The sequence below is a fragment of the Enterobacter sp. Acro-832 genome, from assembly GCF_011752745.1.
Classification (GTDB): Bacteria; Pseudomonadota; Gammaproteobacteria; order Enterobacterales; family Enterobacteriaceae; genus Enterobacter; species Enterobacter quasiroggenkampii.
Genome location: NZ_VWWX01000003.1, coordinates 626,240 through 683,910, shown reverse-complemented (window position 1 = coordinate 683,910; position 57,671 = coordinate 626,240). Strand labels below are relative to the sequence as shown.

Here is a 57,671-nt window from a genome sequence, read left to right as displayed (position 1 = left end):
AGTAACATTGCTCAAACTAATCTATGTAATTTCATGCTTAACAGAAACGAGAGTAGATGAAAAATATACATAAATCAGTTAAGCTAACGACAAGTTCATATGAAGGAATTTAAATAAATGAATAGCCTTGATAATTATGTTATATCTCAACTGAGTGATGAAAATAATTATATAAAAATTAAAAGCCCTGAGAGAATTGACGATGAAATAATATCTTCAATACTTAATGAGTTCAAAAAAAAAGAAAATAACGTTAATGAATCAACTTCATTTATATGTATAGATAATTCATTTTCTGGTCATGGTTTATGCCTGTCAATATATAACGCTCCTTTAAGCAATAATTACGAAAAATTAAAAAGCCTTGCAAACGAAATGAATAAGAAATTTAAGAAGATAAATGTAAGTTATTCATTAAAGTCTTCAGTTGGTTTTTTATTTGTACTAACCGCATCGTTCATTGCCTATAGTGACATAAGTAATAATTACGATATGTTGTTTTACGCTGACGATGAACCGGGTGACGACCAAGAGATAAATGCAATAATCGAAAGAGAGAAAAAAGAAAAAGAAGATATAGAAAGGATGATAAGATATATATTAGTAGACATGAAACTGGCAATTCTTGAAGCATCCTTGTATATAGACGAAAGAGTTCATGAGTTGTGATGAGGCCGCGCTATGACTAATCATGAATCAATAAAACTGGTAATGGGATTCTCCCTTACTGTGGTTACTGGTATAGTTTTTTATATATACAAACCTATAATATCATTAAAAGTTGGTGCGGAAAATTATTATTTAATATTGGCATATGCGGCCGTTATTCCGCCATTTGTACTAAATAAAACTTACGATGCAATTATCAAAAAAATGCAAGATGTTGCTCAAAAAAAACTCGCCCTTGACATAGATGAAAATGACAAAGCACTGGATGATGAAAGTGCCGAATTCAAAGAAATGATAAAAAACCACAAAAACGGAACTAAAGAGAAAATAAGAAAAATAAAAGAGATACAGGAAAGTAGGAAAACTTTATAGCCCAAATTTTCTATAGTCCCCGTGGGAAGATTGATGCTAAGTCTTTCCACTTTTCCTAAGTAATTGTACTTGTATATTATTATTCAATAGCTGAATTTAAGATTATTGTATTTACATTGATAGAGCCTACATCATTTTAAGAGCGCAGTTTTTTCAGTAGTACCAGGATTGTAAAACACCGGCTAAGCCATGCCGTTGCTGCATTGCCACGTTCTCCACGCCGCACCCGGACTTCACCCGGCAGATCGGTACAGTGACATAAAAAAAATCAAAAAAAGTCTTTTAAAACATACAGATGAACTTTCAGCGAGATCCTTTGCAGATCCTGAAAACTAAAAAAACTGAAATTCTTTTCAATCTTTTCAGTTTTGGTTTTCCGCAAAGCCGCCAGCACTGGCGCGGTCTGGCGGTCAGGTTGAAGAAAAATAAAACTGAAAAATTTTTATGATCCAAAAACCGCAGGCGGGTGCGGTGTAGCGCCGTTTTGGTCTGCGATGTAATTATTTTGTCGGGCTGAGAATGCGCCAGCGCTTCAGCACTGAAACGATCTCTTAGATGGGTGCGTGGTTACTACATGGGGAATGCGTGGCGTGCTGCGCGTCCTGCGGCCTCTGGTGTGATACTCCCGCAAAGGAATAATGAAAGGGTTATACCCTACAGGGGAAACAGGGTATAAAAAAACCCGCACGGGGCGGGTTCGCTTGGGTCAGGCAATAATGTCCTGGTACTTTTTCCGGGTCTGCCCTGCCTTTGTTTGCGTTCGGGTAAAGTCGCTCGCGTTGGTCGGCACTCCGGTGCCAGGATGTGTATGCGCGGCGCACTGCTGCGCCAGCTCTGCCAGTAAATCAATAGTGTCCAGCAACATGGCCAGGGTGTTTGTGGTGTCATTCCCTATATGTACCGTCCCGCCAATAATCTGCTGTGCAGCTGCAATGGACTTACGCTGGGCGGCGATTTTCTCCGTCAGCACCCCCATCGTTTCAGTAGTGATATTACCGGCCACCTTTGTGGACTGCTGCCCTTCTGACCTGCTCCCTGTTGATTAACAAACCCCGATGTTAGTAATGTCTTCATAAGCCACATGAGGACATACCCATGAAGAAGCGTTTTTCCGACGAACAGATCATCAGTATTCTTCGCGAAGCGGAAGCCGGGGTTTCTGCCCGTGAGCTCTGCCGTAAGCACGCCATTTCCGATGCCACTTTCTACACCTGGCGCAAGAAGTTTGGTGGCATGGAAGTTCCTGAGGTGAAGCGGCTTAAATCTCTTGAAGAGGAGAACGCCCGCCTCAAGAAGCTGCTTGCCGAAGCCATGCTGGATAAGGAGGCGCTTCAGGTGGCTCTGGGGCGAAAGTACTGACGACAGACCACAAGCGGGAAGCCGTTAAGTTTATGTGTGATGTGACCGGTCTGTCGCAACGTCGTGCCTGCAGGCTTACTGCTTTGTCTCTGTCGACCTGCCGCTACGAGGCTCAGCGTCCGGCGGCTGATGCGCATTTATCAGGGCGCATCACTGAGCTGGCACTGGAGCGCAGGCGTTTTGGCTACCGCCGCATCTGGCAGCTGCTGCGTCGGGAGGGCCTTCACGTCAATCACAAGCGGGTATACCGTATTTACCACCTTAATGGACTGAGCGTAAAACGCAGACGACGCCGTAAAGGGCTGGCAACCGAACGGTTTCCGCTTCTGCGCCCGGATGCGCCGAACCTGACATGGTCGATGGATTTCGTTATGGACGCACTGGCCAACGGTCGGAGAATCAAGTGCCTGACCTGTGTGGATGATTTCACGAAGGAGTGTCTGACGATCACCGCTGCTTTCGGTATTTCAGGCGTTCAGGTCACGCGTATTCTGGACAGCATCGCGCTGTTTAGGGGCTATCCGGCGACAATAAGAACCGATCAGGGCCCGGAATTTACCTGCCGCGCGCTCGATCAATGGGCCTTTGAGCATGGTGTGGAACTACGGCTTATCCAGCCAGGTAAGCCAACGCAGAACGGATTTATTGAGAGTTTTAACGGACGCTTTCGCGATGAGTATCTGAATGAACACTGGTTCAGCGATATTCTTCATGCCCGGAAAACGATTAATGACTGGCGGCAGGATTATAACGAGTGCCGTCCCCATTCATCGCTGGATTACCAGACACCAGCTGAATTCGCAACGGACTGGCGAAACAGGAAATATGAAGAAAAACCAACCGACATTACTAACTGAAGGTTGTATCTAATCCTGGGGGCAGGTCAGATGATGCCTCATAGCGTGTCAGAAACCTGGCGACGAAATGGCGGCAGAGCATTAAAAATGCGTAAAATGGACGATAAGGTTTCTGAATCAGGCAGACAGATAGCGATTAATGGTGTGCCGGTGCTGCCGCAGGTGGTGCAATGGCGGGATTAATGTGTGGGCCAGGCGCACCTGTTTCCGTGCTCATCGGTGGCTTCGTCGGCGGCGCGCTTGCCGCATGGGAAATGGGACGTTTGTGGAATTGATTATGCAACAGGTTAATTCAATAACATTGGTTAAGGTTAGTGAAGCTACCGATGTATCCCAGGCTCAATCTGACGTTGTGCTCAATGGTAAAAGCACCGGCATTATTGTACCGGGGCAAGTGCTTGAAGCAGCGGTCCAGGTTAATGAGCAACGTTACATCCTGTTTCTGACGGATGACATTATTTTTGAAGAATCCCTGACAATTGTCCTTATTGACGTTCATGACGGGCTTAAAGAAATTGTTCGTTTGGGCAATGAGTACTCGACAGGAACTTTTGCGGATCTCCAGGTCACTGACGATAGCGTGGACTTCAGGTTTATTGGGGATTATATCTGGACACTGACAGTGTCCGATTCACCTCGCTTGCGGCTTCCTTTTGTTTCCGATCCCAAAGGGGTTAAACGGGAGTCTGGTCTGAAAAAGTACATAACGATATCTGCCGCACCGGCGTCGGAAAACGTAAGCTGAAGTCATTATTTAACAGAATGAAAAGGCTTTCTGCTGAGCTGGATAAATGCTCCTGAAAAGTATGCAGGCTCTGCGTCTGATGAAGTCCTGAAAGCCCGCATGGCGCAAGCCCTGCGGGCTTTTTTGTGCCCTCAACATGTCCCGCGAAGTCCGTAAATTTCGCGGCGACACAGCAACTTCACGCCATTAAACATTGTTTTTCTCATGCTCAATAAGCCATTCTTTGCGTGAAATCCCCCCTCCGTAACCTGTCATCGCCCCATCTTTTCCAATTATCCTGTGACAGGGGATGACAATCGCAATCCGGTTGGCACCGTTAGCGGCAGCGACGGCGCGCACAGCATTTGGCTTATTAAGCCGTAGTGAAATGGCCTGATAGTGTGAGGTCTGTCCATAGGGAACAGCACGCAACGCATGCCAGACGGATTGTTGAAAATCACTGCCCGGAGCATCTAAAGCGAGATAAAACTGTCGGCGCGTTCCGGCAGAATACTCGCCGATCTCTTTTACTGTCTGTCGGGTATGGTTGTTTTCGCCGGTAACGATTCTGGCGTTAAATAGACGCTGAATATCGCGGAATTCAGTTTCTAACATCCGGCGATCGGTAAACTCCAGCAGACAGACTCCCTGCTCTGTCGCGCAGACAAACATCGGTCCAAGCGTCGTGGTAAACCGGTGAATGACTATCACCTGAGTTGCCTGAGTCGGCGCAGCGCCAGTAAGCCGCTTGTAGGTATAACCAAAGCCGCTAAGCGATTCATAGCCATTGTCCAGCGCAACGTCAGTCGCCGCTCGTCCACTTTTTAGCTCCTGCAGGGCAACGTTCACCCGCTGCATTCGCTGGAAAGCCTGAAAAGTGATGCCGTGATGTTGCAGGAACCAGCGCCTTACCCGCTCCGGGCTGATGCCATGCTGACGAAGCTCCGCGTCTGCTACACGGGATTTGATATCGCGCCTGACAAGCGCAAGCGCCTGCTCAACGAATAATGGCGCGCTGTGCGCATTTTCCGCAGGTCTGCAGACTTTACAGGGACGAAAGCCGTCCGCCAGGGCAGATTTGGCATCTTTATAAAATTCAACATTTTCGCGCTTGGGCTTTCGCGCCCGGCATACCGAAATGCAGAATACACCAGTGGTTTTGACGCCAACAAAAAACACGCCTGTGTAGTCTGAAGCACGTTCAAGTAATGCCTGATACCAGATATCACACAGATTTTTATCGGTTATTTTCATCGCCAAAAAGTCCTTCAAACTTCTGACGAGATCGGATCGCATGCATGACATCAGTCAGCGTTGACTGCATCGCTGAATGAACAAAATTGCCCATTGAAATGCGGCTTACCCCTGCCCGTTTCAGCCTGTCGAATGACGGAAGATCGGGCATACACATGACATTCAAAGGTAACCCCGTTGCCTCTGCAATGAGGCTGATGTCTTTCTCTGACGTCAGGCAGGGAACAAAAAAGCCGTCAGCACCTGCAGCTTTATAGCGTTGACCCCGTAATATCGTCTCCTGCAACGCGTCTTCATGTCCGAGCAGGTACGTGTCAGTCCGGATGTTCAGAAACAGGCTGTAATTTTCGCTTCTCAGCGTATCGCATACTGTTCTCAGGTTACGGGAAAAATCAGAGGCATCGTCAAGCTGACGAACCCCGTTTATGACTCGGCTGTCTTCGAGGTTAACGCCTGCGACGCCTGTCTGAGCAAGGCGCCGCAGATTGTCTGCTATCTCTTCGGCTGAATCACCATACCCTGCTTCCATGTCAACGCTCAATGGCAGTTTGCTGGCAGCCCGGATCCGGGTGACCATATAAAATAACTCATCAAACGGCACTCCCTGCCCGTCGTCATATCCCAGTGTGGACGCTATAGCTGCACTGGACGTTCCCAGAACCTGGTAGCCTGCTTTTTGCGCTGCGACAGCACTGGCGGCATCCCAGACGTTGGCGATAAGAAGAGGCTCATGCTGATAGTGGCGTTCTGCAAAGTTCATATTCATATCCTCTCGATAGATTGAAAATGAATCTAAGCACTCAGGAAGAACCTCACAACCGAAATTCAGACGACCATTTTTTAGCAAACGTCGTCTGAACATGGGGGCGGAACAGACCAAAACCTTTCAGGCCCGGGCTCCGGCTTTCAGCATGGCTAAGCAGACGAGGCTCTCCCACATGTTCCCCGGTGAAAGCATGGAGCAGGTGACCCAGTGTTCCGGCGAACACAATACGTTGAGCCATGATTTCGTCATAGTAGAGAGGGTCTACCACAACGACAAAATCAAGATCGGAGTATTGATCGAACCCACCATGAACAAGCGAGCCGCCAGCGAGAAGGGAGTGAATCTGCGATCATTCCACCACAATCACTACGTCCAGCCCTGACAGAGCTCACTCATCTGCTCGCTTGAGAAGCTACCCTCTCCCTTTGACCAACATCAACGACACCGCCCCTCCCCCTATGGAGAATAAAAAAACACCCCCACCCAGCGCTACGGAATAGCCGCTTAACCCGAAAGGAACTCCACCATGTACAGACCCATAACCGTCATCATATTCATTCTCCTGACGCTCGCCGCCCTCGCGGAAATAGGCGTTTTACCCTTTGGATAATCCTCAGGCGAAATACCTCTCATCAGGGCATGTTGATCTCATTACAGTTTTTTCCTAAAGCCATCCCGTTTCGCCTGTGCCATGCTGAATCACGCTCATAACCGATAACGTTAAATGAGGATATTATGAAAAAAACAATTATCGCATTATCTGCCGTTCTGCTGGCTTCCCCAGTATTTGCTGCGACCACACATGCAACTGACGATACCGTCGCGGCGGCGAACGCAAACGCCAACGAGGCGAAGCAAAAACTGCACGAAGAGCAGAACAAAGGTGAAGAGCTGAAGCTGAAACAGAAGCATGCTGCGGAAGGCAAGAGCGAGAGCCTGGGCAGCAAGGTCAGCGAAGATTCCCAGAAAGCCTGGCATAAAACCAAAGAAGGCACCGAGAAAGGGTGGGATGCCACCAAAGAAGGCGCTGAGAAAGGCTGGAACAAAACCAAAGAAGGTGCCAGCGAGCTGGAAAAGAAAGTCACTGAGTAAGTCGTTATACTCACGAAAAGGTCGCGCTTGCGGCCTTTTTTATTTCTTCGAATATAATTAGCACCTCAGGCGTTTACGCAGTGCGCACTTATCGGAGAAACCACTATGTACCGCCTTTTGGCCTTTCTGACCGTTCTGCTGTTGTGCCCTTCCCTGCATGCTGCCCCGAAAAGCTACCTTATCGATACCGATAACACCGCCATTCGGCTCTCGTGGCATGCCTTCGGCGGCATCCTCTCCTGGGCAACGTTCAGCGGCGTAACGGGTGCCGTGACGCTCAATCCGGATAACGACGTTGACGACCACATCCACGTCACCATTCCTGTGGCAACCCTGGTGGCCTCAAACAAGCTGCTCACCTGGCAATTAAAAAGCGACATGTTTTTTGATGCGGAGCACTACCCGACCATCGAGTTCATCAGCTCTCGCGTGGTCGCCCAGGGCGCCGGACGGTTCAGGGTGTTCGGCACGCTGACCGTACGAAACATTGCCCGACCAGTGCTCCTGGAGGCCGTGGTGAAAGACCCGCATGCGCAGTCCCCCACGCTGGACGCCACCACGGCGATCTCGCGCGCGTCCTATGGGATGGATAAGTTTGCCCTGGTCGTGGACGATCGTATTGCCATCGCCATTGCGATTCAGACGAACAAGGTGCCGTCACCCTGAGATCAGGCGCTGTAGCTGCTCCGCGTGTTCCCGCAGATAGGACGGCGGGTTGCGGCCAATCAGGACAAACTGGTAGCCCGCCTCCAGCCACCACGCCAGGTTCATGCTGTGCCGCTGCTCCTGTTGGAGCGAGGCCGTCGCCTTCTCATCAACAGGCGAAATACAGAGGGCCATCGGGCCGTAGTCGGGGTTGATCCAGGCAATCTGCGCGATAGACGTCGTTTCATAGCGCAGCATGCGCACCATTTTAAGCTCTGCCCCCTGCAGGGTAAGCTGCGACAGGTTTAGCGTCATGCCGATGTCCTGCGCGGCCCGTTCCAGCCCGCGCTGCAGAACCGGCGTTGCGCTGTCCATATCCAGCAGCGTCTCGACGCTGTACAGGGACATATATTGCGCTTCGAGGTCGCGGATATGGGCATTCTCATCCTCTGGGGCAGCAGCAGGCCGCAGCAGGTAGCCCAGCCCGGAGCCGACCAGCAAGAAACTGACCGAGGCGGCGATCAGCGCCCGTCGGCTGACGCCAGTCGGCGTGGCGGACTGCGGGTCGGGAAGTGCCGCAAGACGCGCCTGCATCGTCTCAAGAGGCGCGTCATCCAGCAGAGAAGCAAACGCCCCGGCGTAATCCTGGCTGCTTTTCATCAGTTCATCGGTTCGCCCGGCGAGGCGTTCGTCACGCTTTAACTGTTCTTCAAACTGCTGCGCGTCGGCGCGACACATCTCGCCATCTATCCAGGCCACGATGGCGTCGTCGTTATAGGGCGGTGTAAAACGGTGCGCGTTCAAGAGCGGTTCTCCTTTACCGGAGGTAGTGCGTCAGCGGATCTGGCAAGCCGAGCCCGTGCCGTCGCCAGTCGGCTCATCACGGTACCGATCGGCACCGCCAGGGTCTCCGCCGCCTCCAGGTAGGTAAAGCCTTCGACATAAACCAAAAATATCGCGTTGCGCTGGGCTTCGGGCAGCGCGTTAACGCGCTGCATTACCTGAAGGTAATGCAGGCGCGTCTCATTCTGTTCGTGGGTGTCCGGTGCCAGCAGCTCGTCGCTGGGAACAAATCCCTGCCCCTGTCGAACGTGTCGTGCCCGAAGCTCAGAGATCCAGATGGAGTGCAGGATCGCGAACAGCCACCTGTCGATGCGCGTGCCAGGCGTATACTGGCTGCTTCTTTCAAGCGCACGCACGCAGGTGGACTGAACCAGCTCTTCGGCGATATCCCTGTTTCGCGACAGCACCAGCCCATAGCGCCAGAGACGCGGCAGGAGTGCGGCGAGCTGTTGACGAACCTCACGGGTTGCGATGGGTTTTCCCTCCACGAGAAAATCAGGATTCCGGGTGTCCATTGATGGCGGCCTGCAGGTCACGGTACTCCTCGCAGGACTGGCCACAGATACCGGCAATCACCTTCAGCTGTTCTTTCGCGAGGTCCGGACGTCCTTTCACCATCCATGCTTCACCGAGATACTCCCGGGCTTTGGCATAATCCGGCGCGATAGCCAGCGCGCGCTGGTAGTAACCAATCCCTTCGTCCGTGCGGCCCAGTTTGCGCGTGGCGAACCCGCGATAGTTCCACGCTTCAGCCGTGTTGCCATTTTTCAGCGAATCAAGCAGATTCAGCGCCGCCTGGTACTCCCCTTTCTTCGCGAGATGGTACGCGTAGTTGGTTTTGTCCTGGTCGCTGAGGCTGCTGCTCTTGTCCGGCACGCATTTCTGCGTGGCGCTGTCATACACCTGACCGGCAGGACAGTCGGGCGTTTTGCTCTCGGTACTATTATTGCCCATGGCCAGCGCCAGTGGAGACAGCAGGGAAAAAATCAGCACCGGGATCAAACGAAACGAGGTCGTGTTCATACAAAACTCCAGGGTAAGTGGGGAGTGACGTCAGTAAACGTCCGGCTGACGATTTTTATTCATTCTTCGGTGAATTTTTTTTACTGTCCTGAAGTCCTGCCCGCGCCTCAGTCCCAAAGAAAATAAATCAGCTTATTTTCTCTTTGCTTGCCCGTTATTATTGCTTACGCGTGATAGCAGAGTTTTAACCCTGTACAAGAATATATTTCATTACCTCGACGACATAATATATCTTACATCAAAAACGTTACCCTAACTTAAACACACGTTAAGCCCGCTTAAACAATAACGCTTAACATGTTATTTAAAATGATCCCTACCAATTATCATGCCGGGTCGTAAACCTTAAATAACAGCGCCATCACAATAAATAAAAAACATGTAAAAACAAAAAGATAGAAAAAGATAATTATAAAATACATCAATAGATTAATGCCCCCTTCATTGTTTGCGCCTTTATTTACGAAAGCTTAATTTGCACAACACGCATTTTCTGTCTATATCATTTTTATATTCCAGAAACCAATTCCTCTATTAATTACAGGGTTTTATAAAATACAAAACACCCATTAAAACGTTTTTTCTTAAGTCATTAGATTCGCTCTGATGTTGCCACTCTGACGCATGGCGGGCATCGTGCGCGCTGAATTCTACGGTGAGAGCTGCTTTATAACAGCAACTACGCCGGGGGCGCCCTTTACCTTCAGCAGAGATGGCTCGTCTTGCTCGCCGTTCATGACACTTCTGCTGGAGTAATAACAAAATGAGCCAAATCTCTGTTATTTCAAAACTTACTGGCGTAGAAACGACCCTGGAAGGTACACAGGTTACGCTGAACCATTCCTCTGTCGTTGAGCTTCACGTCGAGCGAGCGAGCGTCTCCCACTTCGCGCGAAGCGGTAACGACCTGCTGGTGACACTCCACTCCGGCGAAGTGATCACCCTTAAAAATTTCTACGTCGCGGACGCGCAGGGCGTGAGCCAGCTGGTTCTGCAGGACAGCAACGGCGCGTTATGGTGGATTGAAGATCCGGCTGGTGCCGCCACGTACGAATCTATCGCGTCCACGGACGTGCTGCTTGCGGCATCAGGAAGTGATGCCGGTGGCGCCGCCATCTGGCCATGGGCTCTGGGCGGTATTGCGGCTGCGGGCGGCATCGCGGCCGCGGCAAGTACTGGCGGAGGAGGTGGTGGTGATAACGGCAGCAGTAATAATTCTGCCGATCCGGATACGACTGCACCAAACGCACCTTCCGGCCTCAAGTTCTCCTCAGACGGTAAAACCGTCACCGGTTCCGCGGAACCCGGCAGCACCATCACGCTGAAAGACGCGAACGGCAACGTCATTGGTACAGGAAAAACGGGCAGCGACGGCAACTTTAGCGTCTCCCTCGGAACACCGTTGACCAACGGCGAGCAGGTAACTGCCACCGCAACGGATAGCGCCGGGAATACCAGCCAGGGTTCAAGCGTCACCGCACCGGATCTCACCGCACCCGATGCACCAACGATTGGCAGCGTAATCGACGATATCGCCCCTCAGACGGGGACGGTGACCAACGGCGGCAGCACCAACGATCAGCGGCCGCAACTCTCCGGCACCGCCGAAGCGGGCTCAACCGTGACGATTTATGACGGCGGAATAGCCATTGGCACCGCGGTCGTCGCCAGCAATGGCACATGGACATTCACCCCGTCCGTCGACCTGAATGAAAGCACTCACCAGATTACCGTACGGGCAACCGACGCCGCCGGCAACACCGGACCAGCCTCACCGGTATTCACCCTCACCGTCGATCTCACCCCTCCGACAGCGCCCACCGCGATTGTGCTGCTCGACGATACGGGCATTATCCGAGGAACAATCACGTCGGGCGTGCCTACCGATGCCTCGCAGCCGATTCTGGCGGGAACGGGCGAGCCCGGTGGAACCATCACTATTTACGATAACGGCGTGGCGATTGGCACAACGACGGTGCTACCTAACGGTACCTGGAGCGTTACCCCAGGGGGCCCGCTTCCGGACGGTACGCATTCGATCACCGTCACTGAAACCGATGCCGCCGGAAACCAGAGTACGGCCTCTGAACCTATCACCTTTACCGTGGATACCACGCCGCCGTCTGCCCCAGGAAACCTCGTGGTGTCAAATGATGGCGGTACCATCAGCGGTATCGGAGAAGCAGGCAGCACGGTGACCATCCGTGAAGGCGATTTCACCCTTGGCACAGTGGTTGTTGATAGCCAGGGGAACTTCAGCCTGACGCTTAGCCCGCCGAGGATCAACGGCGAAATCCTGACCGCTGACGCCACCGACACGGCGGGCAACACCAGTCCAACCACCTCCGCGGCGGCACCGGACATTACCCCGCCGCAGACCCCGGTCATCCTGTCGGTGATTGATGACGTGCAGGCCACCACCGGCCCCGTGGCCCAGAATGGGCTGACCAACGACCGGGCGCCGACCCTGAACGGCACGGGCGAGGCAGGCTCGACCATCACGATTTATAACGGCAGCGATGCCCTCGGTACGGTGGTTGTTCCCTCCTCCGGCCAGTGGAGCTTTACGCCGTCTACACCGCTGACCGACGGCACCTGGGTGCTGACCGCGAAGGCGACGGATCCCGCCGGTAACCCGAGCGGGATATCAAACGCGTGGACAATTAACGTTGACGGGACGGCGCCAACCGCCCCGGTGATTTTACAGGTTGCAAACGACATCCCTGGGCAGACCGGCGCGATCGACTTGAACGGGACCACCAACGACGCCACCCCGACGCTCAGCGGTACCGCTGAAGCAAACGCGACGATCAGCCTGCGCGTGGACGGTGTTGAAATTGGTACAACCGTTGCCAATGGCCTCGGCGTATGGAGCTTTACCCCTTCCTCCTCAATCGGTGAAGGCCCCCACGCCCTGACCGCCGTCGCAACCGATGCGGCAGGCAACCCCAGCCCCATCTCCAACACATGGACCCTGACGGTTGACAGCGTCGCGCCTGCGGCGCCGGTCATTACCCAGGTGCTCGATGATGTGCCGGAGCGCCTCGGCGCGCTCAATCCCAACGACAGCACCAACGACACCACGCCAACGCTTAACGGTACGGCTGAACCGGGTTCAACCGTCACTATTCGCCTGGATGGCGGCGATCTCACTACGATTCTGATCGACGGCAGCGGCACCTGGACCTATACCCTTACCACGCCGCTTGGCGAAGGTCCTCATACCTTTAGCGTCGTCGCCACCGACGCGGCGGGTAACACCAGCCAGCCGTCAGACGACTTCACCCTGAACGTCGATATCACTGCGCCAGCGGCGGCCACCATCGCCACCGTGATCGACGATGTCGGCGGCGTACAGGGTTCGCTCAACAGCGGCGATACCACGGATGACACTCGCCCCCTGCTGCAGGGCACTGCCCCTGCAGACACGGTGATCACCGTCTATGACGGCACGACTCTGCTTGGCACCGCCATCCTCAACGGCAGCGGCGGCTGGAGCTTCACGCCCGTGACCCCGCTCACCGACGGTCCGCATTCCCTGACGGTGCACGCCACGGACGCCGCGGGCAATACCACCATCTCAACGCCATTTGAACTGACGGTGGATACCGTTGCGCCTGCCACGCCGGATATCCCAGCCATTACCGTCAATCCTGACGGCACAGCAACGCCGCTGAACCCGGGCGAAATCACCCGCGACACCACGCCGACCCTGAGCGGTACCGGCAATCCGGGTGATACCGTGACGATCTACAACAACGGCGTCAAAATCGGCGACGCTGTCGTGGACAATACCGGCAACTGGAGCTGGACGCCGCCATCCCCTCTGGCTGGCGGCACCTATGACATCACCCTGACCGTCACCAACGCGGACGGCACGGGCAACGAAAGCGCTCCGTCGCAGCCGGTCACCATCACCATTGACACCGACCCGCCGGCTACGCCTGCAGCGCCGGTCATTACTGACAGCGTCACCCAGATCACCGGCCCCGTTCCCAATGGCGGCACCACCAACGATCCGCGCCCGGTGCTGAGCGGCACCGGTACGCCGAACGACGTTATCAACATCACTGACACGGTCAACGGCGGCACGCCAACTATCGTTGGTACCGTCACGGTAGACAGCAACGGCAACTGGAGCTGGCGCCCTGACAGTAATATTGCGGAGGGCAGCCACGTCTATACCGCCACCGCCACCGATGAAGCGGGCAACGTCTCTGACGCTTCCCCGGCGATCGCGATCACAGTGGATACCGTGGCGCCGGCTACGCCAGCGATCAGCGCCGTGGGCGGTGAACCGAACGGGGGCTACATCACGGATACCACGCCGACAGTCGGCGGAACCGGCGTTAACGGTGAGACGGTGATCGTCTACAACAACGGCGTCGAGCTGGGCCGTGTCGCGGTGGTGAACGGAGAATGGAGCCTGACGCTTCCAGCGCAAACGGACGGCCCGCTGAACATTACCGTGGCGGGCGTGGACACAGCGGGCAACGTCAGCGCGCCGAGTTCGGTCTTTACCGTCACGCTCGATACCGTTGCGCCAGGGATCCCGCAGATCAGTGCCGTCTCAGACAGCCAGCTCACCAACGCTGTTCTCTACACTCGCGATGGTGTACCCACGCTCACCGGAACTGGCGAACCGGGATCCACGGTTATCGTCTCCGTAAACGGCACCCCCTCCGCAGTACCGGTAACGGTCCAGCCGAACGGCACCTGGACCTGGACCGCCGACAGCACGCTGACGGATGGAACATATACCTTCACCGTATCGGCCCGAGACCCGGCCGGTAACACCTCAGGCAGTTCTGCGGCGCTTAACGTTACGGTTGATACCGTCGACCCAGGTATTCCCCTCAACCTGAACCTGGCGCCAGAAGGCACGCCGCTGACCGGCACCGCAGAAGCGGGAAGCACCGTCACCGTGAAAAACGGTACCACCGTCATCGGTACTGGCGTTGCCGCCAGCGACGGCAGCTTCTCCATCGCGATCAGCCCGACCCCGCAGGATGGTGCGGCGCTGATCGTGAGCGCCACCGATGCCGCAGGACGTACCGGCCCAGAAGCCACCTACAATGTCATCGGTACGTTGCCGAATCTTCCTGACGTTCCGGTTATTACGGCGATCGTCGACGATACCGACCCGGTCACTGGCGATGTGAAAGGCAAAACCACCAACGACACCACCCCGACCCTCACCGGTACGGCTCAGGCGGGGAGCCAGATCGCTATCTACCTGGACGGTAGCGCGACGCCATTGACGACGGTCACCGCCGACGGCAGCGGCAACTGGAGCTATACGCCAGCCGCGCTTGGCGAAGGGCTGCACACCTTTGAGGTGACCGCCACCCTCAACGGTCAGACCAGCGGTCGCTCTCCGGCGGCCAGCGTCACCGTTGACCTTACCGCGCCGGGCACGCCGACCATCGGCGCCGTGATTGACGATGTTGGTCCGGGCACCGGCCCGCTGACCAGCGGCCAGACCACCAATGACAACCAGCCGACCCTCACCGGCACCGGTGCGGTGGGTGATACTATCTCCATCTACAACAACGGCGTGTTACTGGGGACCGCAGAGGTCGGCATCACCGGCACCTGGAGCTATACCACGCCTGTCCTGGCAGAGGGCAATCACGTCCTGACCATCCGCGAGACCGATCCGGCGGGGAACCAGAGCGGTCCTTCGGCGGGCTTCACCGTCGTGGTGGATTCCGTTTCCGCCACGCCGGTCATCACCAACGTCACGGATAATGTGGGCAATGCCACCACGGTGGTCAGCGGTGGTCTCACCAATGACGCCACGCCAACCCTTTCGGGGACAGCGGACGCAAACAGCGTGGTGACCCTTTTCGACGGCGGCACGCAGATTGCCGTAGTGACAGCTGACAGTACCGGCGCATGGACGTTTACCCCTGATACCGCCCTCGGCGAAGGCTCGCACAGCTTCACCGTCCAGGCGACCGACCCGCAGGGCAACCTCAGCACGGTCTCCGCGCCCTGGAGCGTGGTGATTGACCTGACGGCACCGACGGTTCCAACGCTGGATACGGTAAATGACAACGTCCCAGGCGGCGTCCAGGGCAACCTCACCAGCGGGCAGGTGACCAACGACAACACCCCTACAATTAGCGGCACCGGACAGGCAGGCAGCACTGTTCACATCATGAACAACGGGACGCAGATTGGTACTGCAACCGTTGACGGAAGCGGGAACTGGTCCTTTACCCCGACCACGCCGCTGGGCGACGGCAGCTACGCCCTTCGCGTCTATGCAACGGATGCGGCAGGCAATGCCTCGGCTAACTCATCGGTCTTCGCCTTTACCGTGGATACCGCAGCTCCTGGCGTACCGGTAGTCACCAGCGTGGTTGACGATGTCGGTCCGGTCACCGGGACGCTCACGTCGGGCAACAGCACTAACGACGCGCGTCCGACCTTCAACGGCACGGGCGACGTCGGTGCCACAGTGCACGTGATTGTCGACGGGAACGAAATAGGTACGGCAGTGGTGAATGCCCAGGGCAACTGGACCTTCACCCCGGGCACCGATCTGGGCGACGGGTCCCATACGATCACCTTCAACGCTACCGATGCGGCAGGCAACACCGGCACCACAACGGCGCCGTTTAACCTGACGGTGGATACGGGCGTGCCGTCGGCACCGGTCATTTCGACCGCGGGTGACAACGTGGGCAGTATTCAAACCCCGCTCTCCTCCGGGCAGAGCACCGACGACACCACGCCGACCCTGAACGGCACCGCCAGCGCCAACGCCACGGTCACCGTGTATGAGAACGGGCAGCCGGTCGGCACCGTGCTGGCGGACGGCAGCGGCAACTGGAGCTTTACGCCGTCAACGCCGCTGTCCAGCGGCAGCCACACCTGGACCGCCACGGTCACCGATGCAGCGGGCAACGTCAGCCCGGCGTCGCCAAACTTTACCCTGATTGTCGATACCACAGCACCGAATGCGCCGGTTATCAGCCAGGCAATCGACGACGTGGGCAGCCTGACCGGACCGCTCACGTCCGGGCAGACGACCGACGACACCGTACCGCGGCTTGTTGGAACCAGCGAACCGTTTGCCACCGTGAAGATCTATGAGGGAACCACCCTGGTCGGAACGGGCACCGCGGACAGCAGCGGGAGCTGGAGTATCTTGCTCACCACCACGCTGGCGAGTGGTCCGCACAGCTTCACCGCGCAGGCCACGGATGCGGCAGGCAACACCAGCGTGTCGTCGGCCAGCTTCAGCCTCACCGTCGATACCACGCCGCCTGCGCTGCCGGTGCTGACCAGTATTCTGGATGATGTGGGCAACGCGGCGACGCCGGTTGCCAACGGCGGGTTCACCAACGACGCGCAGCCGACGCTCAGCGGCACGGCGGAAGCGGGATCCACGGTGAAAATCTTTGATAACGGGGTCCAGATCGGCAGCGTGACGGCGACCGGCGGCGCGTGGAGCTTTACGCCATCTCCGGCGCTGAGCAACGGCTCGCACACGTTGACCTTTACCGCCACCGATGCGGTGGGCAACGCCAGCGCGCCCACCGCCGGGTACGTGATTAACGTCGATACCCTCCCGCCAGCCGCGCCGGTCATCAGTTCAGTCATTGATGATGTCGGCAGCGTCACCGGCCCCGTGACCGGTACGAACCCGACTAACGACACCCGTCCAACGCTGAGCGGAACCGCCGAAGCGAATGCCACGGTTCGGATCTACGACGGCATCACGCTGGTGGGTACGGTCACCGCCGATGGCAACGGCAACTGGACCCTGCCGCAAACCACCACGCTGACGCAGGGCACGCATAGCTTCACCGCCACGGCTACCGATGCGGCGGGCAACACCAGCGTGGCATCAGGCGTGACGACGATTATCGTCGATACGACCGCCCCAACGGTGCCGACCGGGACCCTCAATGCCGACGGTAGCGTCCTGACCGGGAGCGCAGAGGCGGGCAGTACCGTCACAATCCGCCTTGCGGACGGTTCAACGGTGACCGCCATTGCCGGCAGCAACGGCACCTACAGCTACACCTTCATTAACAAACAGATCGAAGGCCAGACGCTGCAGATCACCGCTACCGACGCCGCGGGCAACACTTCCCTGCCGGGCTCTGCCCTTGCGCCGGTGGTGCCGCTCTCCGCCAGCAATAACGTTGAAGAGCTGAACCTCAGCACCACGGCAACCGTGACCAACAGCCAGTACAGCGACTACGGCTTCCTGCTGGTCGGCGCCGTGGGCAACGTCCTGACGCTGCTGGGCAATGACACCGCGCAGGTGAACTTCACGGTGGGCAACGGCGGCAGCGCGGATATTGTGGTCAATGCCAACGCCACAGGGGCGGTGCTCTCTCTGCTCAATACCCTTGAGCTGGTGGTGCAGCACTACGTCAACGGTGTCTGGACTACCGTAGTGGATACCGGCCAGCCGCAGTTTGCCGATCTCCTGACCCTCGGCGCTACCGGCGTCTCGCTGAACCTGACCGGGCTGGCCGACGGCAACTACCGCGTACTCAGCTATAACACCAACTTGCTGGCGACCGGCTCCTACACCAGCCTCGACGTGGCGGTGAAAGAGACCGGTCCGGGTACGGTCACGGGCGATACCAGTCTCAACGGCAACGTGATCCTCGATACGGACCCGACCGCCGGCAGCGACAATGCCCCGGCCGGAACCACTATTTCCACGGTCACTAACGCGCAGGGCGTGACCACCAGCGTGAACACCGACGGCACGGTGATCCAGGGCAAATACGGTACGCTGACCATCAACCGCGACGGCAGCTACACCTACAACCTGACCGACACCAGTGCCGCGGTCATTGGCCGGACGGAGAGCTTCACCTACACCATCACCCATAACGGCGTCAGCGCGTCGGCGAACCTGGTGCTGTCTCTGGGTGCCGGTACGGTACTCAACGGCATTGTGGCGGTGGACGACACGGCCTCGCTGACCTTTGACACCACCGTAAGTGAGATTAATAACGGCGCCTCGTCTCAGGGTGGCTTTACCGTGGTGGGCATTAATCTCGGCAGCACGCTGGGGCTTAACCTGCTGGACGACATGACCAACCCGATCATCTACAACGTGGAGGAAGGCACGACCCGTACCATGACCATCCAGGCCTCCGTAGGCGGCGTGGCACTGGCGTCGGTGTTCGATCTGTACGTCTATAAGTTCAACAACGCGACCCAGACCTTCGAGCAGGTCCGCGTCGAGTCGGGCTGGCTGCGCGCGCCGCTGCTGGGAGGAACGTCACCACAGCTGACGCTGAACCTGCCTGCCGGTGAGTACCTGTTCCTGCTGAATACCGCATCCGGGATCGCCGTACTGACGGCCTACACGCTGAGCGTCCTGCAGGATCATGTCTACAGCGTGGCGAGTATCAGCGAAACGACCACGGGCGACGTGCTGGCGAATGATCCAGTTCCGGCGGGCACGCTGGTCACCGAAGTGAACGGCGTGGCGGTCAACAGCAGCGGCACCACCACCATTCAGGGGGAATACGGCACGCTGACCATTAATGCGTCCGGTCAGTACACCTATACCCTGAGGAGCGGCGTGGGCGCGGACCATATCAGCACGCCGGATACGTTCGTCTACACCGTTACCGCGCCTGACGGCTCGAAGGATACGGCATCGCTCAACATCACCCCAACCGCGCAGGCAATGAATGCGGTCAACGATGTCAGCGCCACGATGGACCTTACCTCGGTGCACCACACGTCGGTCTACTCGGATACCACCGTGGGCGTCGCCAGCTGGACGACGGCCCTGTTCTCATCAACCCAGGGCAGCGGCAGCGGAACCTTCGTAGTCGACCCAAATACCGCGCTGCACAACGTGTCGCTGCACTTTAGCGTTGCCTCGCTGCTGGCGCTGGGCGGGCTGACGGTGAACTGGACGATTAGCGATGCCAACGGCGTGATCCGCAGCGGCTCCTTCAGCGGCGGCTCGCTGCTGGGCGGCAGTATCGACGTCCCGCTAACCGGGCTGGATCTGAACGCCGGGACCTATACGCTGAACTTTACCGGTAGCGTCCCGGGGCTCAGCGTCGGGACCATCACCATCACGCCAAGCGTGAACGGCACCACCTACTCGCTGAGTGATTTCGACGTCACCGGCAGCCACACCGTCAACGGCAATATATTTGACGGCACCGACTCTGGCGGCGTGCTGGATCAACTCCACTCGGTGGATACCCGTCTGAGCGTGACCGGTTACAACGGCGTGACCACCACGCTGGATCCGTATACCGGCAGCGCAACGGTGAACATCACTGGCCATTACGGCATCCTGGCGATCGGCGCTGACGGCCATTACACCTATACCCTCAACAGCGGGGTATCGCTCTCAACCATGACCTCGAAGGAGACCTTCAACTACACCCTGACCGACTCTGCCGGAAGAACGGATACCGCCACGCTGACCATCAATATGGCGCCGCAGTTCATCAGCTCGGAGCATAACGACGCCATCACCGGTACGGCCTACGGCGATACGCTGATTTACCAGGTACTGAACAGTACGGTGGGAAATGCCACGGCGGGTAACACCAGCAACGCCGGAGGCGATCACTGGACCGGGTTCTCGCTGGCGCAGGGGGACAAGATCGACATCGGCGATCTGCTGGTGGGCTGGGACGGTAATACCGCCTCGTTGGGGAATTATATCCATGTCACACAAAGCGGTAGCAACACTGTGATCTCCATCGACCGTGATGGTGCAGGGTCCACCTACACTAATACTGCACTCGTTACGCTTGATAACGTTCAGACCACGTACGACGAGCTCGTTAACCAGCAACACATCATTACCTGATAGCACCTGCAAGAGATGACCCGGGCGCACAGCGCCCGGGCATTAATAATAAAGCTGTACTTTTTTATTAGGGACATGACATGGGAATGAAGATGCCTTACTGGTGGCTCTCGTGCTGCCTGATATCTGTGCCCGCTTTCTGCGCAAATCCGGCGGCAACCATCAATACCGGACAGCTTCGCGAAACGCAGGAACTCCCCTCACTCAACGGCCGCGTGGCCCCGGTAGCTGGCAATGCCGCTCACGGTTCATTACAGCTTGGCGAAGCCGTTAACCGTGCCGTCACGTGGCACCCGGCCATCAGCGAAGCCGTGGGCAAACTCTACCAGCAGAGCGAAGAGGTGGACGTCGCGAAGTCAAAATACTATCCGCAGATTAATGCCGGCGTGGACAACGGGTATTCCCACGACGGCGACCAGAACGGCTTTACGCCGTCGCTGGTGCTTTCTCTCTCTCAAATGCTCTACGACTTCGGCAAAGTGGCCAGCCAGGTGCGCGCCGAGAGCGCTGGCGTTGCCCAGCAGCAGGCCAACGTGCTGGTGAGTATCGACACCATCGCCCACGATACCGCCGTCGCCATGGTACAGGTGCAGACCTGGCAGCAAATGGTCGACACCGCCAAAGAGCAGCTTGAGGCCCTCTCCTCCATCGGCACGCTGACCCGCCAGCGTAACGACGAGGGCGCCACGTCGCTCTCTGACGTGGTGCAGACCGATGCCCGTATCGAAGGCGCGCGCGCCCAGCTGATGCAGTACCAGGCCAGCCTGGAGAGCGCCCGCGCGACGCTGATGAGCTTTCTCGGCTGGAACAGCCTGAACGCGATCAGCAACGACTTTCCGCAAAAGCTGGCCCGCAGCTGCGATGTTGCCGAGCCGGACGACCGCCTGGTTCCTGCGGTGCTCGCCGCCTGGGCGCAGGCTAACGTCGCCCAGGCTAACCTCGACTACGCCGACGCGCAGATGACGCCAACCGTCTCGCTGGAGCCGGAGGTGCGCCACTACATGAACGATCGCTACGCGGGCAGCGACACGCGGGATCGCACCCAGTATTCCGCCTGGGTGAAAGTACAGATGCCGCTCTATCAGGGCGGCGGCCTCACCGCCCGGCGTAACGCCGCCGGACACGCGGTGGAAGCGGCACAGTCCACCATTCAGCGCACGCGCCTGGATGTCCGCCAGAAACTGCTGGAAGCCCGCAGTCAGGTGATGAGCCTGCAAAGCACGCTGCAAATTCAGGGCCGCCAGGAGGCGCTCAGCGCCCGCACCCGCGAACTGTACCAGCAGCAGTATCTCGACCTCGGCTCGCGCCCGCTGCTCGACGTGCTTAACGCCGAACAGGAGGTTTATCAGGCGCGTTTCACCCAGCAGCAGACCCTCGGTCAGCTGCACCAGCTGCAGCTCAACTGCCTGTATAACACCGGGCAATTGCGTCATGCGTTCGACCTTGATAACCGCACCATCCAGACCGTGGAGATCCAGCCATGAAGCAGCGTGATATCCCGCAAGGTGAAAACATGACGGATGAGGCGCTGGCGCAGTGGGCGCAGGCCTTTGGCTTTATTGCCACGCGCTACCGCGTCGCCTGCTCGCCCGGCGCGCTGATCGCAGGCGCACCGTGGCTGAAAGGCAAACCGATGGTGCCCGCCCTCACCCAGCTGGCGCGTGAGGCGGGGCTGTCGTTTCAACTGCTCACCGCTGACCAGCAGTCGATCAACAGTTGGCGTCTGCCGGTGGTGGTGGCGCTGAATGACGGCCGGGTCGGCGCGATCGAGCACTTCGACGGCGACGACACGCTGGAAGTCAGCTTCTTCGACGACCAGACCTACACTAACCGGCTGTCGATGACGGCCATGCTGCCCGCCATCCGCCACGTCATTGCCCTGCGGCCACTCGCCGCGCTGAAGGACAGCCGCGTGGATGCCTATATCTCAAAATATCGCCCGGACTGGCTCTACCGGCTGGTGATGCGCGATCTCCGCCCCTACAGCTGGGTAATGCTCGCCGCGCTGTTTATCAACGTGCTGTCGCTTTCCGGGATCGTCTTTTCCATGCAGGTGTATGACCGGGTGATCCCCGCCCAGTCCTACCCAACGCTGTACGTCCTGACCATCGGGGTGCTGATCGCCACCCTGTTTGGCTTCGTGCTGCGCGTGGCGCGCGGACACATTATGGATCTGCTGGGCAAGCGCTCGGATATGCGCGTCTCGGATCGCGTCTTCGGCCACGCGCTGCGGCTGCGCAACAGCGCGATTCCCCGCTCTACCGGGAGCTTTATCTCACAGCTGCGCGAGCTGGAGCAGATCCGCGAGATGGTCACCTCGTCCACCATCTCGACGATTGTCGACCTGCCCTTCTTTTTACTGTTCGTGGTGGTGCTGGCGATCATCGCCCCACAGCTGGCGTGGATCGCCCCGGTCGCGGCGGTGATCATGGTCCTGCCCGGCCTGCTGCTGCAGAAAAAGCTGGCGGAGCTGGCAAAGCAGTCGGCGCATGAATCAACCCTGCGCAATGCGGTGCTGGTGGAGAGCGTGCAGGGGCTGGAGGACATCAAGCTGATGCAGGCGGAAAACCGCTTTTTGCAGCAGTGGAACAGCTATATCCAGATCACCGCCGAATCCGGCCTGCGCACCCGCGAGCTGACGCAGAACCTGATCAGCTGGGGGATGACCATTCAGAGTCTGGTTTACGCCGCCGTGATTGTGGTCGGCGCGCCGATGGTCATCGACGGCACCCTGACCACCGGCTCGGTGGTCGCCGCCTCGATGCTGGCCTCCCGCATGATCGCCCCGATGGCGACGCTGTGCGGCGTGCTGGCCCGCTGGCAGCAGGTCAAAGCGGCAAAAGAGGGGCTGGACAGCATCATGCAGCTCCCCACCGAAAACCAGCGCGAGGAGACGCCGATCCGCCAGGACGTGCTGCGCGGTCACTACCTCTTTGAACAGGCGCAGTTCCGCTATCAGCCGGACGATCCGCGCATGGCGCTGCGCATTAACCGCCTCGAGATCGTGCCGGGTGAGAAAGTGGCGATCCTCGGGCGCAACGGCGCGGGCAAATCGACCCTGCTGCAGGCGATGGCGGGCGGGATGGATCTGGCGGCGGGCGAGCTGCGGCTCGACGGCTTCAGCCTGCCGCATCTCGACGTGGCGGACGTGCGGCGCAACGTCGGCTTTATGACCCAGAACGCGCGGCTGTTTTACGGCACCCTGCGCGAGAACATCACCCTCGGCATGCCGCGCGCCACCGACGAAGAGATCTTCGAGGCGCTGGAACTGACCGGCGCGGCAAGTTTCGTGCAGAAGCTGCCCAAGGGGCTGGACTACCCGATCATGGAAAACGGCGTGGGGCTCTCCGGCGGGCAGCGTCAGTCGATTCTGCTGGCGCGAATGCTGCTGCGCGATCCGAATATCGTGCTGATGGATGAACCCACCGCCTCGCTGGACGAGCACACCGAGCGGGAATTTATCCAGCGGCTGGGCGACTGGCTCGGGCACCGCACCCTGATCGTCGCCACCCATCGCGTACCGGTGCTGGAGCTGGTGGAGCGCGTGGTCGTGTTGAAAGATGGGATGCTGGTGATGGACGCGCCAAAAGCCCAGGCGCTGAGCAACAGCCGTATGCAGCAGCAACAGCAGCAGGCAGCAACCGGACGGGAGTGGAAAAATGAAAATCAGTCAGCGTGACGTGGCGGCAATGGACGATCTGGATAATGCCCTCGACTCCGAAAGCGGCTACACCGGCGCGCGTCGGATCGTGATCTTCTCGCTGCTGATGTTTGTGGTGCTGGGCGTCTGGGCGTGGTTTGGCGTGCTGGATGAGGTGTCAACCGGATCGGGGAAAGTGATCCCCAGCTCGCGCGAGCAGGTTTTACAGTCGCTGGACGGGGGGATCCTCACCGAGTTGAACGTCCACGAGGGCGATCAGGTGCAGGCCGGACAGGTGCTGGCGCGGCTTGACCCTACCCGTTCCGAATCAAACGTCGGCGAAAGCGCGGCGCGCTACCGCGCCTCTCTGGCCTCCAGCGCCCGCCTGTATGCCGAGGTGAACGATCTGCCGCTGAAGTTCCCTCCTTCGCTGGCGAAATGGCCGGATCTGATTGCCGACGAAACGCGGCTGTACAACTCGCGCCGCGCGCAGCTGGAGGATACCCAGCGGGAGCTTCGCGCCGCGTTAGATCTGGCGAATAAAGAGCTGGCCATTACCCAGCGGCTGGTGAAAACTGGGGCCGCCAGCCACGTGGAGGTGCTGCGCCTGCAGCGGCAAAAAAGCGATCTGGAGCTGAAGCTCACCGACGTGCGTTCGCAGTATTACGTCCAGGCCCGCGAGGCGCTCTCCAAGGCCAACGCGGAGGTGGATATGGTTTCGGCGATCCTCAAGGGCCGTCAGGATTCCGTCACCCGTCTGACGGTAAAATCCCCGGTGCGCGGGATCGTCAAAAACATCAAGGTCACCACCATCGGCGGCGTGATCCCGCCCAACGGCGAGCTGATGGAGATTGTGCCGGTGGACGATCATCTGCTGATTGAAACCCGCCTGTCGCCGCGTGATATCGCCTTTATCCACCCGAATCAGGAGGCGCTGGTGAAGATCACCGCCTACGATTATGCCATTTACGGCGGGCTGCACGGGGTCGTGGAGACGATTTCACCGGACACTATTCAGGACGAGGCCAAGCCGGAGGTGTTTTACTACCGGGTATTTATCCGCACCAGCCAGGATTACCTGGTCAATAAGGCGGGCAGGCATTTCTCGATTGTGCCGGGGATGATTGCCACGGTGGACATTAAGACCGGCGAGAAAACGGTGCTGGATTATCTGATCAAGCCGTTTAACCGGGCGAAAGAGGCGCTGAGGGAGCGGTAGTCAATCGCCGGGTGGCGGCTTCGCCTTACCCGGCCTACATTGTAAAGCTCAGCGGGACGTGGGGAGGGCATCAGACCGCAACATCGCCCACTGCCCCGGTGTTTTACCGGTCCATGCTCTGAAAACCTCAATAAATGCGCTGACGCTGCTGTAGCCGCAGGACAGCGCAATCCACCCTACCGGCTTCCCCGCCGCCAGCCACTCCATGGCCTGCATGACGCGCGCCAGCTGCCGCCAGTTAACAAAGTTCATTCCGGTCTGGGCACTAAACCGACGATTGAACGTACGCACGCTCATCCCTGCATGAATAGCATGACTCTCGACCGTCTGGTTATCATCGACAAACTGCAGCAAATGGCTGACCACGTTCTTCAGACGCGGATCCGTCGGCACGGGCAGAGAAAAGTGAACCTGGGGCGTCAGGGCAAGCTCATCCAGCAGCAAAGTCAGCTTTCGCGGATCGTACTCGTTCTCTGCACCACATAAACGGGAAAACAGTGCATGAGTGAGATCGTCGGGCTCGAACAGCGCGGGCGCATCGGGAAGCCCTGCACAGCAGGCGGGGTCAAGATAGATGGCGCAGCCTTCTATTGCGCTTTCAGAAAAGGCGGCATGCTGCTGACCTGGCGGGATCCAGCCGATGTGTTTTGCCGGTACGACCGAGCGCGCCTGCTGCGTCTCAATGACCAGCAGACCCGTTGCAATGCGCCACAGCTGGCCGGTGCGATGACTGTGCCACGGTGTTCGATACCCGCCGGGATGACGGAGCGTTTCAAAACTGACCATCTCATTTTGACCGAAAATCGTTATTCATCGACCTATTACAGAAACCACGTCTTCGGCTGTCAAGGATAATGGGGACTCAACCACATAAGGAGCCCTATGAGCATTATCACATCCCTGATAGCCCAGCCTGACAACGCCGCGCAGCGCGAAAAAATGGCGTGCCTGTTAACCCGCTTATTCAACGGCGATATCGATCCGGCAGAGGTATTTACGCCCGATTACCAACAGGTTACGGACGGTCACGCCCTTGACTACCGGGGTTTTATTCAGCACCTGAACCACGTCCGCTCGCAGATCCGCGCGCTCGCCTTTACCGTGGCGGAGATAGCCTGTCATGACGAACTTCTGGCTGACCGGCATATCGTGACGGTCACGTATCCTGATGGTCGTCAGGCAGAGATAGAGGTTTATCTGTTTGCCGCGCTGCGTGAAGGGAAAATCTGGCGGATCCATGAAGTCACGCGAGCCCTCAGCGGCGATGCTTCAGATCGCACCCTGGCACACGCGACAGAATAACGTCACTCCGCCGGGCGCGGCGCGGTACGGCTAAACACCTCAACATACCGCGTAAACTTGCCGATAAACACCCCGGCAAACAGCCCGCCGGAGACAATCGCAAGGGCGCTGATGGCGGGCTGCTGCAGCGTCTGCGGCGCGATGGCGCTCATTACCCCCAGCACGTATTTCACCGCGAACGCCAGCATCATAAACGGCAGCGCGGTGTAGTCAGCCTGGCGGCAAAGGGTGCGCGGCGCGGCGGCACGAGTCACCGCCGTCGGGCGAATCAATGCGTAACCCAGCGCAGCGCCAGCCAGAATGCCCGCAAGCCACATCGACAGTGTCGCGACGCTGAGAGTGCGGTACATCACCAGATCGTAAATATCCCATAGCAGAAAAATGGCCGGAATTATCGCCAGTTTTTCCAGCGTGACCGTGGCGGGCCGGCGGGCCCGGAGCCCACGAGAAACCAGAAACACAAACAGCACCCAGACCCAGATGGGGGTGTGCGTCAGAATACCAGTCAGTTGTTCGAACATAGCTGTTTACCGTGGGCGTCACGCGGCCGTTATCGCGCGGGATAAGTATTACGCAAAATAGCCCGCGCGCAATCCCCACTTTTGTTACTTGAACGTCACGGTAAAGGTGGCTGTCGCACTGTAATCCCCAAGCTTCGGCGTCGTGGTCGTCCATATAAACCCTGCGTGATAATCATGCGTGAGCCGGTCTCCACCGATCGTTCCTATCTCCTGCGGCGTGTTCAGCGCAATGCGCGGCTCCATCAGACTGCTGGCGGAAATGATAAAGCCAAAGCCGCTGTCTGCCGCGGGCATGATGATTGCCCCGTCTTTGACCGTATTCGTCGAGCTTAACGTCATCAGCAACGTCTCCCCCGTGCAGGTTTTACCGCTGGCTTCACGCGTCAAATCGACCTGTAGCGTAAAGGGTTTTGTTTTCTCAATCTTACCGGGCGTCGCCCAGCTTCCGTTGATGACGCCAAAGTCGAGGGTATCGGGTACCAGCAGCACTTTAGGCGTGCAGGCCAGAAAGGTGATTTTATCCAGCCCGGTAATGGTCAGGTTAAAGTTACCGTCCTGAGTCACCGTGCCGCCTCGCAGACCGCCCACGCCATCTACCTGGAAGAGCGACAGGCTGACATCCCCCATCACTTTGCCATTGGTGGCCGCCGGAAGGCCGGTGGTTTTGATGTAAACCTGATAGGTGAGCGTGAACGTCTGCGGGGCCGCCGGGGAGAGACAGCCTTTGTTGCCGTTAGGACGGCACACGGTACCGGGACCAATCTCTATTTTATCGCCCTTCTTCAGCTTGTAATCGACGTTCCTGAAGGTGATGCCAATCTCCAGAGAGTTGTGCACGTTTTTCACCGCATCTTTCGGATCGAGCCATAAATAGGCGCTCTCGCCGTTTGGATAGGCGTCCGTGTCAGAGCAGGTAAACGTCGCCGTGATCGGTGATGATACCCATATTTTGGTGTTGGTGCCGAAGTCGCCGATCGACGCTTTGATGATGCTGTTAATGGCAACGTACTGGCTCACCGAGCCCTGGGCTTTACAGGTCAGCGCCATAACGGTGGAAGAAAACAGGCCGAAGCAAAAAATCACCGCGGCGTACAGCATATGTCGTCCCTGAAATTGCATTGTCCTCTCCTTTATCGACAAATTGCGCTGATCTCGCGATAGCCCGCGGTATCCTGTTCACGCCGTTCCTCATCCGGAAGCTGGATACGACACTGTTCGTCATCCCCCTCCCCCCAGCGAATGGCGATCGCTTCGCCCGGCAGCACGCCTGAAACAAAAATATCCCCGTCAGGCCCGACAATGCCGTTGTTACGCTCGCCCCGGCTGTAGGCCTGCGCGCCAACCGGCGGCACGCTGTTGTCGGGTCGTTTGCTGTGAATCAGCACGCTGTCGCCCCGATATGTTTCAAACGTCACGCGCGTAATCGCGCCGCGGGTAGGGACGTTATTCTGGGTGGCAACAGGCACGTCCAGCCCCTCCGGGAAGTCCTGGGTGTTTAACGACCAGGTATTGTTGCGATAAGGAATCGCATGCGGGGCAACGGCATAGCCCGCAGCGTCGATCCGCACTCCGGCCTGATTCTCTACCCTCACCCCTTGCGCATCCTGAGCCTCAATCAGGGTAAAGGTACTGCCCGGTGGCTGGGACAGCGTCACGCCACCAGCGTGAGCAAGAATGCCGCCGCTGAGGTTCATGCTGCTTTGCTGCACATCTTCCGCTCTGGAATAGCCCAGCCACAGATTTCCGGCGCCCCCCTTGTAGCCCATGCTCAGATCGCCCGCCGTCCCCTCGGCATCGTTTTGCTGCACCTGCATGGCGTAGCTAAGGCGGTTATCCTCAAGCAGGGAGCCACTCAGCCCCGCAGAGGAGGACACGTTTCCGGCACGATCGGCGTGAAGGTCTGTCGTCGCCGTCGCCGGGTGGCTGCCAAAGCTGAGCGGCAGAGACAGGCGCAGGTTAATGCTGCTGTCATGTGCAATGTAGTGGTTGCGCGTATTCTGGTAGTACAGACTCCAGGTCACATTGCCCAGCCGTGAGGTAAAGCCAGACTGAACCGTGGTATCAGAACCGGCATCCTGCCAGTAGCTTTGCTTGCTGAAGGTGAGATAAAGCTGGCTGATCTCACCTATCTGCTGGCTCATTGAGATATCCAGCCGCGCTTTTTTGGTTGCGTAGCGGCTGTCGTAATGGATTTCAGGCTTTGACGCGACCCAGTCAGGGTTATCCTGATCGGCGTCATCCCAGTAATAGGTTTTATATCGGCCATTATCCCAGCGGCGACGTTCCTGAACCGACTCCTGGAAATCGTAATAACCGGACGAGGAGTAACGATAGCCCGCCACCTGGAAATCGGTGCGGGAATCGAGAAAGGATTTCGCGTACAGGAAGCGAGCGCTCCCCCCTTGCTCATCGTCGCCCCGCGCCAGCCGCGTGTCGGATAACGCCAGATCGACGGACACCGCGCCAAAATGCCCCATGTTTTTGCCCACGCCCATCGCCGCGCTGCGGTAGTGTTCCGCCAAAAGCAGGCCGCCCGACAGGGTCACCGTATCGCTCATCCCTCTGGCGAGCTGGCTTTCAACAAACGCAGGGGCATAGCCGTTGGCACCGTCATGATATTTTGCGGCCGTGATTTCATAGTTCCACTGCCCCTTGCGAACCAGTCCCGGGAGCACGGTATAGGGGATCACCAGATTGGTTTTCCTTCCGTCGGTTTCAATGATGGTGACAAACAGATCCCCGCTCTGACTGACCGGCACAATGTCATCAAACGCGAACGGTCCCGGCGGCACGTTGGTAGAGTAGATCAGATACTTATTCTGTCGAACCTCCACGCGGGCATTGCTTTCCGCCACGCCTCTGACGACAGGGGCATAGCGCGACTGGCTGTCTGCACGCATCATGGGCTCCGAGGCCAGCTGCACCCCGCGAAACGGAATACTGTCGTACAGGGTTGTTCCGGTGCTTCCTTGTCCCAGCAGCAGACGACTCCTGATTGACGGAAGTGCCCTTTCAGCCCACGACGAGACATTTTTCCAGTGGCCCGTTTCCCCATCCCGCTTTGTCAGGTTCGCCATCTGGCGCAAGCGCCACGCCCCTATATTGATGCCGTTATTCAGGTAAAGGTAGGCGTACTGGCTGTTTTGCCCGTAGCTTCTGATGGTGTTCGCCGCCAGGTTGTAGTTCACAAAAGCGGCATTGATGCCCTCGTCGTAACGCGTGGCGGGTACCGTTCCGCGCGGTTGCGTCAGCATATTGAGCTGGGGAACCTGAATATCCAGCCGGTGCTCGGTCATCGTAACGTTCATGGACGCCCCCGCAATCCGGCGCTCGAGGGGATAGCACGACTCGTCATCGTCAGCGGGAAGAGCGACGGACCACACACGCAACCGATCGGCGCTAATGCACGGGTGCAGCGCGCTGTCGGGCTTATCGCGGACGATCTCAACGTCACGCTGTTCAACGAGCTTTCGGTTAACGTAAACATCGAGGGAATAGGTTCCGGGAATAATGCCGGAATCAGGGTCGATCAAATTAATGAACGATTGCTCGCCCGTTCCATGAAAAAATGCGGTGTTATATTCACTTTGCGCCAGACATTCGCTGCCGGAAACCAGTAAAGAGGTGAGCGCGCACAGGGGGATCCATGTTCGTTGCATAATGATTCATCCATGACATTATTTAATAATCTGCAACCGTGGGCTTAGTGCATTTTCACGTCGGCAACGCCGCCGTAATCGTTAATGTACGTTAAGCCAACCACCCGCGAGCCTTTGGGAAAAGGAATCGTTTCGCTGCCAAAGGGAGCAATCATCGGGGCCGTTATTTTTTGTTCTTTTCCCTGCGGGGTTTTAATAATTAACTGGCTCAGGCTAATATGCAGAGGCCCGGGATTGCTGACGACCAGTGCCTCACTGCTTTTCATCAGCGTTAACTGGCCTATCTGCTCGTCCAGTTTTGCCTTCATCCCAACCGGGCGATAAAAAAGCTTAAGGCGCGTTCGAATCGCCAGCTGCATCACATTAGGCTCGCTGGCCCGGGGCGGTATTTCCTGAACGTTAATCCAGTAAACGCTTTCTCTGTCGGTCGGTAATCCTTTACCGGAATAGATAAAACGTAACACGGCGGATTGATCGGGTTTCACCTTCATAATAGGCGGCGTCACCACCATCTCTTTTCCGGGCTTGTCTGAATCTTCGTCCAGCCAGGTCTGGATAATATAATTTTTTTGCGACGCGTTATGCAGCGTTAACGAGGCCGATTTATTCTCACCGGAATAAATCACCCGTGAACTTTCAATCTGAATAGCTGAAATAGCCGATGCGGAGTACAGCGCGAATAGCGCAATAATAAGTGACTTCATCATACCACCTTAAAAGCAGGCCCGAAGGCCTGCTCCTGTTATTGTTGAACAATGGTGAAGGTGGCCGTTGCGTTTGCTTCCCCGGTGGTGACTGCATCTTTGTTATAGGCGTAATAGTTCGCTTTCAGGAAGAACGTCCCGCTGCCTGAGGTGTCGCCTTCAGCAATGGTGATGCTGGCATCGGATTTATCAAGGGTTTTGGATAAGGTAATGTTCTGGTCGGAGATATCTTTAATCTGAATCCCCACCCCTTTTGCCGTGGTGCTGGCGGTCGCGTTATCCAGGTCCAGCACGTTCGGCTGACCGGACGGGCTGACGCCGTCAAGAATCAGATAATAGGTGCCCGGCTGACAGCCCGTCAGGTTAATGGCAAAGCCCACCTCCGGACCGTTGGCATCTTGTTTTAAGGTTTCCATCGGAATAGTTCCCATCGGAACCGTAATTTCGGCAGTGCTTTCCCCGGAGAGCTTGCAGGATGATGAGCCAATTTGCCCTACAAATTTTAACTTACCGTCTGCCGCATGGGCAAAAGAGGTAAAAAGCCCCAGGGCAACCATCGCCGCGCAAAGAGATTTCAATTTCATATACAGCTCCTTCTGTTTATACAACATATTATGAATAACAGTGCATCGTTTCTACCTGAATACTACACCCGCATAAAACGCTTCATTTCCCGGCGAACGTTATGTAACCTTTATATCCGTTGTCAGGTAATGATAAAGCCCGGTAAGACTCTCAACCTGGAGTTTGGAATAAATGTTACGCCGGTGAATACTGACCATTTTCTCACTAATATCGACCTGCCGGGAGATCTCTTTATTACCTTTCCCTGTAATAAAAAATGGCATCAGGTCTAATTCCCGGTGGGTGAGATTTGAATTTTTCTTAATCATCGCCCAGGTTTTATTGGTCACGGATTTTGAAATAATCTGTCCAGCCTTATCTTTGACCATAAAAGTGCTGAGTTTATCAAATGATTCGCTGTTATCAATTAAGATATCCGCAACCGAGTCCAGCAAAATATTTTCAGTCACTTCCACAATTCGCGCATTAGTCGTAATAATAAGTATATTGTCAAAAACATTCTGGCGCTTCATCTTTAACAGTAACAACAGTAAACCGTGGTCAGCAATATAATAGTCAATGATTATCGTGACCGGTGATCTCATTACCATCGTGCTCAGCGTTACGCTGGCTTTTTCAAATGCTAAAAACTTCAGTTCCTGCTTATCTCTCTGGCAATTTTGTATGATTTCACTCAACCCAATTCTGAACCAGACATTATCAGATACACAAATAATCATCATCCGTAACCTTATACTGATCCATGTATAACATTCCGGGAATAGAGCCTGTGAAGTGATTTAACCCTGAGCGAACGCTAAAAAATCATCCAACGACTGCGCTTATTCCATGAGACATTATTCAGATCAAAATGAATGAGATGCAAATAAGAATATGGGCAACAAGTGTAAGAGCAATCCGAAAAAGGATAATACAAAAAATGCTTTTCTTAGAAAAAAAGCATTAATAATTAATGAGTTAGATAATGTTAATTTTGGTATTACTTTTCGAATACAATCCAAAAACATGGCCCGGGTATGATCCTGCGCAAGTTAACGTGAAGTTCCTGATCTGCATTTTCAGCTTCACCGCTTAAATTACGTCCAGAATCATACCCCGCCATTCTGTTATAAAGAGGCTTTCAGGCGTCGAACGGCCTCTTTCAGCTCTTCATCCGTTGGCGTGACAAACGACATGCGCAGCGTCGCTGGGTCCGGCTCATTGCAGTAGAAAAATTCGCCCGGCACAAATACCACGCCGTTATTTAACGTTTTTTCCAGCCAGCGGGTTGTGTTCATGCCGTTGTTCATTTTCGCCCACAGGAACATGCCGCCCTTCGGCTTGTGGAACGACATCACGTCGCCCAGCTCGGCTTCCAGTTCCGTGGCGAACGTCTGGTATTTCTGACGATAGGCTTCGCGGATCGTTTTAATCTGATCGGCCAGACGGCCGGTCTTCAGGTACTCATACGTCATCAGCTGCGACAGCGTGCTGGTGTGCAGATCGGTGGTTTGCTTCAGGTTCACCACCGCGCGCTTCAACCATTCCGGCACCACCACCCAGCCTACGCGCGTGCCCGGCGCAAGGATTTTAGAGAAGGTGGAGGTATACACCACATTCTCTTCGTTGCCGATATCTTTGGCATGGGCAATTAACGGGCGGAAGACTTCATCGGTATAATTAATTTCGCTGTACGGATCGTCTTCAATGATCACGAAGTCATAGCGCTTCGAGAGTTCCACCAGCTGCTTACGGCGCGCTTCGGAAAGCGTGACGCCGCCGGGGTTACCAAACGTTGGAACGATATACACCGCTTTAATGGCTTTTTTGGCCACCAGCGCTTCGAGCTCATCCACCTTCATGCCGTCGCCGTCGGTGCCAACGGATTCAAAATTCGCCTGCGCCAGGCCGAATACCTGCAGGGCGGCGAGATAGGTTGGACGCTCGACGACAACAATATCGCCCGGGTTAATTAACGCGCGCGCCAGCACGTCGAGGGACTGCTGTGAACCGGAGGTCACGACCACGTCATCGGCCTTACAGCGAATGCCACGCCCCTCGCAAATGCGCTGAATCTCTTCCCGCAGTCCCGGTACGCCTTCGGTCAGGCCATACTGAAACGCCTCGCCAAAATGCTGAGATAATACGGCATCAGCAGCGATTTTCAGCCCTTCGCGATCGAACAGATCGGGATTAGGAATACCCCCGCCCAGCGAAATGACGCCGGCCATTTTGCTGTGTTTTAATAATTCACGGATGGCAGATGATTGCAGGCCCTGCGCGCTGCTGGCGAGTTTACTCACGGACATTCTTTGCTTACCTTCTGTTTTTATAGTGTGCTCAATCTTAGCAGAATATGGGCGATAAATTCCGTCAGCTTAGGCAGTGGCCGCAAATCCTGGCGCCACAGTAGATGCACAGGCCTTGGCGCGGGCGTGAACGGTTCCATTACCCGCACCAGTCTGCCGCTTGCCAGTTCTTCCGCCACCAGTACTTCCGGTTGCAGCAACAGCCCCGCCCCGGCTCGCGCCGCCATGCGTAAGCCGTAGCCGTCGTTACACCGTAATACGGCATCCCGTTTCCAGCGCACCTCCCCTTCCACGCCCGGCAGCCGCCACTCGTTGCGTGCCGTCCACACCGTGTGCGAAAGACAGAGATGATCCACCAGATCGTCTGGCGTTTGCGGCGTGCCGTGTCGCGCTAAATAGTCCGGCGCGGCGCAGATCACCATGTTGTAGGGGCACAGGTATTTCGCCACCAGATCGTCGTTGCGAACGTCGCCAATGCGAATGGCCAGATCGACGCCCTCCTCCACCAGATCGACCATTCGGTTGGTGAGATCCAACTCGATGCGTACCTCCGGGTAGCGCTGTAAAAAGGTTGCCGTCAGCGGGGCGATCACGCAGCCGCCAAACGACGTGGGCGCCGTCACGCGCAGGGTGCCAGACGGCGCGGCGCGCAGCCGTTCAACCGCACTTTCGGCAATTACGACCTGCTCCAGCACCCGCTTCGCCTCGTCGAAATAGACGCGTCCGGCATCCGTCAGGCTCTGGCGGCGCGTATTACGCTCCAGCAGGCGGGTGCCAAGCTGGGATTCCAGCAGCGCAACGTACTTCCCCACCATTACCGCCGACATCTCCAGCCGCGCCGCCGCACCGGTGAAGCTGCCGCTTTCCACCACGGCAATAAACGTCTCCATGCTGCGAAGCTTATCCATATTCCAAACCTCTGGTTAGCAATCTTCTAACTTTAGCCCAGTTTATCCGCATTTTAATTTATTAAAGAATGAAGGCTCACAACATAAGGAGTCGGCTATGAAAATCGTCATTATTGGTGCCAGCGGTACGGTCGGTCGTGCGGTAACGGAAGAGCTGAGTCGTCGCCACGAGGTCATCCGCGTCGGTCGCACGCAGGGCGACGAGCAGGTGGATATCACCTCGCAGTCAAGCGTTCAGGCGCTCTTCGAGAAAATCGGCCAGGTGGATGCGATTGTGTCCGCCAGTGGTGGCCTCTACTTCGGCCCGCTCGCGACCATGAAAGACAGCGACTTTAACCAGGGGCTGCAGGATAAGCTGCTGGGGCAGGTGCGCCTGGCGCTGACCGGCCAGCACTACCTGAATGAAGGCGGCTCGATTACGTTGATAAGCGGGGTCGTGGCGCACGAGCCGATTGCGCAGGGCGTGAACGCCACCACGGTGAATGCCGCGCTGGAAGGGTTTGTTCGCGCGGCAGCCTGCGAACTGCCGCGCGGGATCCGCATCAACCTGATCAGCCCGACGGTGCTCACCGAATCGGTCGACACGTACGATGGCTTCTTCCCGGGCTTCGAAAGCGTGCCTGCCGCCACAGTGGCGCAAGCCTATCGTCGCAGCGTGGAAGGCGTGCAGACCGGGCGCGTATACAAGGTCGGTTACTGATCCTTGCGGGCGGCGATCAGCACCAGCATCGGGCGCTCCGCCTCCTCGGCCAGCGCGGACCAGGCGTCAATCTGCGCCTGCGTTGGTCCCCACTCGTTGACGTTGCTTATCGTTAATCCGGCCCTGATGAGCGCGTTAAGCGTGGTGCCCAGCGTGCGGTGGTATTTGATCACCCCATCCGCCAGCCAGTTGCTGACGCGCTGGCCTTCGTCCTGATAATGATTCACGCCCCAGAACCGCTCGCCGTTATCGTCGGTCAGCCAGCCCTGACGCGAGGCGCAGGTGTAAATCGGGTGTTCCATCGAAAAGACCAGGCTGCCGCCGGGTTTGAGCGCGCGCTGAACCTTCGCAAACAGGGTATCCAGCTCCGGCAGGTAGTGCAGCGCCAGCGAGCTGTAGACCAGATCGACGCTGGTTTCGTCGAGGCTGAGAGAGTCCAGATCGCTACGCTGATAGTGAATCAGTGGGTCCGCGGTAAGCTCCGCTGCGCGGGCGAGCATCTTTTCTGAGATATCGATCCCCGTGACGTGAGCAGCACCCAGCTCGCGCGCGGCGCGGCAGAACCAGCCGTAGCCGCAGCCGAGATCGACAACCGATTTGCCGGTTAAATCGGGCAGCAGGCTTTTCAGCGCGGGCCACTCCGGCGCGCCGTCCAGCCCCTGCACCGAGCGCGGAAGCTGGGCGTAGCCTTCAAAAAACGCCGGGTTGTCGTAGATGTTTTGTGCCATGGCAGATCCCTCTTTAAGAATGTGCACAGCAGTATACTGCATTGTCGGGTGGCGGCTTCGCCTTACCCGACCTACAAAATCTCCGAACCGTAGGCCGGGTAAGCGCAGCGCCACCCGGCTCGCTTTTAGCCCACCGTACCCCAGACCAGATTTCCTTTATGGAACGTTGCGGTACGCGGGGAAATGCGCGCCACGGCTTCGGCGGAACAGGAGGCGTCCACCAGCACAAAGCTGGCGTCATCCTGCGCTTTCGGCCACACGCGCTCCCCTTTGTCGTTCAGCGGCAGCACGTCGCCGGTCGCAATCCCCAGCGCGCGGGAGAGCGTCTGCTCGTTCGGGCGGATGTAGAGCTGGGCGTAAAGATTGGCTTTCTCCAGCATGTCCCCCAGACCGTACGGCGACCAGTGGTCGATCACGCTGTCGGTGCCGGTCATCACAAACACGCCCTTGTCCCGCAGCTGCTTCAGCGGCATATGCAGGGTGCCAATCGGCACGGTCGAAGCGATGGTCACCTGCTGCGCCGCCATGCGGGTGGCGATCTCATCCACCTGCTGTTCGTTGAGCGTCGCCAGCGCGAAGGCGTGGCTGATGGTGAGTTTCCCCTTCAGCGCCGGCGTTTTCTCCACGGTTTCGACCATGTAGTTCACCGCCTCCACGCCCGCCGGGCTGGTTTCGTGCAGGTGAATGTCCACCCCTTTGTCGTAGTCCAGCGCAATCTGGAACATCAGATCGAGAGATTTCTCCATCGCCCCGTCGACGTTGGTCGGGTCCAGCCCGCCCACGTAGTGCGCCCCTGCCTGCATCGCCTCGCGCATCAGCTTTTCAGAATTCGACAGCAGCAGCCCGTGCTGCGGGAAGGCGACGATTTCGCAGTCAAAACCAGGTTTGCGGCGCGCCAGGACCGCCTGCAAATTTTCCAGGTTTTTCAGGCCGGAAACCGGCTCAATGTTACAATGGCTGCGGGCGATGGTGGAGCCTTTCGACTGGATCAGGTCGATCAGCTTTTCCGCACGCTCCTGGGTGTAGGGCTGCAGCTCAGGCAGCAGCTTCTGTTCCAGGCGGATCATATCCTGAATCGTGGTGCCCGCCGGACGGTTGAGCGATCGCCACGGGCCGCCGTAGAAGGTTTTATCCAGGTGGATATGCATGTCGCGCATTGCCGGGAGCATCAGCTTGTTGCCCGCATCGTAGTGCGGCAGCGTGGCGTCGGCGTGGCGCTTGTTGTCGCGCAGGGCGACGATCTTCCCGTCCTTGATCTCCAGCGTTTTCAGCTCGGTACGGGTGCTCGTCGCCACGCCGCCGTCGAAGTTAAACCCGGCTTCGAGCAGCACGTTGTCCAGATAGTAATGTTTCGCGGTGATATTCATAGGCTTACCGGTCTCGCAGAGTGGCTTTGCGGAGTCAGCAGCATACGCGACGGATCCGGTCGCGCCAAACAGCGCGCAGGCGGTCACCATTTTGCCGCTCTGGCTGATAAACTCGCGGCGGCTTTTGTTTTCACTCATCTTATCTTCCTTCATTCACAATATGGGTACCGGTTTCCCCACGCAGCGCGGCGGGCAGGCAGTCTGGCGAGGTGATGATCACCCGCTTGCCGCCGTGGTGTAAAAATTCCAGCGAGGCGACGATTTTGGGCAACATGCTGCCCGCCGGGAAGTGACCTTCTTCCCTGTAGCGCGTCATCTCCGCTACGTTGACGGTGTCCAGCGCCTGCTGGTTTGGCTTGCCGAAGTTGACGCACACCTTCTCCACGCCGGTGGTAATCACCAGCACGTCGGCGCGGATCTCGCGCGCCAGCAGCGCGGTGGAGAGATCTTTATCAATCACCGCGTCGACGCTCTGGTAATCGCCCTGCTCAGTGCGCACCACCGGAATACCGCCGCCGCCCGCGCCAATCACCACAAAGCCTTTTTGCGTCAGGGTCTTGATCGCATCGGCCTCGACAATGCGCAGCGGCTGCGGAGAGGCCACCACGCGACGATATCCCCGGCCCGAATCCTCAACAAAGTGCCAGTCCGGGTGCGCGCGCTGCAGTTCGTCGCGCTGCGCCTCGCTGAAGAACGCGCCGATCGGTTTCGTCGGGTGCGTAAAACCGGGATCGTTTTTATCCACTTCCACCTGCGTGACGACCGTAACTGCTTTTTGCTCCCCGCGCGCGGCCAGGCGGTTGTTCAGCGCCTGCTGGATCAGGTAACCAATGCCGCCCTGGGTGTCCGCCACGCAGTTTGCCAGTGGCGTGAGGGGAAGCCCCTCCCGCTCGTGGGCAATTTCAGCCCGGCGCAGATCCAGCCCCACCTGAGGGCCGTTGCCGTGGGTAAGCACGATGTCATAGTCGGAGGCCAGCATTTCCAGCACGGACTCTGCCACCGCTTTAACCGCCTGCGCCTGATGTTCAACCGACTGGCTGGTGTTGTCTTTGATAATGCTGTTGCCGCCAATGGCGACGACCATAAGCTCTTTCATACGTGCTCCTTCGCAACAGTACCCGGCTCAGCGCTCGCCGCTTCGCGGCTATCCAGCACATGCTTCACCACAAACATGCCGCCCATCATCAGATACGCGGTGACGAACATCAGCGAACGGCCTTCGGCAAAGCCCACGACCGGAGCGTGGATCACCCCGAACAGCGCCAGCAGCGCCCCACCCGCCGCAGCCACGGCACCGCGCAGCGGTTTGTTAATGATGGCGAAAATGGCGATACAGCCCCACAGCATGCTGGCGAGCGGTGCCCCGTTCCCCAGATGGACTAATCCTTCGTAGTAGATCCCTTTGCTGTGCAGCACGTCGGTACCGATTTTGGCGGCATTCGTACCCGCCGCGCCCATCACGCTGTTCATCATGGTCAGCGCCCAGTTGGCGATCCACGGGAACAGGCAGATGAAGATCACGGGCACTTCCACCTTCGGCGTTTCCCTTACCACCTGATTGGCGGTGACCACGCCGATAAACACCAGAATCGGCACGATGGCGGTCATCGGAATGATGGCGAGCATAAACGCCCCCAGCCCGAACAGCGGCACGATGAACATGGTCACGCCGGAGGCCAGCGTGTAGCCGATGCTCGCACCCATCGCTTTCCAGCCGGGATGGCCGACGTAGACCGTCACCGGGAACGGGTTCCCCATCAGACAGCCGAGCATGGAGGCCAGACCGTTCGCCAGCATGACTTTACGCGTCGGGTATTCATCCCCCGCCGCGTGGGCGCTTTCGATGTTCTCCAGGTCAAAGATGTAGTTCGCCAGACCCAGCGGTACGGCAGAGGCAAGATACGGTAGCGCGTGCGGCAGCCCCTGCAGGAAACCTTCCACGTGCACCTGCGGCGGGTTAAAGCCGAAGGATGACATGGAAGCTTTAATCGCCTCCGGGCTCTGCAGGCCGGAGATCCACGCCAGGGCCGTGCCGGCAATCAGCAGCAGCAATCCGGTTGGGATGCGGGCAAAGATCGGCTTTTTACCGAACCAGTTGATGAAAATCAGCAGCAGCACGATAAACGACACGGTCGGCGCCTCGAACGCCTGCAGCATCGGGTTCATCGCCAGGAGCAGCAGACCCAAACCGGACAGGCACGACAGCAGCACGGTGCGCGGGATCATCTTGCGGATGGTTTCCCCTAAAAACGAGCCGCCCGCCAGGATCATCGCCTCCACGAAGCACCACACCAGGCCAATCTGGATGGCGAACTCCGCATCACCGGTCTGCTGATAGACCGGCATCAACACCAGGAAGGTCACGGTAAAAATCGACGGCGCGCTGGGGCCGGACGGCAGCGCGGTGACGTCCGTGCGCCCGGTCTGGCGCGCCATCTGCATGCCAAACCAGGCGTAGCAAATACTCGCGGTCAGCACCGCCAGCCCGAAGGCTGGCGCAATGCGTCCATAAACAATCTCCTTCGGGATGCCGACGACAAAAATGAGCAACCCCATCATGGTCAGCAAATTGGTCAGGTTGTTGGTCATCAACCCGAAATACGCCGCCCAGTCACCTCTTTTCCACTCCAGTTTCATGTTTTTCATGGATGCATGCCTTATAAAAAGTAGCGATCGCGGAAGGTCAACAGCGCCTTTTCAAAACAGCTAAACGGCGGGTGAACGATGCCCGCCCCAATCATGCCGATGCCCGCCTCTTTGTGGGCAATGGCGGTGTTAATCACCGGCAGAATGCCGCTGCCGGCGACTCTGGTGATGTCGATGGCGGTCGGGATCCCCATAAACGAGAGCAACGGAATGGTGACGTTCGGGTTTTCGCCGAGGGTGATTTCGCGCATCTGACGGGAGAAGTCGATGGCTTCCTCCACCGTCCCGCCCACCAGGGCGACAATCGCCGGGGCCGTCGCCATCGCAAAGCCGCCGATGCCGTAGGTTTCGGTGATCGCGCTGTCGCCGATATCCAGCCCGGAGTCTTCCGGCTTATAGCCCGCGAACATCGGGCCGATCACCTGCTGCGCCGGGCCGGTGAACCACTGCCCCGGCAGGCCGGAAACGCGCAGGCCGAACTCGTAGCCGTTACGCGCCATGGTGGTAACCACGGTGCTGTATTCAATGCCGTGGGCGGCGTCCAGCGCGGCTTTACACATCGCCATCCACGTCGGGCCGGAGAAGTAGTCGCTGCTGGCGACAAACTCGAACACCTCGCGCTGCTGCTCAACCGGATAGCCCGCCTGGATCAGCCCCGGGGTCAGCGCCTGAATCAGCAGCGTGGTGCCCGCATTGTTGCGGTTGTGGCACTCATCCCCCATGTGCAGCGCCTGGGCCAGCATCAGCCGCAGGTCGATTTCGCCGATAATCTTCATCGCGTCGCGCAGCATCGGGCCGAGCACGTCCCGCATCCAGTTCAGGCGGTCGATGACGCTCTGGTCGTTGGCGCCCATGCGCAGGATCTTCGCCATCTGCTCGCTGAGGTTGGTGAAGGCGCGGTTGCCGTAGGTTTTGTTCTCAACAATGTGCATAAACATCGACGCAGAGGTGACGCCCGCCATGGAGCCCACGCAGTCATGCTCGTGACACGGCGAGAAGGTGATCTCGCCGGAGGCGGCAAGCCGTGCCGCGTCGTCCAGATCTTTCGCCAGCCCTTCAAACACCAGCGCACCGGTGACCGCGCCTTTCATCGCGCCGCACATGTTTTCCCAGGAGACTGGCGGACCAGCGTGCAGAATGGTGGTGCGGGTCATCCCCGGCACAACGTTAATCGCCTGGTCATAGCCCACCAGCACCGGATGAGACTGGATAATGCGCTCAAGCGCGATTTGGTTGGCGGCAGCGATCTTCTCCGCCAGCGGTTTTTCCGCCAACTGGTCGAGCGCTTCAACCACCTGCATATTGCCCTGCCCCGGCGGCGTCCAGTCGAGCTGGGTCACGGGAACGTGCTGCTTTTTAAGATCGTCGCTGAACATCGCGATACCCACGTTAATGACGTTCAGCGGCTGGTTAAATAAGGTGGTCATTATGCGTTCTCTCCTTTGCAGACAAATTCGCGTGCCAGTAATCCGGTATTGGTGCTGCTGCTGGCCCAGATGAGGCCTGCGTCGGTCAGCATCTGGCACTGCTGTGCCAGCGACTGCGGATCCTGATCGGTGCCGAGCACGTATCCGAGGATCTCAAGCGGACGGTTATCGGCCTTCGCGATGGCCTGCGCCTCTTTGATCGCCTCAATCATCACCCCCACTGGATCCTCGTGCGCGCCGAAGCCCAGCACAAAGTCCATCACGATGACGCCCACTTCCGGATCGCGCGCCTCCTGCAGCAGGCGGCTGATGCGGTTGGTCGGGTCGATCATTGGGTGCGGCTTGCCGTTGGTGAAGTCGTCGTCGCCAAAGTCGAGGAAGGTATGGGCTTTACTGACGCTGACGTCCGGCAGGCGTTTAGCGGGATCCGGCTGGATATTGCTGTACACGTCGTCGAACTTCTCCAGCGCGGCAAACATCGCTTCGTCGCACAGGGTGCCGCCGCAGAACAGGCCGCGAATGTACTTCTGCTGCGGGGTCAGGCGGGCGCGCACCTCTTCAATCAATGGCCAGTTGAGCAGGTGCAGATCAAGGGACTCTTTTTTGATGCCGGTAAGCAGAACGGCCTTCAGCGCCGCCTCTTTGGTGCCGCGCGCAAACTGCAGTCCGTCCTCATCGGCGGGCGGTTCATTGCGCCCGAGGAAGCAAACAACTACCGGCTTGCGGCAGGCTCTGGCGCGGGCCAGCACCTTTTCTGCCACGGCAGTAGCCGCTGGTTTGGAGATCAGCGCGATAACCTGGGTGCCCTCGTCGGCTTCCAGCATGTCGATGGCGTCGAGCATCATCAGGCCGCCAATTTTCTCGCTGAGATCGCGCCCGCCGGTGCCAATCAACTGCGACACGCCGCCGCCGAATTCATGGATGCGCACGCTCAGCTCCTGGCTGCCGGTGCCGGATGCGCCGACGATGCCAATCGGTCCGCGACGCACCGCGTTGGCGAAGCACAGTCCCGCGCCGTTGATGATGGCGGTGCCGCAGTCCGGCCCCATCATCAGCAGTCCTTTCTGGTGCGCCAGCTGCTTCAGCGCCAGCTCGTCGTCGAGCGAGACGTTATCGGAGAAGAGCATTACGTTGAGATCGTTTTCCAGCGCCTGACGCGCCTCGCGGGCGGCGAAGGTGCCGTTGACGGAAATCACCGCGAGGTTGCTCTCCGGGCGATGGGTTTTAGCGCTGGCAATCGTCGCGTAGCGCGCTTCATGGGAGCCCGCGCTCTCTTTACGCGTGAACAGCGCTTCAATAGCGGCCAGCGTTTCATCATTCGCCGCGTCGCCTTTAATGACGATCATCAGGTCGCCGTTTTTCGCCTCATTTAATTCCGGCGTTAACAGCCCGAGGTTTTTTAATACGCCCTTATTCATTTCCGTTGCCATGGCGACAAAGGCCTGTTCAACGCCCGGCAATTTATTGGCTTTAGTGGAAACGGACATTAATGACACGGAGTCAAAATAGGTGTTCTTTTTAATCACGATTTTCGTTGGCATTATTTTCTCCTGAAAGCGGATAAAAGGGGGCCGCCGTCGTGCACAATGCACGTCGGTAAAAAATGCTTTATTTAATTAGCGGCCAGCCGGGACGGGCTGACCGATTGTTTTACGCGCCCGCCGCCAGCAGCAGGTCGGCAATCTCAGTGAAGCCTTTCTCCCGCGCCAGTTCGAGCGGGGTTTTGCCGTATTTGTCGGTCATATGCGGGTTCGCGCCGTGATCCAGCAGCAGCTTCACGATCGCCTGCTGCTTTGCGCCGCCGTCGTTTAACACGATGGCTTCCAGCAGCGGCGTCCAGCCGACAAAGTTGGTGTGGTTAACGTTGATATCGGTTTTTTCCAGCAGCTCGCGCACGATCTCCACGTGCCCTTTTTCACTGGCAGGCGTAATGCCCACGCCGCCAAAACGCGTCAGGCGGTCGAGATCCGGATTCGCGGGTAATACCAGCCGCAGGAGGGTTAAATCATTCGTCAGGCAGCTAATGAGGAAAGGGTTAAAGCAGGTCTGATCCTGTTTATCAATATCTGCCCCGGCGGCAATTAAAAATTCTACGCAGGAATAGTGTTTTTTCAGGCTGGCAATCGTAACGGCGGTTCTTTTCTGGCGGTTAGTGGCGTTAATATCCACGCCTTTCTCCAGACAGGCTTTTAGCGCATCGCTATTGCCCTCTTCTGCCGCCAGCAGAAATTCGGTAACCAGTTCAGTTGCAGACATATTCAGACTCCCGATGTTTTTCTTTCTGTTGACCTGAGAATAGCAACAGCCTGGTCATAAAAGAATCCGCTTAAAAATGATTCATCGACAGTCAATTCATTGTTGAGTTAAATTCAACAGTTCGGTCAAAACGTGCGTCTGTGCAACCTTTTTCTTATGTTTAACCGCTTTTTAGCGCATCAAAACGCATTATGCTTATGTCTGATAAAGCCTTATGCACCAGGGCTTTCGGCAAAGCGTCAGAACTGTGATCGGCTTCAAATGCGTTGTAACAGTGTTGTTAAAATATGTTCAAAACTGATGTCTGACGGAGCCGTGATATGAATTCCATCTTTACCGAAGAGAACCTGCTGGCCTTCACCACCGCCGCCCGCTTTGGCAGCTTCAGCAAAGCCGCCGCCGAACTGGGCGTCACCACCTCCGCCATCAGCTACACCATTAAGCGCATGGAGACCGGGCTGGACGTGGTGCTGTTCGTGCGTAACACGCGCAGCATTGAGCTGACCGAGTCCGGCTTTTACTTTTACCGCAAAGCCACCGACCTGCTTAACGACTTTCACGCCATCAAGCGCGGGATTGATACCATCTCACAGGGCATCGAGGCGCGGGTACGCATCTGTATCAACCAGCTGTTGTATACGCCGCGCCATACCGCGCGGCTGCTGCAGGTGCTGAAAAAGCAGTTTCCCACCTGCCAGATCACCGTCACCACCGAGGTCTATAACGGCGTGTGGGACTCCATCATCAACAACCAGGCCAATATCGCCATTGGCGCACCGGACACGCTGCTCGACGGCGGCGGAATTGACTACACCGAGATCGGCGCCATTCGCTGGGTGTTTGCCATCGCGCCGGCGCACCCGCTGGCGTTCGTTCCGGAACCGATAGCGGAAAGCCAGCTGCGCCTGTACCCCAACATCATGGTGGAAGATACCGCGCACACCATTAACAAGAAGGTGGGCTGGCTGCTACACGGGCAGGAGGCGATTCTGGTGCCGGACTTTAATACCAAATGCCAGTGTCAGATTCTGGGCGAAGGGATAGGTTTTTTACCGGAGTATATGGCGCGGGAAGCGGTGGAAGACGGGCTGCTGGTGACGCGGCGTATCAATAACCCGCGTCAGGATTCGCGCATGCTGCTTGCCACGCAGCATGCCGCGACCGGCCAGGTCACGCGCTGGATCAAACAGCAGTTTGGCCCCCAGGGCGTGCTGACCGGGATCTACAGCGACTTACTCTGGCGTGCTTAGCTCTTACTCTGAACCCAGAAAGCGTGGATAAGACCCGGGATGTAGCCCAGCAGCGTCAGAATAATGTTGATAATAAACGCCCAGCCGAAACCTTTGCTCAACAGCACGCCCAGCGGCGGCAACAGGATGGTAAAAACAATACGCCAAAAACCCATATCAAAACTCCGTGCAAGCTAATCCATTGAAAATAATAAAGAGAACTATCTCTAAGCATAGCCAGTTTACCTGTCTGCGCCAGTTCTCTCCCCCGCGTTTACCCTCTTTTACGCTTTTGACGCTGGCGTAATGCGCACAACTACTTTAGCATTAACTTAATTAAGCAAATACTAAACTATCATGACCGAACTCGAACAGCTTCAGGCCAGCGCAGAGCAGGCCGCAAACCTTTTAAAAGCGATGAGCAATCCGCGTCGCCTGCTGATCCTCTGCACGCTGTGCGGCGCCCCCGGCACCAGCGCGGGGGAACTGGCCCGCGCGACGGGGCTGAGCCCTTCCGCCACATCGCAGCATCTGGCGCGCATGCGTGAGGAAGGTCTGATTGACAGTACCCGCGAGGCACAGCGCATTCGCTATTTCATTAAAAACGATGCGGTGCATCAGCTCATCAGCACCCTGAAAACCCTTTATTGCCCGTAAGGAGCCGCCATGTCACTTCCCCTTATTTCGCCGCGCGAGGCCAGCGCCCGCATCGCTGAAGGTGCAAAGCTGATTGATATTCGTGATGCCGACGAGTACGCCCGCGAGCATATTCCCGCCGCGCAGTCCATGCCGCTGGATACCTTACCCGGTGGACTTAAAACGCACGCGGGCGAAACGGTGATTTTTCACTGCCAGTCTGGCGCCCGCACCTCTGGCAATGCCGATCGCCTTACGCAGGCCGCCGCCCCCGCTCAGGCATTGGTGGTCGAAGGGGGCATTCAGGGCTGGAAGCAGGCGGGTCTGCAGACGGTCGAAGACAAAACCCAGCCGCTGCCGCTGATGCGTCAGGTGCAAATTGCCGCCGGGCTGCTCATTCTCTGCGGCGTGGTGCTGGGCTATAGCGTCTCCGACGGCTTTTTCCTGCTCAGCGGCTTCGTAGGATCCGGGCTGCTGTTCGCCGGTGTGACCGGTTTTTGCGGCATGGCGAGGCTGCTCAAGGTGATGCCCTGGAACCGTCGTACCTCATAAGCAGTAATCGGTGAAATACGCTGTACCCGCCGTCATACGTGGGCTAAGGTGAAGATCGCTAAAACGATGAGGAGGTAATATGTTTTCTGTCGGTGATTATGTACAACCGCGTAAAGGCGGCCCGAAGCTGAAAGTGCTTGAAGTGAATGGTGACAGCGTTGTGGCGGTACAGGCCAGCAATGAGCAAGGCGAGAAATATACCCTGAAAGCGGCCGATCTGGCGCCGTATACTGAAGACGGTGATTTCGGCGTCTGCTGAAAAAATGCCGGGCGGCGTGTTCCGCCCGGTTTACCTGTTTAGATCAGAAAATCTTCCAGTGATTTGCCGTTTGCCAGCGCGCTGGCAATAGGCTTCGGCGTGCGGCCCTGGCCGGTCCACGTTTTCTCTTCACCGTTCTGGTCAATAAAGCGATATTTGGCATCACGCGGCTTGCGCTTTTTCACTGGCTTACCCGCCTGCCCCAGTTCAGAGCCCAGCAGATCGGTCGGTGAAATACCATCGGCTTTCATTCGTTCCAGCAGGGCATTAATTTTCTCCTGCTGTTCAGCCCGCTGCTGCTCTAATTCCGCCAGCTCACTACGTTTCTCTTCAGCAACGACCCTGACCTTTTCCAGCATTTCCTCAAGAACGTCCAGGGATAATTCGCGTGCCATGGCGCGCAGAGTTCGGATATTATTAAGATTCTGTAACGTCAAAGACATATTATTTGAAAACCTTCTCTTTAGGGTAAATAGATAAATCACCGACAGAATAATTCATTTCCGCTGAAATATCTACCCGCGGGGCGTCCCGGCCAATAGCGTAAATATGTTTTACTGCCACCGTTAATATTATCTTATAACGCCTGTGGGATACGCATGGATTCATTCATCCCATCAATATAAATGGTCATCCTTAATCAAAATTTCAGCATCCTGCGCTGTCCAAAAGCGGGTTGAGGCCTTCGTCAGTGAGACGAGACACAACTAACTGATTTACATTAAAAAATCTTCACACGAGACACATTATAACGAAGCGAACAAAAAACCATCAATTTTAGAGAATTTTGTGGACAAAACGCGTTTAAATAAAAATTAATAACTAGTTGTTAGTTCAAACATAGAGATATACGCTATACACGTCAAACAAACCAGCCTAAAGCGCTAATCGCTTCGGGAAAATCGTTTCTTTTGTGTTCTTCTCAAGGAGTTCAGACATGTTCTCACCGCAATCACGCCTTCGCCACGCAGTGGCGGATACTTTCGCGATGGTTGTCTACTGTTCCGTAGTGAACATGCTGATCGAAATATTCCTCTCCGGAATGACCTTCGAGCAGTCACTTTCTTCTCGTCTGGTGGCGATCCCGGTCAATATTATTATTGCATGGCCTTACGGCTTATACCGCGATGCCGTCATGCGTTTCGCACGTCGTATCAGCCCCGCAGGCTGGGTGAAAAACCTGGCGGACGTTCTGGCCTATGTGACGTTCCAGTCGCCGGTTTACGTGGCTATTCTGCTGACGGTGGGCGCGGACTGGCACCAGATCGCTGCGGCGGTCAGTTCGAATATTGTGATTTCAATGCTGATGGGGGCGGTATATGGCTATTTCCTCGACTACTGTCGCCGCCTGTTTAAGGTCAGCCAGTACAGTCAGGCAAAAGCGTGATATGAAGCGACTGGCGCACGCCAGTCGCAAATTTACTGAACGTCGCCAAACAGTCCCTTCAAAAACCGTTCCAGCGCCATACGCGAGCTGAAACCATGCGGAATACCATAATGCTCATGCGTCTCTCCGCCTAAATAGAGCGGAAATTGCTGATAGTGATCGCAGGTTTTAATATCCGAGGCAGGCTCAGCAAATGACAGGCTTCTGTCTTTCAGCGTCGGGTGAATAATGAGAGCGGTACGTCCCATTCTTGCTTCACGATTAACGTAAACATAATTCTCGCCACGGCGATATCCATACGCTTTTGGCGTCACCTCATCCATGGTGAATCCCTCTTTTTCAAGAACGCGCGCCACCTCATCAGGTCGTAAATACATATCTTTTCCTCGTTATCTTTTCCTGCCCGGCAACCTTACAGTATTCAGCATTAGCAGGGCTTTCAGAATAGTCCATAAACTGCCGGATAACGCGTGATGCGCTTCAGATATTAAATTTCTGAACTAAACTGAACGGGAACGCAAAATTACGGAGGATCGTATGTTTAACAGACCGAACCGAAACGATATTAATGACGATGCGCAGGATATTCGTAATGATGTCAGCCAATTAGCGGACACGCTGGAAGAGGTGCTGAAATCCTGGGGAAGTGACGCGAAGGACGAAGCGGATGCCGCAAAACGTAAGGCTCAGTCTCTGCTCCGTGAAACCCGCGCGCGCTTAAATGGCCGCACGCGTACGACACAGGCTGCCTGCGATGCGGTCAGCTGCGCAACGACCTTCGTGCGCGAGAAGCCTCTCTGTACGCTCGGCACGGTAGCGGCGGTCGGTATCTTTGTGGGCGCTCTGCTTAGCCTGCGTAAATAACCCGCTCACGCACCGTTATCTGCCCCGGTGGCCAATGGTTGCCGGGGCTTTTCTTTGCCTTCTCGCCTGTAAAACCCGTATAGCCTGCCCTGCCCCGCTGAGCTCATCATCATGACAACATCAATCTGAATTTCCCATATCTTGTATGGTTGAAACTTAAGACAACTACATCTAGTATTCCTTTTAGCAAGACACACACAACCTGACGCGATGATTCGCGCCGTTCTCTCATTTTAAATGGAAATACGAATCATGAGCATTATTATTTACACTCGTAACAATTGTGTTCAGTGCCACGCAACTAAACGGGCGATGGAAAGCCGCGGCGTGGCGTTTGAGATGGTGAATATTGACCAGCAGCCCGAGGCCGCCGATACCCTTCGCGCGCAGGGTTTCCGTCAGCTTCCGGTGGTGGTGGCCGGGGAGACCAGCTGGTCTGGCTTCCGCCCGGACATGATCAACCGCATCGCCGCGCAGGCCGCACGGGCATGAGCAGACTGGTGTTCTTCTCCAGCAGCTCGGAAAACACGCTCCGTTTTATTGAGCGCGTCGGGCTGCCTGCGGTGCGTATTCCGCTTAACGAGCGGGAGCGGATCCGGGTAGAGGAACCTTACATTCTGGTGGTGCCCAGCTATGGCGGAGGCGGCACGGCGGGCGCAGTGCCTCGCCAGGTGATCCGCTTTCTGAACGATCCTCATAACCGGGAGCTGATCCGCGGCGTCATTGCGGCGGGGAATCGCAATTTCGGTGACGCCTTTGGCCGCGCCGGAGATGTCATCTCTCAAAAATGCGGCGTGCCGTATCTCTATCGCTTTGAGCTGATGGGGACGCAGCAGGACGTCGAAAACGTGCGTAAAGGAGTGAACGAATTTTGGCAACGACAACCGCAGAACGGGTAATACAGGCGACGCCGGATTACCACGCATTAAACGCGATGCTTAACCTCTACGACCGGGAGGGTCGCATTCAGTTTGATAAAGACCGTGAGGCGGTGGACGCCTTTTTTGCCGCCCACGTGCGGCCCAACAGCGTGACCTTTACGAGCCAGGATGAACGTCTCGACCACCTGGTTAACGAGGGTTACTACGATGCGCGCGTCCTCACCCGCTACGAACGCGCCTTCGTCGTGAAGCTGTTTGAACGCGCCCACGCCAGCGGCTTTCGTTTCCAGACGTTCCTTGGCGCGTGGAAGTTCTACACCAGCTACACCCTGAAAACCTTTGACGGTAAGCGCTACTTAGAAAGCTTTGAAGATCGCGTGGTGATGGTCGCGCTGACCCTGGCGCAGGGCGATGAAGCGCTGGCGCAACAGCTCACCGACGAGATCCTCTCCGGCCGCTTCCAGCCCGCCACGCCCACCTTTCTCAACTGCGGCAAAGCCCAGCGCGGTGAGCTGGTCTCCTGCTTCCTGCTGCGTATCGAAGATAATATGGAGTCGATTGGCCGCGCGGTGAACTCGGCGCTGCAGCTTTCCAAACGCGGCGGCGGCGTGGCGTTTTTGCTCTCTAACCTGCGCGAAGCGGGCGCGCCGATCAAGCGCATCGAAAACCAGTCCTCGGGCGTGATCCCGGTGATGAAGATGCTGGAGGATGCGTTCTCCTATGCTAACCAGCTTGGCGCGCGCCAGGGCGCGGGCGCGGTTTACCTGCATGCGCATCATCCGGACATTCTGCGTTTCCTCGATACCAAGCGCGAAAACGCCGACGAAAAAATCCGTATCAAAACCCTGTCGCTTGGCGTGGTGATCCCGGATGTCACCTTTAAACTGGCAAAAGAGAATGCCGAGATGGCGCTCTTCTCGCCGTATGACGTTGAGCGAATCTATGGCAAAGCTTTTGGCGACGTGGCCATCAGCGAACTTTATGACGTGCTGGTAGCCGACGAGCGCATTCGCAAAAAATATATCAACACCCGCGATTTCTTCCAGACGCTTGCCGAAATTCAGTTTGAGTCCGGCTATCCGTACATCATGTACGAAGATACGGTAAACCGCGCGAACCCGATTGCCGGGCGCATCAACATGAGCAACCTGTGCTCGGAGATTTTGCAGGTCAACAGCGCGTCCGGCTATGACGAGAATCTGGACTATGCGGAGATCGGCAAAGACATCTCCTGCAACCTCGGGTCGCTGAATATCGCCCACACCATGGATTCACCCGACTTTGGCCGCACGATAGAAACCGCCATTCGCGGGCTGACGGCGGTGTCGGACATGAGCCACATCCGCAGCGTGCCGTCCATCGAAGCGGGCAACGCTGCGTCGCACGCTATCGGGCTGGGGCAGATGAACCTCCACGGCTATCTGGCGCGGGAGGGCATCGCCTACGGCAGTCCGGAAGGGCTGGACTTCACCAACCTCTATTTTTACACCGTCACCTGGCACGCGCTGCATACCTCGATGATGCTGGCGCGCGAGCGCAACCAGCGTTTCGCGGGCTTTGAGCAGTCCCGCTACGCCAGCGGGGCGTATTTTAGCCCGTATCTTGACGGCGACTGGCAGCCGAAAACCGAAAAAGTACGCGAACTGTTTGCTCGCGCCGGAATTGTGTTACCGACGCGCGCGATGTGGCAGCAGTTGCGTGATGACGTGATGCGCTACGGCATCTACAACCAGAACCTGCAGGCCGTACCGCCAACCGGCTCGATCTCCTACATCAATCACGCCACGTCGAGCATTCACCCGATCGTGTCGAAAATTGAAATTCGCAAAGAAGGCAAAACCGGACGCGTTTACTACCCTGCCCCGTTTATGACCAATGAGAACCTGGCTTTGTACCAGGATGCGTATGAGATCGGCCCGGAAAAAATCATCGATACCTACGCCGAGGCGACGAAACACGTGGATCAGGGACTCTCGCTGACGCTGTTCTTCCCGGATACCGCCACCACGCGGGACATCAACAAAGCGCAGATCTACGCCTGGAAGAAAGGTATCAAGACGCTCTACTACATTCGCCTGCGCCAGCTTGCGCTGGAAGGCACCGAAATTGAAGGCTGCGTGTCCTGCGCGCTGTAAGGAGAAAGGATGAAACTGTCACGCGTGAGTGCCGTTAACTGGAACAAAATCCAGGACGATAAAGACCTGGAGGTATGGAACCGCCTGACCAGCAACTTCTGGCTGCCGGAAAAGGTCCCGCTCTCCAACGATATTCCGGCCTGGCAAACCCTGAGCCACGCCGAGCAGCAGCTGACGATCCGCGTCTTTACCGGCCTGACGCTGCTCGACACCATTCAAAATACCGTCGGCGCACCGGCTCTGATGAGTGACGCGATGACGCCGCACGAAGAGGCGGTGATGTCGAACATCAGCTTTATGGAGGCGGTGCACGCCCGCTCCTACAGTTCGATTTTCTCCACGCTGTGCCAGACCAAAGACGTGGACGCGGCCTACGCATGGAGTGAAGCGAGCGAGTCACTACAGAGAAAGGCGGAGCTGGTGCTGACGTATTATCGGGACGACGAGCCGCTGAAGAAGAAGATCGCCAGCGTGTTTCTGGAATCCTTCCTCTTCTATTCTGGCTTCTGGCTGCCCATGTACTGGTCGAGCCGGGGCAAGCTCACCAACACCGCCGATTTGATTCGCCTCATCATTCGTGATGAAGCGGTGCACGGGTATTACATCGGCTATAAGTATCAGAAAGGGCTGGAAAAGGTCAGCGACGCGGAGCGAGAGGAGCTCAAGGGATTTGCGCTCGATTTGCTGATGGATCTGTACGACAACGAGCTGAGCTATACCGAAGAACTCTACGCTGGTACAGGCTGGGAGGAAGACGTGAAGGCCTTCCTCTGCTACAACGCCAACAAGGCGCTGATGAACCTGGGTTACGAGGCGCTTTTCCCACCGGAGATGGCGGAGGTGAACCCGGCGATTCTGTCCGCGCTGTCGCCCAACGCCGACGAAAACCACGATTTCTTCTCCGGGTCGGGTTCATCGTACGTGATGGGCAAAGCGGTGGAAACTGAGGATGAAGACTGGGATTTTTAATGAACGTTAACGTTCGTTAATTTAATATAAACCCAACAATTTCCTCTCTAATATTTACAAAGCAACTACACTGTCATTTCTGCGTCATATTCGCCTGAATCACCCGATTCAGGCGAAATTCTCCTGCGCCACAGCAAAAAATTGAGAAAAATTCAGATCACGCTCAGCCCTTTACTCATGGGAAATTCAGCCGTTTCGCTTCCCTGAAAATTCACGTCATAAGTAAAACCAGGGTTGTCTCAGATTCTCAGTATGTTAGGGTTATGCCCGTTATCAATTTACCATGGTAATCATATCGACATAAACAAATAACAGGACACTCTCTATTGCATGGCAATTAAATTAGAAGTGAAAAATCTTTATAAAGTATTTGGCGAGCATCCGCAGCGCGCATTCAAATATATTGAGAAAGGCCTTTCGAAAGAGCAAATTCTGGAAAAAACCGGGCTATCGCTTGGCGTTAAAGACGCCAGTCTGGCCATTGAAGAAGGCGAGATTTTTGTCATCATGGGATTATCCGGTTCGGGTAAATCCACTATGGTTCGCCTTCTCAATCGCCTGATTGAACCCACCCGCGGACAGGTGCTGATTGACGGCGTGGATATCGCCAGAATATCAGACGCCGAGCTTCGCGAGGTGCGCAGAAAGAAGATTGCGATGGTATTCCAGTCATTCGCGCTGATGCCGCACATGACGGTACTGGATAATACCGCCTTCGGCATGGAATTAGCCGGAACGCCTGCGCAGGAACGTCAGGAAAAAGCCCTTGATGCCCTGCGTCAGGTTGGGCTGGAAAATTATGCGCATGCGTACCCGGATGAACTTTCCGGCGGTATGCGTCAGCGCGTGGGATTAGCCCGCGCATTAGCCATTAATCCAGACATTTTATTAATGGACGAAGCTTTCTCCGCCCTCGATCCGTTAATTCGCACCGAGATGCAGGATGAGCTGGTAAAATTACAGGCTAAACATCAGCGAACCATTGTCTTTATTTCCCACGATTTGGATGAAGCCATGCGTATTGGCGACCGTATAGCCATTATGCAAAACGGTGAAGTGGTGCAGGTCGGCACGCCGGATGAAATACTCAATAATCCGGCGAATGATTATGTCCGCACCTTCTTCCGCGGCGTGGATATTAGCCAGGTTTTTAGCGCCAAAGATATTGCCCGTCGAACGCCAAACGGCATTATTCGTAAAACCCCAGGCTTCGGCCCGCGCTCGGCGCTTAAGCTGCTGCAGGACGAAGACCGTGAATACGGTTATCTGGTTGAACGCGGCAATAAATTTGTCGGCGTTGTCTCCATCGACTCTCTGAAAACCGCGCTCAGCGAAAACCAGGGGATCGATGCGGCGTTGATTGACGCTCCGCTTGCCGTGGACGCCGAAACGCCGCTCAGCGAGTTGCTCTCTCACGTAGGGCAGGCGCCGTGCGCCGTGCCGGTCGTGGGTGAGGAACAACAGTACGTCGGCATCATCTCAAAACGGATGCTGCTGCAGGCTTTAGATCGCGAGGGGGCAAACAATGGCTGACCAAACTAACCCGTGGGGTACCACTGAAGCGGCGGATAACGCTGCACAATCCGCCGACGCGTGGGGTTCCACGCCAGCCCCCGCCGACGGCGGCGGCGCGGCAGACTGGCTGAACAGCGCCCCCGCGCCTGCGCCAGAACATTTCAACATCATGGACCCGTTCCATAAAACGCTGATCCCGCTGGACAGCTGGGTCACGGAGGGGATCGACTGGGTGGTGACGCACTTCCGCCCGGTGTTCCAGGGGATCCGCATCCCGGTGGATTACATCCTGAACGGCTTCCAGCAGCTGATGCTGGGCATGCCGGCACCGGTGGCGATTATCCTGTTCTCCCTGATCGCCTGGCAGTTTGGCAGCGCCGGCATGGGTGTCGCCACGCTGATTTCGCTGATTGCCATCGGCGCGATTGGGGCCTGGTCGCAGGCGATGATCACCCTGGCGCTGGTGCTGACCGCCCTGCTCTTTTGCATTGTCATCGGCCTGCCGATGGGGATCTGGCTGGCGCGCAGCCCGCGGGCAGCGAAGATTATCCGTCCGCTGCTGGATGCAATGCAGACCACCCCGGCGTTCGTCTATCTGGTGCCGATTGTGATGCTGTTCGGCATCGGCAACGTGCCGGGCGTGGTGGTCACCATTATCTTTGCCCTGCCGCCGATTATTCGTCTGACCATTCTCGGGATCAACCAGGTGCCTGCGGACCTGATCGAAGCGTCACGCTCGTTCGGTGCCAGCCCGCGCCAGATGCTGTTTAAGGTTCAGCTCCCGCTGGCCATGCCAACCATCATGGCGGGCGTTAACCAGACGCTGATGCTGGCCCTGTCGATGGTGGTGATTGCCTCGATGATCGCCGTTGGCGGTCTCGGTCAGATGGTGCTGCGCGGCATTGGCCGTCTCGACATGGGGCTGGCCACCGTCGGCGGCGTCGGGATTGTCATCCTCGCCATTATTCTTGACCGCCTGACCCAGGCCGTCGGTCGCGATTCACGCAGTCGCGGCAACCGTCGCTGGTATTCCACCGGCCCTGTCGGGTTACTCACCCGCCCCTTTAGAAAATAAGGAACAACGATGCGACATAACGTCCTTTTTGCCACAGCGTTTGCCACCCTTGTCTCCACCAGCACGTTCGCGGCTGATCTGCCGGGCAAAGGCATTACCGTGCAGCCGGTGCAGAGCACCATTTCGGAAGAGAGCTTCCAGACCCTGATCGTCAGCCGCGCGCTGGAAAAACTCGGCTACACGGTTAACACGCCGAGCGAAGTGGATTACAACGTGGGCTATACCTCGATTGCCTCCGGTGACGCCACCTTCACCGCCGTGAACTGGCAGCCGCTGCACGACGACATGTATGCCGCCGCCGGTGGCGACAAGAAATTCTACCGTGAAGGCACCTTTGTCACCGGCGCGGCGCAGGGATATCTGATCGACAAGAAAACCGCCGACCAGTACCACATCACCAATATCGAACAGCTGAAAGATCCGAAGATCGCCAAACTGTTCGACACCAACGGTGACGGCAAGGCCGACATGATGGGCTGCTCGCCGGGCTGGGGCTGCGAAGCGGTGATTAACCACCAGAACAAGGCGTTCGATCTGGCGAAAACGGTCGACGTGAGCCACGGCAACTATTCTGCGATGATGGCCGACACCATTGCCCGCTTCAAAGAGGGTAAACCGGTGATTTACTACACCTGGACGCCATACTGGGTGAGCGACGTGCTGAAGCCGGGGAAAGACGTGGTGTGGCTGCAGGTGCCGTTCTCCTCCCTCCCGGGCGAGCAGAAAGATATCGACACCAAACTGCCGAACGGCATGAACTACGGCTTCCCGGTGAACACCATGCATATCGTGGCGAACAAAGCCTGGGCCGAGAAAAACCCGGCCGCGGCGAAGCTGTTCTCGGTGATGAAGCTGCCGCTGGCGGACATCAACGCCCAGAACGCGATGATGCACGCGGGTAAATCGTCTGAGGCAGATGTCAAAGGCCACGTCGACGGCTGGATCAAAGCCCACCAGCAGCAGTTTGACGGCTGGGTGAAAGAGGCGCTTGAAGCGCAGAAGTAAAAAACAAAACCCTACCCCTCGCCCTAACCCTCTCCCCAAAGGGGAGAGGACTGGGGTGAGGGGCTAACCGCACAAACACACACATAACAATCCCCCAACATTCACAATCATTCGCTATTATGGTTTCCGGAAAAATAATCACTTAACTAACGATTCCTGAAACCAATGACAAAAACAGCTCAAGGGCTTAGCCCCGCACTCATTCTTTTAATGTCCGTGGCCACGGGTCTGGCCGTCGCCAGCAACTATTACGCGCAACCTCTTCTCGACACCATCGCCCGCGCGTTTGACCTTTCCGCCAGTTCAGCAGGCTTTATTGTCACCGCAGCCCAGCTCGGTTATGCCGCCGGGCTGCTGTTCCTGGTGCCGCTCGGCGATATGTTTGAACGCCGAATGCTGATCGTCTCCATGACCCTGCTGGCCGCCGGTGGGATGCTGATCACCGCCAGCAGCCAGTCGCTGACGATGATGATTATCGGTACCGCGCTGACGGGGTTGTTCTCCGTAGTAGCGCAAATTCTGGTCCCGCTCGCAGCGACCCTCGCCTCCCCGGAAAAACGCGGCAAGGTGGTGGGCACCATCATGAGCGGCCTGCTGCTGGGGATTTTGCTGGCGCGTACCGTTGCCGGGCTGCTGGCAAGCCTCGGCGGCTGGCGCACCGTATACTGGGTGGCGAGCGTGCTGATGGTCGTCATGGCGCTGGCGCTGTGGCGCGGTCTGCCAAAAGTGAAGCAGGAAAATCACCTGAACTACCCGCAGCTGCTGGCCTCCGTTTTCAGCCT

At 56.9% G+C, this 57,671-nt stretch carries 50 protein-coding genes and 2 pseudogenes (1 of these 52 cut by a window edge); 26 read left to right on the top strand and 26 right to left on the bottom strand.

The features are described from left to right. Positions 1 to 117: 117 nt before the first annotated feature. Both F3J31_RS14690 and F3J31_RS14685 read left to right on the top strand, forming a co-directional pair. Positions 118 to 669, top strand: a complete 552-nt coding sequence (locus tag F3J31_RS14690) for a hypothetical protein (protein WP_167213843.1) — start codon at positions 118 to 120, stop codon at positions 667 to 669. Between the two features lie 12 nt (positions 670 to 681). Then, on the top strand, positions 682 to 1,041 hold the full coding sequence (locus F3J31_RS14685; protein WP_167213840.1) for a hypothetical protein: 360 nt from the start codon (positions 682 to 684) through the stop codon (positions 1,039 to 1,041). Positions 1,042 to 1,747: 706 nt separating this feature from the next. Here the strand turns inward: F3J31_RS14685 and F3J31_RS14680 are convergent. Then, positions 1,748 to 2,062 (bottom strand): annotated as a pseudogene (locus tag F3J31_RS14680) (hypothetical protein); the annotation flags it as partial. Between the two features lie 74 nt (positions 2,063 to 2,136). Between F3J31_RS14680 and F3J31_RS14675 the strand changes: the two are divergent. Both F3J31_RS14675 and F3J31_RS14670 read left to right on the top strand, forming a co-directional pair. Then, a protein-coding gene (locus F3J31_RS14675) for an IS3 family transposase (RefSeq protein WP_167213835.1) occupies positions 2,137 to 3,257 on the top strand; the annotation gives its coding sequence in 2 pieces (ribosomal slippage) (positions 2,137 to 2,395 and positions 2,395 to 3,257; 1,122 coding nt in all). A 277-nt stretch (positions 3,258 to 3,534) separates the two neighbouring features. Next, positions 3,535 to 4,002: a hypothetical protein gene (locus F3J31_RS14670; protein WP_167213832.1), complete on the top strand. Its 468-nt coding sequence runs from the start codon at positions 3,535 to 3,537 to the stop codon at positions 4,000 to 4,002. Positions 4,003 to 4,188: 186 nt separating this feature from the next. Here F3J31_RS14670 and F3J31_RS14665 read toward each other — a convergent pair whose 3' ends face one another. The 3 genes and pseudogenes from F3J31_RS14665 to F3J31_RS14655 form a co-directional block, all read right to left on the bottom strand. Continuing rightward, positions 4,189 to 5,235 carry a methylated-DNA--[protein]-cysteine S-methyltransferase gene (locus F3J31_RS14665; protein WP_167213829.1) on the bottom strand — a complete coding sequence of 349 codons (1,047 nt, stop codon included), beginning with the start codon at positions 5,233 to 5,235 and terminating at the stop codon, positions 4,189 to 4,191. Then, on the bottom strand, positions 5,219 to 5,995 hold the full coding sequence (locus F3J31_RS14660; protein ID WP_167213826.1) for an isocitrate lyase/phosphoenolpyruvate mutase family protein: 777 nt from the start codon (positions 5,993 to 5,995) through the stop codon (positions 5,219 to 5,221). The genes F3J31_RS14665 and F3J31_RS14660 overlap by 17 nt, the downstream gene beginning before the upstream one ends. A 157-nt stretch (positions 5,996 to 6,152) precedes the next feature. Further along, positions 6,153 to 6,350 (bottom strand): annotated as a pseudogene (locus F3J31_RS14655) (nucleotidyltransferase domain-containing protein); the annotation flags it as partial. Between the two features lie 386 nt (positions 6,351 to 6,736). Between F3J31_RS14655 and F3J31_RS14650 the strand changes: the two are divergent. After that, positions 6,737 to 7,093: a hypothetical protein gene (locus tag F3J31_RS14650; RefSeq protein ID WP_023333137.1), complete on the top strand. Its 357-nt coding sequence runs from the start codon at positions 6,737 to 6,739 to the stop codon at positions 7,091 to 7,093. A 105-nt stretch (positions 7,094 to 7,198) separates the two neighbouring features. Continuing rightward, a complete protein-coding gene (locus tag F3J31_RS14645; RefSeq protein ID WP_167213824.1) occupies positions 7,199 to 7,759 on the top strand; it encodes a YceI family protein in 561 nt (186 codons plus the stop codon). Here the strand turns inward: F3J31_RS14645 and F3J31_RS14640 are convergent. The 3 genes from F3J31_RS14640 to F3J31_RS14630 are packed head-to-tail and all read right to left on the bottom strand — an operon-like array spanning position 7,751 to position 9,604. Further along, positions 7,751 to 8,542, bottom strand: coding sequence for a hypothetical protein (locus F3J31_RS14640; RefSeq protein WP_167213821.1), 792 nt, complete (start codon positions 8,540 to 8,542; stop codon positions 7,751 to 7,753). The two genes, F3J31_RS14645 and F3J31_RS14640, sit on opposite strands and share 9 nt — an antisense overlap. Further along, on the bottom strand, positions 8,539 to 9,096 hold the full coding sequence (locus tag F3J31_RS14635; protein ID WP_048226663.1) for a sigma-70 family RNA polymerase sigma factor: 558 nt from the start codon (positions 9,094 to 9,096) through the stop codon (positions 8,539 to 8,541). Before F3J31_RS14635 ends, F3J31_RS14640 begins: the two co-directional genes overlap by 4 nt. Continuing rightward, positions 9,077 to 9,604 (bottom strand): tetratricopeptide repeat protein, encoded by a 528-nt coding sequence (locus F3J31_RS14630; protein ID WP_024908319.1) that lies wholly within the window; start codon positions 9,602 to 9,604, stop codon positions 9,077 to 9,079. Before F3J31_RS14630 ends, F3J31_RS14635 begins: the two co-directional genes overlap by 20 nt. A gap of 763 nt (positions 9,605 to 10,367) precedes the next feature. Between F3J31_RS14630 and F3J31_RS14625 the strand changes: the two genes are divergently transcribed. The 4 genes from F3J31_RS14625 to F3J31_RS14610 all read left to right on the top strand — a co-directional run bounded on the left by F3J31_RS14625 (position 10,368) and on the right by F3J31_RS14610 (position 25,291). After that, a complete protein-coding gene (locus F3J31_RS14625; RefSeq protein WP_167213818.1) occupies positions 10,368 to 20,432 on the top strand; it encodes a BapA/Bap/LapF family large adhesin in 10,065 nt (3,354 codons plus the stop codon). Positions 20,433 to 20,512: 80 nt separating this feature from the next. Then, positions 20,513 to 21,916, top strand: a complete 1,404-nt coding sequence (locus F3J31_RS14620; protein WP_167213816.1) for a TolC family outer membrane protein — start codon at positions 20,513 to 20,515, stop codon at positions 21,914 to 21,916. Then, positions 21,913 to 24,111: a type I secretion system permease/ATPase gene (locus tag F3J31_RS14615; RefSeq protein WP_167213813.1), complete on the top strand. Its 2,199-nt coding sequence runs from the start codon at positions 21,913 to 21,915 to the stop codon at positions 24,109 to 24,111. Before F3J31_RS14620 ends, F3J31_RS14615 begins: the two co-directional genes overlap by 4 nt. A 10-nt stretch (positions 24,112 to 24,121) precedes the next feature. Beyond that, entirely contained in the window at positions 24,122 to 25,291 is a 1,170-nt protein-coding gene (locus F3J31_RS14610; protein WP_086374946.1) for an HlyD family efflux transporter periplasmic adaptor subunit, read from the top strand. Positions 25,292 to 25,339: 48 nt separating this feature from the next. Here F3J31_RS14610 and F3J31_RS14605 read toward each other — a convergent pair whose 3' ends face one another. Beyond that, a complete protein-coding gene (locus tag F3J31_RS14605) occupies positions 25,340 to 26,077 on the bottom strand; it encodes a helix-turn-helix transcriptional regulator (RefSeq protein WP_048226659.1) in 738 nt (245 codons plus the stop codon). A 96-nt stretch (positions 26,078 to 26,173) separates the two neighbouring features. On the opposite strand from F3J31_RS14605, the gene F3J31_RS14600 reads away from it, so the two are divergent. Then, complete coding sequence (locus F3J31_RS14600) at positions 26,174 to 26,593, top strand: nuclear transport factor 2 family protein (RefSeq protein WP_167213810.1); 420 nt, start codon at positions 26,174 to 26,176, stop codon at positions 26,591 to 26,593. Positions 26,594 to 26,595: 2 nt separating this feature from the next. On the opposite strand, the gene F3J31_RS14595 is transcribed toward F3J31_RS14600, so the two are convergent. The 8 genes from F3J31_RS14595 to F3J31_RS14560 form a co-directional block, all read right to left on the bottom strand. Then, positions 26,596 to 27,114 (bottom strand): DUF6622 family protein, encoded by a 519-nt coding sequence (locus tag F3J31_RS14595; protein ID WP_069720370.1) that lies wholly within the window; start codon positions 27,112 to 27,114, stop codon positions 26,596 to 26,598. 84 nt (positions 27,115 to 27,198) lie between these two features. Then, the gene (locus F3J31_RS14590) at positions 27,199 to 28,233 is read right to left on the bottom strand and encodes a fimbrial protein (protein ID WP_080474238.1); all 1,035 of its coding nucleotides are present in this window, start codon (positions 28,231 to 28,233) and stop codon (positions 27,199 to 27,201) included. A gap of 11 nt (positions 28,234 to 28,244) precedes the next feature. Continuing rightward, the gene (locus tag F3J31_RS14585; RefSeq protein WP_167213806.1) at positions 28,245 to 30,773 is read right to left on the bottom strand and encodes a fimbria/pilus outer membrane usher protein; all 2,529 of its coding nucleotides are present in this window, start codon (positions 30,771 to 30,773) and stop codon (positions 28,245 to 28,247) included. Positions 30,774 to 30,817: 44 nt separating this feature from the next. Then, positions 30,818 to 31,480, bottom strand: coding sequence for a molecular chaperone (locus tag F3J31_RS14580; protein WP_167213803.1), 663 nt, complete (start codon positions 31,478 to 31,480; stop codon positions 30,818 to 30,820). Between the two features lie 35 nt (positions 31,481 to 31,515). Beyond that, on the bottom strand, positions 31,516 to 32,061 hold the full coding sequence (locus F3J31_RS14575; RefSeq protein ID WP_167213801.1) for a fimbrial protein: 546 nt from the start codon (positions 32,059 to 32,061) through the stop codon (positions 31,516 to 31,518). A 99-nt stretch (positions 32,062 to 32,160) separates the two neighbouring features. Next, a complete protein-coding gene (locus F3J31_RS14570) occupies positions 32,161 to 32,784 on the bottom strand; it encodes a LuxR C-terminal-related transcriptional regulator (protein WP_063622322.1) in 624 nt (207 codons plus the stop codon). Between the two features lie 384 nt (positions 32,785 to 33,168). After that, positions 33,169 to 34,350, bottom strand: coding sequence for a PLP-dependent aminotransferase family protein (locus F3J31_RS14565; RefSeq protein WP_167213799.1), 1,182 nt, complete (start codon positions 34,348 to 34,350; stop codon positions 33,169 to 33,171). Positions 34,351 to 34,370: 20 nt separating this feature from the next. After that, positions 34,371 to 35,258, bottom strand: a complete 888-nt coding sequence (locus F3J31_RS14560; protein WP_048029264.1) for a LysR family transcriptional regulator — start codon at positions 35,256 to 35,258, stop codon at positions 34,371 to 34,373. 97 nt (positions 35,259 to 35,355) lie between these two features. Between F3J31_RS14560 and F3J31_RS14555 the strand changes: the two genes are divergently transcribed. Continuing rightward, positions 35,356 to 35,958 carry a short chain dehydrogenase gene (locus F3J31_RS14555; protein WP_167213796.1) on the top strand — a complete coding sequence of 201 codons (603 nt, stop codon included), beginning with the start codon at positions 35,356 to 35,358 and terminating at the stop codon, positions 35,956 to 35,958. Here the strand turns inward: F3J31_RS14555 and F3J31_RS14550 are convergent. From F3J31_RS14550 to F3J31_RS14520, 7 genes are all read right to left on the bottom strand, one after another. Beyond that, entirely contained in the window at positions 35,952 to 36,686 is a 735-nt protein-coding gene (locus F3J31_RS14550) for a class I SAM-dependent methyltransferase (protein WP_167213794.1), read from the bottom strand. The two genes, F3J31_RS14555 and F3J31_RS14550, sit on opposite strands and share 7 nt — an antisense overlap. Before the next feature lie 125 nt (positions 36,687 to 36,811). Further along, a complete protein-coding gene (locus F3J31_RS14545; RefSeq protein WP_167213791.1) occupies positions 36,812 to 38,191 on the bottom strand; it encodes an amidohydrolase family protein in 1,380 nt (459 codons plus the stop codon). A gap of 1 nt (position 38,192) precedes the next feature. After that, complete coding sequence (locus F3J31_RS14540) at positions 38,193 to 39,149, bottom strand: carbamate kinase family protein (protein WP_167213787.1); 957 nt, start codon at positions 39,147 to 39,149, stop codon at positions 38,193 to 38,195. Continuing rightward, entirely contained in the window at positions 39,146 to 40,699 is a 1,554-nt protein-coding gene (locus F3J31_RS14535) for a xanthine permease (RefSeq protein ID WP_167213784.1), read from the bottom strand. The genes F3J31_RS14540 and F3J31_RS14535 overlap by 4 nt, the downstream gene beginning before the upstream one ends. Before the next feature lie 11 nt (positions 40,700 to 40,710). After that, positions 40,711 to 42,126, bottom strand: coding sequence for a DUF1116 domain-containing protein (locus F3J31_RS14530; RefSeq protein WP_205246255.1), 1,416 nt, complete (start codon positions 42,124 to 42,126; stop codon positions 40,711 to 40,713). Further along, entirely contained in the window at positions 42,126 to 43,667 is a 1,542-nt protein-coding gene (gene fdrA, locus F3J31_RS14525; RefSeq protein ID WP_167213782.1) for an acyl-CoA synthetase FdrA, read from the bottom strand. Before fdrA ends, F3J31_RS14530 begins: the two co-directional genes overlap by 1 nt. A 109-nt stretch (positions 43,668 to 43,776) precedes the next feature. Then, positions 43,777 to 44,382, bottom strand: coding sequence for an ankyrin repeat domain-containing protein (locus tag F3J31_RS14520; RefSeq protein WP_111967733.1), 606 nt, complete (start codon positions 44,380 to 44,382; stop codon positions 43,777 to 43,779). A gap of 320 nt (positions 44,383 to 44,702) precedes the next feature. Between F3J31_RS14520 and F3J31_RS14515 the strand changes: the two genes are divergently transcribed. Continuing rightward, a complete protein-coding gene (locus tag F3J31_RS14515) occupies positions 44,703 to 45,632 on the top strand; it encodes a LysR substrate-binding domain-containing protein (RefSeq protein WP_045909292.1) in 930 nt (309 codons plus the stop codon). On the opposite strand, the gene F3J31_RS14510 is transcribed toward F3J31_RS14515, so the two are convergent. Next, positions 45,629 to 45,787, bottom strand: coding sequence for a YqaE/Pmp3 family membrane protein (locus F3J31_RS14510; RefSeq protein WP_167213779.1), 159 nt, complete (start codon positions 45,785 to 45,787; stop codon positions 45,629 to 45,631). The genes F3J31_RS14515 and F3J31_RS14510 overlap by 4 nt on opposite strands. Positions 45,788 to 45,968: 181 nt before the next feature. On the opposite strand from F3J31_RS14510, the gene F3J31_RS14505 reads away from it, so the two are divergent. From F3J31_RS14505 to F3J31_RS14495, 3 genes are all read left to right on the top strand, one after another. Then, positions 45,969 to 46,268 (top strand): metalloregulator ArsR/SmtB family transcription factor, encoded by a 300-nt coding sequence (locus F3J31_RS14505; protein ID WP_048029255.1) that lies wholly within the window; start codon positions 45,969 to 45,971, stop codon positions 46,266 to 46,268. Between the two features lie 9 nt (positions 46,269 to 46,277). Next, entirely contained in the window at positions 46,278 to 46,799 is a 522-nt protein-coding gene (locus F3J31_RS14500) for a rhodanese family protein (protein WP_167213776.1), read from the top strand. A 79-nt stretch (positions 46,800 to 46,878) separates the two neighbouring features. Then, positions 46,879 to 47,058: a hypothetical protein gene (locus F3J31_RS14495; protein ID WP_048029253.1), complete on the top strand. Its 180-nt coding sequence runs from the start codon at positions 46,879 to 46,881 to the stop codon at positions 47,056 to 47,058. Positions 47,059 to 47,096: 38 nt separating this feature from the next. On the opposite strand, the gene stpA is transcribed toward F3J31_RS14495, so the two are convergent. Beyond that, positions 47,097 to 47,501, bottom strand: a complete 405-nt coding sequence (gene stpA / locus F3J31_RS14490) for a DNA-binding protein StpA (RefSeq protein ID WP_048029252.1) — start codon at positions 47,499 to 47,501, stop codon at positions 47,097 to 47,099. Between the two features lie 494 nt (positions 47,502 to 47,995). On the opposite strand from stpA, the gene alaE reads away from it, so the two are divergent. Then, a complete protein-coding gene (alaE, locus tag F3J31_RS14485) occupies positions 47,996 to 48,445 on the top strand; it encodes an L-alanine exporter AlaE (protein ID WP_023617655.1) in 450 nt (149 codons plus the stop codon). Between the two features lie 32 nt (positions 48,446 to 48,477). Here alaE and F3J31_RS14480 read toward each other — a convergent pair whose 3' ends face one another. After that, entirely contained in the window at positions 48,478 to 48,822 is a 345-nt protein-coding gene (locus F3J31_RS14480) for a DUF2002 family protein (RefSeq protein ID WP_008502568.1), read from the bottom strand. A gap of 160 nt (positions 48,823 to 48,982) precedes the next feature. Between F3J31_RS14480 and F3J31_RS14475 the strand changes: the two genes are divergently transcribed. From F3J31_RS14475 to F3J31_RS14435, 9 genes are all read left to right on the top strand, one after another. Next, positions 48,983 to 49,309 (top strand): DUF883 domain-containing protein, encoded by a 327-nt coding sequence (locus tag F3J31_RS14475; RefSeq protein WP_008502569.1) that lies wholly within the window; start codon positions 48,983 to 48,985, stop codon positions 49,307 to 49,309. 252 nt (positions 49,310 to 49,561) lie between these two features. Next, complete coding sequence (gene nrdH / locus F3J31_RS14470; protein ID WP_167213773.1) at positions 49,562 to 49,801, top strand: glutaredoxin-like protein NrdH; 240 nt, start codon at positions 49,562 to 49,564, stop codon at positions 49,799 to 49,801. After that, positions 49,798 to 50,208 (top strand): class Ib ribonucleoside-diphosphate reductase assembly flavoprotein NrdI, encoded by a 411-nt coding sequence (gene nrdI / locus F3J31_RS14465; protein ID WP_024907682.1) that lies wholly within the window; start codon positions 49,798 to 49,800, stop codon positions 50,206 to 50,208. Before nrdH ends, nrdI begins: the two co-directional genes overlap by 4 nt. Continuing rightward, entirely contained in the window at positions 50,181 to 52,325 is a 2,145-nt protein-coding gene (gene nrdE / locus F3J31_RS14460; protein ID WP_167213771.1) for a class 1b ribonucleoside-diphosphate reductase subunit alpha, read from the top strand. Before nrdI ends, nrdE begins: the two co-directional genes overlap by 28 nt. Positions 52,326 to 52,334: 9 nt before the next feature. Further along, complete coding sequence (nrdF, locus tag F3J31_RS14455; protein WP_167213768.1) at positions 52,335 to 53,294, top strand: class 1b ribonucleoside-diphosphate reductase subunit beta; 960 nt, start codon at positions 52,335 to 52,337, stop codon at positions 53,292 to 53,294. A gap of 330 nt (positions 53,295 to 53,624) precedes the next feature. After that, on the top strand, positions 53,625 to 54,827 hold the full coding sequence (gene proV / locus F3J31_RS14450; RefSeq protein WP_008502574.1) for a glycine betaine/L-proline ABC transporter ATP-binding protein ProV: 1,203 nt from the start codon (positions 53,625 to 53,627) through the stop codon (positions 54,825 to 54,827). Next, positions 54,820 to 55,884 carry a glycine betaine/L-proline ABC transporter permease ProW gene (proW, locus tag F3J31_RS14445; RefSeq protein WP_008502575.1) on the top strand — a complete coding sequence of 355 codons (1,065 nt, stop codon included), beginning with the start codon at positions 54,820 to 54,822 and terminating at the stop codon, positions 55,882 to 55,884. The genes proV and proW overlap by 8 nt, the downstream gene beginning before the upstream one ends. Positions 55,885 to 55,893: 9 nt before the next feature. Next, the gene (proX, locus tag F3J31_RS14440; RefSeq protein WP_048029249.1) at positions 55,894 to 56,889 is read left to right on the top strand and encodes a glycine betaine/L-proline ABC transporter substrate-binding protein ProX; all 996 of its coding nucleotides are present in this window, start codon (positions 55,894 to 55,896) and stop codon (positions 56,887 to 56,889) included. 165 nt (positions 56,890 to 57,054) lie between these two features. Beyond that, a protein-coding gene (locus tag F3J31_RS14435) for an MFS transporter (RefSeq protein ID WP_111967739.1) crosses the window boundary here: on the top strand, positions 57,055 to 57,671 show its 5' portion. 568 nt of this gene lie beyond the right edge of the window; the window shows 617 of its 1,185 coding nt (coding positions 1-617); its start codon is at positions 57,055 to 57,057; its stop codon lies off the right edge, out of view.

What these genes read in the sequence shown, in the direction of transcription:
- F3J31_RS14690 (WP_167213843.1), top strand. Translation starts at nt 118, where the DNA reads ATGAATAGCCTTGATAATTATGTTATATCTCAACTGAGTGATGAAAAT.
- nrdF (WP_167213768.1), top strand. Translation starts at nt 52,335, where the DNA reads ATGAAACTGTCACGCGTGAGTGCCGTTAACTGGAACAAAATCCAGGAC.
- F3J31_RS14600 (WP_167213810.1), top strand. Translation starts at nt 26,174, where the DNA reads ATGAGCATTATCACATCCCTGATAGCCCAGCCTGACAACGCCGCGCAG.
- F3J31_RS14505 (WP_048029255.1), top strand. Translation starts at nt 45,969, where the DNA reads ATGACCGAACTCGAACAGCTTCAGGCCAGCGCAGAGCAGGCCGCAAAC.
- proV (WP_008502574.1), top strand. Translation starts at nt 53,625, where the DNA reads ATGGCAATTAAATTAGAAGTGAAAAATCTTTATAAAGTATTTGGCGAG.
- F3J31_RS14670 (WP_167213832.1), top strand. Translation starts at nt 3,535, where the DNA reads ATGCAACAGGTTAATTCAATAACATTGGTTAAGGTTAGTGAAGCTACC.
- F3J31_RS14570 (WP_063622322.1), bottom strand. Translation starts at nt 32,784, where the DNA reads ATGATGATTATTTGTGTATCTGATAATGTCTGGTTCAGAATTGGGTTG.
- F3J31_RS14650 (WP_023333137.1), top strand. Translation starts at nt 6,737, where the DNA reads ATGAAAAAAACAATTATCGCATTATCTGCCGTTCTGCTGGCTTCCCCA.
- F3J31_RS14545 (WP_167213791.1), bottom strand. Translation starts at nt 38,191, where the DNA reads ATGAGTGAAAACAAAAGCCGCCGCGAGTTTATCAGCCAGAGCGGCAAA.
- F3J31_RS14665 (WP_167213829.1), bottom strand. Translation starts at nt 5,235, where the DNA reads ATGAAAATAACCGATAAAAATCTGTGTGATATCTGGTATCAGGCATTA.
- F3J31_RS14590 (WP_080474238.1), bottom strand. Translation starts at nt 28,233, where the DNA reads ATGCAATTTCAGGGACGACATATGCTGTACGCCGCGGTGATTTTTTGC.
- nrdH (WP_167213773.1), top strand. Translation starts at nt 49,562, where the DNA reads ATGAGCATTATTATTTACACTCGTAACAATTGTGTTCAGTGCCACGCA.
- F3J31_RS14480 (WP_008502568.1), bottom strand. Translation starts at nt 48,822, where the DNA reads ATGTATTTACGACCTGATGAGGTGGCGCGCGTTCTTGAAAAAGAGGGA.
- nrdI (WP_024907682.1), top strand. Translation starts at nt 49,798, where the DNA reads ATGAGCAGACTGGTGTTCTTCTCCAGCAGCTCGGAAAACACGCTCCGT.
- F3J31_RS14530 (WP_205246255.1), bottom strand. Translation starts at nt 42,126, where the DNA reads ATGACCACCTTATTTAACCAGCCGCTGAACGTCATTAACGTGGGTATC.
- F3J31_RS14585 (WP_167213806.1), bottom strand. Translation starts at nt 30,773, where the DNA reads ATGCAACGAACATGGATCCCCCTGTGCGCGCTCACCTCTTTACTGGTT.
- F3J31_RS14500 (WP_167213776.1), top strand. Translation starts at nt 46,278, where the DNA reads ATGTCACTTCCCCTTATTTCGCCGCGCGAGGCCAGCGCCCGCATCGCT.
- F3J31_RS14605 (WP_048226659.1), bottom strand. Translation starts at nt 26,077, where the DNA reads ATGGTCAGTTTTGAAACGCTCCGTCATCCCGGCGGGTATCGAACACCG.
- F3J31_RS14550 (WP_167213794.1), bottom strand. Translation starts at nt 36,686, where the DNA reads ATGGCACAAAACATCTACGACAACCCGGCGTTTTTTGAAGGCTACGCC.
- F3J31_RS14555 (WP_167213796.1), top strand. Translation starts at nt 35,356, where the DNA reads ATGAAAATCGTCATTATTGGTGCCAGCGGTACGGTCGGTCGTGCGGTA.
- F3J31_RS14520 (WP_111967733.1), bottom strand. Translation starts at nt 44,382, where the DNA reads ATGTCTGCAACTGAACTGGTTACCGAATTTCTGCTGGCGGCAGAAGAG.
- F3J31_RS14595 (WP_069720370.1), bottom strand. Translation starts at nt 27,114, where the DNA reads ATGTTCGAACAACTGACTGGTATTCTGACGCACACCCCCATCTGGGTC.
- F3J31_RS14685 (WP_167213840.1), top strand. Translation starts at nt 682, where the DNA reads ATGACTAATCATGAATCAATAAAACTGGTAATGGGATTCTCCCTTACT.
- stpA (WP_048029252.1), bottom strand. Translation starts at nt 47,501, where the DNA reads ATGTCTTTGACGTTACAGAATCTTAATAATATCCGAACTCTGCGCGCC.
- F3J31_RS14565 (WP_167213799.1), bottom strand. Translation starts at nt 34,350, where the DNA reads ATGTCCGTGAGTAAACTCGCCAGCAGCGCGCAGGGCCTGCAATCATCT.
- F3J31_RS14620 (WP_167213816.1), top strand. Translation starts at nt 20,513, where the DNA reads ATGGGAATGAAGATGCCTTACTGGTGGCTCTCGTGCTGCCTGATATCT.
- F3J31_RS14615 (WP_167213813.1), top strand. Translation starts at nt 21,913, where the DNA reads ATGAAGCAGCGTGATATCCCGCAAGGTGAAAACATGACGGATGAGGCG.
- proX (WP_048029249.1), top strand. Translation starts at nt 55,894, where the DNA reads ATGCGACATAACGTCCTTTTTGCCACAGCGTTTGCCACCCTTGTCTCC.
- F3J31_RS14575 (WP_167213801.1), bottom strand. Translation starts at nt 32,061, where the DNA reads ATGAAATTGAAATCTCTTTGCGCGGCGATGGTTGCCCTGGGGCTTTTT.
- F3J31_RS14535 (WP_167213784.1), bottom strand. Translation starts at nt 40,699, where the DNA reads ATGAAAAACATGAAACTGGAGTGGAAAAGAGGTGACTGGGCGGCGTAT.
- F3J31_RS14660 (WP_167213826.1), bottom strand. Translation starts at nt 5,995, where the DNA reads ATGAACTTTGCAGAACGCCACTATCAGCATGAGCCTCTTCTTATCGCC.
- F3J31_RS14510 (WP_167213779.1), bottom strand. Translation starts at nt 45,787, where the DNA reads ATGGGTTTTTGGCGTATTGTTTTTACCATCCTGTTGCCGCCGCTGGGC.
- F3J31_RS14560 (WP_048029264.1), bottom strand. Translation starts at nt 35,258, where the DNA reads ATGGATAAGCTTCGCAGCATGGAGACGTTTATTGCCGTGGTGGAAAGC.
- alaE (WP_023617655.1), top strand. Translation starts at nt 47,996, where the DNA reads ATGTTCTCACCGCAATCACGCCTTCGCCACGCAGTGGCGGATACTTTC.
- proW (WP_008502575.1), top strand. Translation starts at nt 54,820, where the DNA reads ATGGCTGACCAAACTAACCCGTGGGGTACCACTGAAGCGGCGGATAAC.
- F3J31_RS14515 (WP_045909292.1), top strand. Translation starts at nt 44,703, where the DNA reads ATGAATTCCATCTTTACCGAAGAGAACCTGCTGGCCTTCACCACCGCC.
- F3J31_RS14645 (WP_167213824.1), top strand. Translation starts at nt 7,199, where the DNA reads ATGTACCGCCTTTTGGCCTTTCTGACCGTTCTGCTGTTGTGCCCTTCC.
- fdrA (WP_167213782.1), bottom strand. Translation starts at nt 43,667, where the DNA reads ATGCCAACGAAAATCGTGATTAAAAAGAACACCTATTTTGACTCCGTG.
- F3J31_RS14635 (WP_048226663.1), bottom strand. Translation starts at nt 9,096, where the DNA reads ATGGACACCCGGAATCCTGATTTTCTCGTGGAGGGAAAACCCATCGCA.
- F3J31_RS14610 (WP_086374946.1), top strand. Translation starts at nt 24,122, where the DNA reads ATGGACGATCTGGATAATGCCCTCGACTCCGAAAGCGGCTACACCGGC.
- F3J31_RS14625 (WP_167213818.1), top strand. Translation starts at nt 10,368, where the DNA reads ATGAGCCAAATCTCTGTTATTTCAAAACTTACTGGCGTAGAAACGACC.
- F3J31_RS14540 (WP_167213787.1), bottom strand. Translation starts at nt 39,149, where the DNA reads ATGAAAGAGCTTATGGTCGTCGCCATTGGCGGCAACAGCATTATCAAA.
- F3J31_RS14475 (WP_008502569.1), top strand. Translation starts at nt 48,983, where the DNA reads ATGTTTAACAGACCGAACCGAAACGATATTAATGACGATGCGCAGGAT.
- F3J31_RS14580 (WP_167213803.1), bottom strand. Translation starts at nt 31,480, where the DNA reads ATGATGAAGTCACTTATTATTGCGCTATTCGCGCTGTACTCCGCATCG.
- F3J31_RS14495 (WP_048029253.1), top strand. Translation starts at nt 46,879, where the DNA reads ATGTTTTCTGTCGGTGATTATGTACAACCGCGTAAAGGCGGCCCGAAG.
- F3J31_RS14630 (WP_024908319.1), bottom strand. Translation starts at nt 9,604, where the DNA reads ATGAACACGACCTCGTTTCGTTTGATCCCGGTGCTGATTTTTTCCCTG.